This is a genomic window from Streptomyces sp. NPDC056231, assembly GCF_048270745.1.
In the GTDB taxonomy this organism is placed as follows: Bacteria; Actinomycetota; Actinomycetes; order Streptomycetales; family Streptomycetaceae; genus Streptomyces.
The window spans coordinates 1-50,795 of record NZ_JBLVKW010000061.1 but is presented as its reverse complement, the minus strand read 5'-3'; the positions used below and the strand labels follow the sequence as shown (position 1 = coordinate 50,795).

The following is a 50,795-nucleotide window of genomic DNA, read 5'->3' as shown; positions in this document are numbered from 1 at the left end:
AAGTTCCACTGCGTCTCGTGCGGCCACCAGGCACACGCGGACACGGTGGGCGCCCTGAACGTTCTACGGGCCGGGCTGGTCCGTCGCGAAGCCCAGCCGGCATAGCGAGAAGCCCCCACCCTCAGGTGGGGGAGGAGTCACGAACCCACCGAGGAGGAGACGGATCAGCTGCTCTCGGTCCGCACCCTGCTGGAGGCCGAGGCCGCCCGGCTGGCGGCGGCAAACTCCGGCAGGGCCGGCATCGCCGCCCTCGAAGAGCTCTGCGCCAAGGGCGAGCAGGCTGTCGCCGACGACGATGTGGATCTCGCCGTCGCCACCAACGCCGCCTTCCACGCCAAGGTCATGGAGCTGGCGGGCAATGTGGTGCTCGCCGAGCTCGCCGGAAAGGTCGGCCGCCGCGTCCGCTGGTACTGCACACCGGTGGTCCGCAGGCCCGGCAACCGGTCCTGGGCCGAACACCGCTCGCTGATCGCGGCGATCTCCTCGCGGGACGAACAGCGGGCCACGGAGATCATGCGGGCGCACACGGAGCACACGCGTAAGACGTATCACTAGGTCCTGTGCTGCCGATCTTCGCTCAGGAGCCGGATCCCTTGGGGGAGATGCTCATCAGCCTGCATCGACTGCGATCTCAATTGGCTCGGCCCGAAGGCGGATCCGAGTGCCGGGCAGGCCCTTGGCGCCCTGGTGGGGCCGACGCGGGTGATCCTCCTCTCTGCGGTGGCCGATGGTGCGACGACGGGCGAGCTCGCCCGCAGAGCTGGTACCACCGCGCCGAACGCCGGCCGCCACATCACCGCCCTGTGTGACGCCTCCCTGGTGACCAGTCAGCGACACCGCAACACCACCGTGCACACCGTCAACCAGCTCGGCCACGCCCTCCTGCGCGGCCGCGACCAACTCATCCCGGCCTGACCGCCGCCGCTCCCCTTCACTCACGCCTTTGTCCTCGGTGTGGAGAAAGTTGTAGTGGATTCCTGCGCAACTTCTTCCCACTTCCGGCAGCCGCTGCTACGTTCCACTCGAAAGCCCAACGGATAGGCCGATGTGGCGGGGAGGGGCGCGTGAGACGTATGACGGCACGACCCGCGAATACGCATCAGGCGCGACTGCTCCGGCTGTTGCGCGACGGAGGTCCCAACTCCCGGGCACAGCTGGGGGATCAGATCGATCTCTCCCGCTCCAAGCTCGCCGTCGAGGTGGACCGGCTGCTGGAGACCGGACTCGTCGTGGCCGACGGACTCGCCGCCTCCCGCGGCGGGCGTCGCTCGCACAACATCCGGCTCGCTCCCGCACTGCGCTTCCTCGGCGTCGACATCGGTGCCACATCGATCGATGTGGCGGTCACCAACGCGGAGTTGGAGGTCCTGGGCCATCTCAACCACCCCATGGATGTACGCGAAGGACCTGTCGCGATCTTCGAACAGGTGCTGTCCATGGCGGCCAAGCTCCGGGCCTCCGGACTCGCCGAAGGCTTCGACGGCGCGGGCATCGGCGTACCCGGACCGGTCCGCTTCCCCGAAGGCGTACCGGTCGCACCCCCGATCATGCCCGGCTGGGACGGCTTCCCGGTCCGCGAGGCACTCAGCCAGGAGCTGGGCTGCCCCGTCATGGTCGACAACGACGTGAATCTGATGGCGATGGGGGAACAGCATGCGGGCGTCGCACGCTCCGTGGGCGACTTCCTCTGCGTCAAGATCGGTACCGGTATCGGCTGCGGCATTGTCGTCGGAGGCGACGTCTACCGTGGTACGACGGGCAGCGCCGGCGACATCGGCCACATCCAGGTCGAACCCGAAGGCCGCGCCTGCGCCTGCGGCAACCGGGGCTGCCTGGAAGCCCACTTCAGCGGCGCCGCGCTGTCCCGCGATGCCGAGGAAGCGGCTCGCACGGGACAGTCGCAGGAGCTCGCCGACCGGCTGGCGGCGGCCGGGAAACTTACTGCCGCCGATGTGGCCGCTGCCGCGGCCGCCGGTGACGCCACGTCGCTCGACCTGATCCGCGAGGGCGGAAACCGGGTCGGCCAGGTCATCGCCGGACTTGTCAGCTTCTTCAACCCCGGATTAGTGGTGATCGGCGGCGGTGTGACCGGCCTCGGCCACACGCTCCTCGCCAGCGTCCGGACCCAGGTCTACCGGCAGTCCCTTCCGTTGGCCACCGGCAATCTCCCCATCGTGCTGGGTGAGTTGGGGCCGGCCGCCGGAGTGATCGGCGCCGCCCGGCTCATCAGCGACCACCTTTTCTCACCGGCCTGATACTCGGCCGGTACGCACCACCGAACCGCCTCCTGCCCTTTTGGCCGGGGGCCGGGGGGTGACCCCCGGAACAGTACTGCGCCCTGCCCGCTCACCGGCCCCGCACCCGCCGAGGGGATTTGTCATGGCATCAGAACCACCCTTGCTCACCATGTCCGGCATCACCAAGTCGTTCCCCGGTGTACGCGCCCTCGACGGCGTGGACCTGGAGGTCCAGGCCGGCGAAGTCCACTGTCTGCTCGGGCAGAACGGCGCCGGCAAGTCCACCCTCATCAAGGTGCTCGCCGGGGCCCACCAGCCCGACGGCGGCGAGATCACCTGGCGTGGCGCACCCGTCTCGCTCAAGTCGCCGATCGCCGCCATGCGTCTCGGCATCGCCACCATCTACCAGGAACTCGACCTGGTCGAAGGCCTCTCGGTCGCCGAGAACATCTTCCTCGGCCACGAACCCACCGCCGCCCGCTTCGTCGTCCGCACCCGCGAAGGACGCGCCGCCGCCGCCGCACTGCTGAAGCGCCTCGGCCACCCCGAGATCGATCCCGCCCGTCCCGTCGGTGCGCTCTCCGCCGCCCAGCAGCAGATCGTCTCCATGGCCCGGGCGCTCTCCCACGACGTACGGCTCATCGTCATGGACGAGCCGTCCGCCGCCCTCGACCCCGACGAGGTCGCCAACCTCTTCCGTATCGTCGCCGGGCTCACCGCCGACGGGGTCGCCGTCGTCTACATCTCCCACCGCCTGGAGGAGATCCGCCGGATCGGCGACCGGGTGACCGTGCTCAAGGACGGGCGGGCCGTCGCCGTCGGTCTGCCCGCCGAGTCCACCCCTACGCGCGACATCGTTGCCATGATGACCGGCCGTCATGTCGAATACGTCTTCCCGCAGCGCCCCGCGGCTCCGGCGGAGAACACCCGGCCGGACCCCGTGCTCACCGTCGAAGGACTCGCCAGGGAAGGCGAGTTCGCCCCCGTCGACCTGCAACTGCGGCCCGGCGAGATCGTCGGGCTCGCCGGACTCGTCGGATCCGGGCGCTCCGAGATCCTGGAGACGATCTACGGAGCCCGCAGGCCGAGCGCGGGCCGGGTCCTCGTCGGCGGGCGGCCGCTGCGCCCCGGCAGCGTCCGCGCCGCCGTCGCCGCAGGCATCGGACTCGCCCCCGAGGAACGCAAGGCGCAGGCCCTGCTGATGCTCGAATCCGTCACCCGTAACGTGTCGGTTTCCTCCATGTCCCGCTTCTCCCGGGCCGGTTGGCTCGACAGCGGAGCCGAGCGCCGGGCGGCCCGCGCCGCCACCCGCGAGCTCTCGCTGCGCCCCGACAAGCCGGACACCCCCGTCCGCACCCTCTCCGGCGGCAATCAGCAGAAGGCCGTCCTGGCCCGCTGGCTGCTGCGCGGCTGCCGGGTGCTGCTGCTCGACGAACCGACCCGCGGTGTCGACGTCGGCGCCCGCGCCGAGCTCTATGCCGTGATCCGCCGGCTGGCCGACGAAGGCCTCGCCGTTCTGCTGGTCTCCAGCGAAGTGCCCGAAGTACTGGGCCTCGCCGACCGGGTGCTGGTGCTCCGCGAGGGCCGCGTCGTGCATACGGCGGACGCCCGGGAGCTCGACGAGCACCGCGTACTCGACCTCGTGATGGAAGGAAGCCCGACGTCATGACTCAGCCCGTCTCCTCGGCGCAGCACGGTGGGCCGGACAAGGCGGCCCCGCCCGCCCCCGCCGCGCTGCCGCCCTCGAAGGGCGGCGGACTGCGCGCCCTCGGGGTGCGCGCGGACGTCCGCAACCTGTCGTTGCTCGGCGTCCTCGCCGTACTGATCGCCGTCGGCGGGTTCACCGAGCCCGACGCCTTCCTGGACACCGGGAACCTGCAGCTGATCCTGACCCAGTCGTCCGTCATCGGCGTCGTCACCGTCGGCATGACGTTCGTCATCACCAGCGGCGGCATCGATCTGTCGGTCGGCGCGATGGTCGCGCTCGCCTCGGTCTGGGCGACCACGCTCGCCACCCAGGAGTACGGCTTCGCGGGGATCCTCTTCACCGCCGTGCTCGTCGGCCTCGGCGCCGGACTCGTCAATGGGCTGCTGGTCGCTTACGGGAGGTTGGTGCCGTTCATCGCGACGCTGGCCATGCTCGCCTCGGCCCGCGGTCTCGCCCTGCAGATCACCGACGGCAAGACACAGATCGTCACTGTCCAGTCGGTCCTCGACCTGGGGCTGCCCGACTCGTACGTCCTTGGTATCCCGCCGCTGGTCATGGTCTTCGCCGCGGTCACCGTCATCGGCTGGCTGGTGCTGAACCGGACGACGTTCGGACGCCGCACGGTCGCGGTCGGCGGCAACGCGGAAGCGGCCCGTCTCGCCGGCATCGATGTACGGCGGCAGCGGCTCTACCTGTATCTGCTCTCCGGGCTCTGCTGCGGCATCGCCGCCTTCATGCTGATCATCCTGTCCGGATCGGGACAGAACACCAACGGCAACCTGTACGAGCTCGACGCCATCGCCGCCGCGATCATCGGCGGCACCCTGCTCAGCGGCGGACGCGGCACGATCGTCGGCTCCGTCCTCGGTGTCCTCATCTTCACCACCATCACCAATATCTTCGCGCTCAACAATCTGCAGACCGATGTCCAGCAGATCGCCAAGGGCGCGATCATCGTCGCCGCCGTACTGGTCCAGCGCCGAACCCCGGCCCACGGGGAGGCCTAGGGGGTGTCCGCCGGACACCCCCAGCCCCCGGGCTCTCCCCACTCCACCTCACCCCATCTCACCCGCAGTTCCGCATGCCACCTACGCACCGGATGAAGGGTTCGACAGCCATGCCAGAAACCAGCCGCAGAGGACTGCTCTTCGGCACCGCAGCCGTCTCCGCGGGCGCTCTCCTCACCGCTTGCACCAGCAATGAGCCCAAGAAGTCGCAGACCGCGCAGAGCAATCAGCCGGCCGCCGACGACAAGCCGGGCAAGCCCGTCACCATCGGCTTCGCCGGACCGCAGGCCGACCATGGATGGCTCAACGCCATCAACGAGAACGCGAAGTCGCGGGCGGAGAAGTACTCCGAGGTGACCCTGGAGATCACTGAGGGCTCCAACGACACCGCCGCCCAGATCGGCCAGGTCAAGACCCTCATCAACAAGAAGGTCGACGTCCTCGTCATCCTCCCCGCCGACGGCAAGGCGCTCACTCAGGTCGGTCTGGAGGCGATGAAGGCGGGCATCCCCGTCGTCAACCTGGACCGCATCTTCGCCTCACCGCAGGCCTACCGCTGCTGGGTCGGCGGCGACAACTACGGCATGGGTCTCAATGCCGGCACGTACATCGGCGAACAGCTCAAGGACAAGCCGAACGCCAAGGTGGTCGAGCTCGCGGGCATCGACAACCTGGAGCTCACCAAGCAGCGCAGCCAGGGCTTCGCCGACGCCCTCAAGAATTACTCCAACATCAAGCTGGTGGCCCGTCAGGCCGCCGACTTCACTGTCGAGTCCGGTCAGGCGAAGATGGCTCAACTCCTGCAGGCGCAGAAGAAGTTCGACGCCCTGTGGAACCACGACGACGACCAGGGAGTCGGCGCGCTGCGCGCCATCCAGCAGGCCGGCCGGGACGAGTTCCTGATGGTCGGAGGCGCAGGCGCGAAGTCCGCGATGGACGCCATCAAGGCCGACAACAGCGTCCTGAAGGCCACGGTTCTCTACCCGCCGACGATGGCCGCGTCCGCCATCGACCTGGCGCGTGCCCTGGGGCAGGGCAAGGGCATCGACGGGCTCTCCGAACTGGAGATCCCGACCAGCCTCACCCTCTACTCGGCCGTCGTCACCAAGGACAACATCGACCAGTACCTGCCGACGGGCTTCAGCTGATCCGCCGACCAGGAGGGTGCTGACCCTCCTGCAGTGCGCCCACCGAACGACCGACGAGGAGGAAGCCCGTATGGCCCGTAGGGAAGAGACGGAGCAGGAGGCCGCAGCGCCGCCGACGACTGTGCCGAAGGCGACGCTCGGGGTCGGCATGGTCGGATACGCGTTCATGGGCGCCGCCCACTCACAGGGGTGGCGCACCGCTGGACACGCCTTCGACCTGCCGATGCAGCCGGCTCTCGCCGCGATCTGCGGACGCGACCGTACGGCGGTCGCCGCCGCCGCCGAACGACACGGCTGGGCGGCGGCGGAGACCGACTGGCGCGCCCTGATCGCCCGGGACGACGTCCAGCTCGTCGACATCTGCACGCCCGGCGACAGCCATGCGGAGATTGCCATCGCCGCCCTGGAGGCCGGCAAGCACGTGCTGTGCGAGAAGCCGCTCGCCAACACGGTCGCCGAGGCGGAAGCCATGACGGAGGCCGCGGGACGGGCCAGGGCCCGCGGCCAGGTGGCGATGGTCGGCTTCAACTACCGCAGGGTGCCGGCGATCGCGTACGCACGGACGCTGATCGCCGACGGCAGGCTCGGTGCCCTGCGGCACGTACGGGCCACCTATCTCCAGGACTGGCTCGTCGACCCCGAGTCGCCGCTCACCTGGCGGCTCAAGCGCGAGCACGCGGGATCCGGTGCGCTCGGCGACCTCGGGGCGCACATCGTCGACCTCGCCCAGTATCTGGCGGGGGAGCTCCTGGTGGGGGTGTCGGCGGTCGCCGAGACCTTCGTACGGGAACGACCGCTGCTCGTCGGAGCGTCGGCCGGGCTCTCGGGCACCGCGGACGGCGGAGCACGCGGGGCGGTCACAGTCGACGACGCCGCCCTGTTCACCGGAAGGCTCGCATCCGGAGCACTGGCCTCGTTCGAGGCGACCCGGATGGCGGCGGGCCGCAAGAACGCGTTGCGGCTGGAGATCAATGGCGAGCTCGGCTCGCTCGCCTTCGATCTGGAACGCCTCAACGAACTGTCCTTCCACGACCACACCGAGCAGGACACCACCGCCGGGTTCCGCCGCATCCTCGTCACCGAGCCCGCGCACCCGTACCTGGAGGCGTGGTGGCCGCCGGGCCACGCACTCGGCTACGAGCACACCTTCATCCACCAGGCCCGCGACCTGGTCCTGACGATCGCTGAAGGCGGGGACCCGGTTCCGTCGTTCGCCGACGGACTTCAGGTGCAGCGGGTGCTGGCGGCGGTGGAGGAAAGCGCCGAGAAGAGTTCCGTACACACCCCCGTAGCGTCCTAGGAGGTTCCGCGCATGCCCCGTCCCTTCACGCTCTTCACCGGTCAGTGGGCCGACCTGCCGCTGGAGGAGGTCTGCCGGCTTGCCCGGGACTTCGGTTACGACGGGCTCGAACTCGCCTGCTGGGGCGATCACTTCGAGGTCGACAAGGCTCTCGCCGACCCCGGTTATCTCGACGGGCGGCGGCAGCTGCTCGACAAGTACGGTCTGAAGTGCTGGGCGATCTCCAACCACCTCGTCGGCCAGGCGGTCTGCGACAACCCGATCGACGAACGGCACCAGGGCATCCTGCCCGCCCGGATCTGGGGCGACGGCGAGCCCGAAGGGGTACGGCAGCGGGCTGCCGAGGAGATCAAGAACACCGCCCGCGCGGCCGCCGCCTTCGGGGTCCGTACCGTCATCGGCTTCACCGGCTCGTCGATCTGGCACCTGGTGGCGATGTTCCCGCCGGTGCCGCCGCAGATGATCGAGCGCGGTTACGAGGACTTCGCCGAGCGCTGGAACCCGATCCTCGACGTGTTCGACGCGGAGGGCGTGCGGTTCGCCCACGAGGTGCACCCCAGCGAGATCGCGTACGACTACTGGACCACGCACCGGGCCCTGGAGGCCGTCGGCCACCGGGCCGCGTTCGGGCTGAACTTCGACCCGAGCCATTTCGTCTGGCAGGACCTCGATCCGGTCGGCTTTCTCTACGACTTCCGGGACCGGATCTACCACGTGGACTGCAAGGAGGCTCGCAAGCGTCTCGACGGGCGCAACGGCCGTCTCGGCTCGCACCTGCCCTGGGGCGATCCGCGGCGCGGCTGGGACTTCGTCTCCGCCGGGCACGGTGACGTGCCGTGGGAGGACGTGTTCCGGATGCTCCGCTCGATCGACTACGAAGGCCCGGTCTCGGTGGAGTGGGAGGACGCCGGCATGGACCGGCTGGCGGGCGCACCGGAAGCGCTTGCCACGCTGAAGCGGTACGACTTCGACCCGCCGGCTGCGTCGTTCGACGCGGCATTCGGGGGCGGCGACTGACAGTTCCTCCCGGGGGCTCCACCCCCGGACCTCGGCTCCTCAATCGCCTCATGTGAGCAGGTCCGGCGTCTGAGGGCCAGGGTCCGGGGCCGGAGCCCCGGCGGGGCGGGGCGGATGGCGGACAGGTCTGCGCAGCCCGGCGGCACACGCGCCGCCGGGACGTCCCTCGCTGCCCAAAACACCCTTTGTCCTGACCCAGGAAAAAGTTCAACTTATCTCCTGCGCAAGGCCTTTCCACACGGGACGAACCCGTCTACCGTCCCCTTGGTGTACACGACATGACTCGCGTCACCGGAGCCCCACCGGGCGCTCGGTGACCTGCGCGGCAGTCCCCGCGCGGAACGGCACGGCAGCACTCGCCCGTACAACCGGCACTCTCCGGAGGACACTCGTGCACAGAACCAGAACCCGGCCCCGACTCCGTACATCCCTCGCCCTGCTCACCGGCGGCATGCTCACCGCAGCCACCCTCGCCCTGGGCGCCCCGCCAGGTGCGGCCGCATCGGGCCCGACCTCGCCGGCCGCGTCCGACGCGGCGGCGACCGAGGACTTCCAGCAGGTCACTCTCGCCAAGGGCGCCGCCGAAACCGGCGAACCCATGTCCCTGGCCGTGCTCCCCGACCGCAGCGTCCTGCACACCTCGCGCAACGGCGAGCTGCGGATCACCGACAGCGCAGGCAACACCAAGGTCTCCGGCGTCATCCCCGTCTACTCGCACGACGAGGAAGGCCTTCAGGGCGTCGGCATCGACCCGAAGTTCAGTGAGAACCGGGCGATCTACCTCTACTACGCGCCGCCGCTGGACACCCCGTCCGGCGACGCCCCGGAGACCGGCACCGCCGCCGACTTCGCCAAGTTCGACGGCGTCAACCGGCTCTCCCGCTTCGTCCTCAAGGCGGACGGCACCCTCGACCTGAGCAGCGAGAAGAAGGTTCTCGACGTCAAGGCGTCCCGCGGCATCTGCTGCCACGTCGGCGGCGACATCGACTTCGACGCGCAGGGCAACCTGTATCTGTCGACCGGCGACGACTCCAACCCGTTCGCCTCCGACGGCTACACGCCCATCGACGAACGCCCGAACCGCAACCCGGCGTTCGACGCCCGGCGTACCTCGGGCAACACCAACGACCTGCGCGGCAAGATCCTCCGGATCAAGGTCGCCGACGACGGCTCGTACACCATTCCGGACGGCAACCTCTTCGCGCCGGGCACGGACAAGACACGCCCCGAGATCTACGCGATGGGCTTCCGCAACCCGTTCCGCTTCAGCGTCGACAAGGCCACCGGCGTTGTCTACGTCGGCGACTACGGGCCCGACGCGGGCGCTGCCGACCCCAAGCGCGGACCGGCCGGAACGGTCGAGTTCGCCCGGGTGACCGAGCCGGGTAACTTCGGCTGGCCGTTCTGCACCGGGAAGAACGACGCGTTCGTCGACTACGACTTCGCGACGAAGACGTCCGGCGCCGCCTTCGACTGCAACGCCCCGAAGAACACCTCGCCGCACAACACCGGCCTGGTCGACCTGCCGCCGGCGCAGCCCGCCTGGATCCCGTACGACGGCGGTTCCGTGCCCGAGTTCGGCAACGGCTCCGAGTCGCCGATGGGCGGCCCCGTCTACCACTACGACCCGAACCTCGACTCACCCGTGAAGTTCCCCGAGTCGTACGACGGTGACTTCTTCGCCGGTGAGTTCGGCCGGCGCTGGATCAAGCGCATCAAGCACGACGCCGACGGCACCGTCCAGTCCATCAACAACGTCCCGTGGTCCGGGACCCAGGTGATGGACATGGCCTTCGGCCCGGACGGGGCGCTGTACGTACTGGACTACGGCCTCTCCTGGTTCGGCGGCGACGAGAACTCCGCGCTCTACCGCATCGAGAACGCGACCGGCGGTCACTCGCCCGTAGCCCAAGCCGCCTCCAGCAAGACGTCCGGCGCCGCACCGCTGAAGGTGCAGTTCTCCTCGGCCGGCACCACGGACTCCGACGGCGACGCACTCACGTACTCCTGGGACTTCGGTGACGGCGGCACGTCGACCGCCGCGAACCCCACGTACACATACCGGAAGAATGGCACCTACACCGCGACCGTCACCGCCAAGGACCCCACCGGACGCACCGGATCGGCGAGCGTCCATGTGACCGTCGGCAACACGGCACCCACGGTGAAGCTGGAACTCCCCGGTGACGGACAGTTGTTCAGCTTCGGGGACAAGGTCCCGTTCAAGGTGACCGTCACCGACCCCGAGGACGGCACGATCGACTGCTCGAAGGTCGAGGTCCGCTTCGTACTCGGTCATGACAGCCACGGCCACCCGATCACCACGACCAACGGCTGCACCGGAACCATCAGCACCCAGGTCGACGGCGGACACGACCCGAACGCCAACATCTTCGGAGTCATCGACGCCTCGTACACCGACGGCGGGGGCGGCGGCCAGGCCGCGCTCTCCGGCCACGCCCAGTCGCAGCTTCAGCCCCGTCACCGCCAGGCCGAGCACTTCACCGCGTCGTCCGGAATCAGGACGTACGACAAGGCGGCCGCGCACGGCGGCAAGACGGTCGGCGACATCGACAACGGCGACTGGATCTCATTCAAGCCGTACATCCTCGGTGACTCCACCAAGCTCACCGCCCGGATCTCGTCCGGCGGCGCGGGAGGCTTCCTCGAAGTACGGTCCGGTTCCGCGACCGGCAAGATCCTCGGCTCCGCACCGGTCCCGGTGACCGGCGGCTGGGAGAACTTCCAGGACATCGACGTACCGCTGCGCGGCGTCCCGGGGAAGGCCACCGAACTCTTCCTGGTCTTCAAGGGCGGCGCCGGGGCGCTCTTCGACGTCGACGACTTCGAGCTCTCCAACAGCGCCCCCGACCGGACCGCCAAGCGGGTCCTGGTCTTCTCGAAGACGGCCGGCTTCCGTCACGACGCGATCCCCGAGGGCATCGCGGCGCTGAAGGAACTCGGCGCGACCAGCAACATCACCGTCGACTCCACCGAGGCGGCAGGCCAGTTCACCGCCAGCAACCTCGCCCGTTACGACGCCGTCGTCTTCCTCTCCACAACCGGTGACGTGCTCAACGCCGACCAGCAGAAGGCGTTCGAGAACTACATCGCCACCGGCGGCGGCTACATGGGCGTGCACGCCGCCGCGGACACCGAGTACGACTGGTCGTTCTACGGCGGACTCGTCGGCGCGTACTTCGCCGGACACCCCGCGATCCAGCCCGTCACCGTCCGCGTCGAGGACCACAAGCACCCGGCGACCGCCCACCTCGACGACGCCTGGAACCGAACCGACGAGCTGTACAACTACCGCACCAACCCGCGTGACAAGGTGAAGGTCCTCGCCACGCTCGACGAGACGACCTACACCGGCGGCACCATGAAGGGCGACCACCCGATCACCTGGTGCCAGACCTACCAGGGCGGCCGCTCCTTCTACACCGGCCTCGGCCACACCAAGGCGTCGTACGCCGAACCTGACTTCCGCCAGCTGCTCCTCGGCGGCGTCCGCTACGCGGCCGGACAGGTGAAGGCCGACTGCAAGCCGAACTCCGGCTACCGGTCGATCTTCAACGGCAAGACGCTCGAGGGCTGGAAGCAGGCGGGCCCCGGGAAGTTCAACGTCGTCGACGGTGAGCTCCGCTCCGAGGGCGGCATGGGCCTGCTCACCTACCAGGCCAAGGAGCTGGGGTCGTACTCGCTGAAGCTCGACTGGAAGCTGGAGGGCGACGACAACTCCGGTGTCTTCGTCGGGTTCCCGGAGTCCGACGACCCCTGGTCCGCGGTGAACAACGGCTACGAGGTCCAGATCGACGCCACCGACGCCCCCGACCGCACCACGGGCGCCATCTACGGCTTCAAGGCAGCGGACATCAAGGCCCGTGACCAGGTCCTGCGGCCGCCCGGCCAGTGGAACAGCTACGAGATCAAGGTCCAGGGCGAACGGCTCCAGGTCTTCCTCAACGGAGTCAAGATCAACGACTTCACGAACACCGATCCCGTCCGCAGCCTGAAGAGCGGCTACATCGGCCTCCAGAACCACGGAGCCGACGACCATGTGTCCTTCCGCAACATCGAGTTGAAGGAGCTGCCCGCCGCATAGGCGGCAGCCGCAGTCCGACGGCGGGCGGGGCAAAGGCCCTACCTCGCCCGCCGTCACCCTCCACCCTTGTCCGCCTCGATTCGATCAGCGCCCCGCTCCTTGCACCGCCCAGCCAGGATCCCAGCCAGGGAGGCAGCCCGTGTCAGCAACCGCCGTTCGTACCGGAGTCTGGTTCATCGGAGCACGTGGCTCCGTCGCCACCACCGCCATGGCGGGCTGCGCGGCCGTCGTGGCTGGGTTCCACCCGGCGGCAGGCATGGTCACCGAGACCGCGCCGTTCGCCGGCAGCGGGCTGCCGGCGCTGAGCTCCCTGGTCTTCGGCGGACACGACACCGTCGGCTGTCCGCTGCCCAAACGGGCGGAGGCACTGGCCGCCGGGGGAGTGCTCCCGCACGGGCTGCCCTCCGCCGTACGGACCGAACTCGCGGCCGCCGACGCCGAGATACGCCCGGGTGGCCCGCTGCCCGGCGACACCCGCACCGACGAGGAACTCATCGCCGCGTTCGCCGCGGACCTCACCGACTTCGGCCGCCGGGGCGACCTGGCCCGCACGGTCGTCGTCAACGTCGCGTCGACGGAAGCCGTCCCGGAACCCGGCGAGAAGCGGCTGCCCACCAGCTCGCTCTACGCAGCGGCCGCGCTCCGGGCCGGCTGCCCCTACATCAACTTCACCCCCTCCACCGGAGTGCGCGCCCCCGCGCTCCAGGACACCGTCGCGGACTGCGGCCTTCCTCACGCAGGCCGCGACGGCAAGACGGGCCAGACGCTGCTCCGCTCCGTGCTCGCCCCGATGTTCGTGCAACGCGCCCTGCCCGTACGGGCCTGGTCCGGCACGAACCTGCTGGGCGGCGGGGACGGAGCGGCGCTGGCCGACCCCGGCGCGGCAGCGGCCAAGAATGCGGGCAAGGAGCGCGTCCTCGCAGACACTCTCGGCGCCGCACCCGAGGGGGAGGTGCACATCGACGACGTTCCCGCGCTCGGCGACTGGAAGACGGCCTGGGACCACATCGCGTTCGACGGATTCCTCGGCGCCCGCATGGTCCTCCAGACGACCTGGCAGGGCTGCGACTCGGCGCTGGCCGCCCCCCTTGTCCTCGACCTGGCGCGGCTGCTCGCCCGCGCCCAGGAGGTGGGCCTGACCGGCCCGCGTCCGGAACTCGGCTTCTACTTCAAGGACCCGGACGGCGGCCCCGCCGCACTGTCCGAGCAGTACATCGCGCTGCTGGCCTTCGCCGAACGGCTGCGGGGGGAGAAGTGACAGCTACCGTACGTGCCTGGGCCGAGCTGCTGCGGATCTCGGCGCTGTTCACCGTCCCCGGGGACGCACTCGCCGGGGCGGCAGCCATCGGACGGCGTCCCGGCCGCGGCACCGTGCTGGCCGTCGGCGCGTCCCTCTGCCTCTACGAGGCGGGCATGGCCCTCAACGACTGGGCCGACCGCGACGAGGACGCCGTCGACCGTCCGCACCGCCCGATCCCCTCGGGCCGGATCACCCCGGGCGCGGCCCTCACAGCAGCAGGCGCGTTGACGGCCGCGGGCCTGTCCCTCGCCGCCCGCGCCGGCCGCCCGGCCCTGACGGTGGCCACCGGCCTGGCCGCCACGGTCTGGGCCTACGACCTCCACCTGAAACACACCCAGGCGGGCCCGGCCGCGATGGCCACGGCGCGCGCCCTCGACCTGCTGCTGGGCGCCACCGCGACATGGGGGGCAGGCGCGAAGCCGGAGCACTCCGACACGCGCACGGTCACCGTGCCCGGCCCGACCACAGGCCTCGTCCGGGCAACCGCACCCACCCCGGGACCCGCCGGGAAGCCGCGCCGCGGACCGATCGCCCGGCTCGGCGGCAGGGGCGGCCGCGCCCTGGCGAAAGCAGCCAGGGATGCCCAGCCGCGCCATGGCGAGCCGTCCCGGCAAGCGGCCCTCCCGTTGCGCGCCGCACTCTCCGCCGCCGGCCTGCTCGGAGCGCACACCTACGCCGTCACCGCCGTCTCGCGCCACGAGGCCCACGGCGGTTCCACCGTCGCGCCCCTCTCCGCGCTCGCGGCGGTCATCGCGCTCGGCGCGACCGCGGTACGCGAGCAGCGGGGGCACGGGGACGTGCCCCCGGCCCCGGGAAGCGGCGCGGCGGGGGAAAACCACCGCCTCGTACCCGGAGCGCCCGCACCCCCGGACACCCGTACCGGCACCTCGCCCCGCCTCCTCGTCACCGCACTCACCGGCGCCTATCTCCGGACCGCCGCCGAGCCGCTCCTCCACGCCACCCTGAACCCGTCCCCGCCGCTGACCCAGCGCGCTGTGGGCAGCGGCATCCGGGCGATGATCCCGCTCCAGGCCGCGCTCGCCGCCCGTGCCGGAGCGGCCGGCACCGGGCTCGCCGTCATGGGGCTCGTCCCTCTCGCCCGCACACTCGCCCGGAAGGTGAGCCCCACATGACCATCCGCCTCGGCTATGGAACCAACGGGCTCACCGACCTCCGCCTCGACGACGCCCTCGCGCTCCTCGCGGGCCTCGGGTACGAGGGCGTCGGCCTCACTCTCGACCACATGCACCTCGACCCCCTCGCCCCGGACCTCGCCACCCGCACCCGCCGCGTGGCGCACAGACTCGAACAGCTCGGGCTGGGTGTCACCGTCGAGACCGGTGCCCGCTATGTCCTCGACCCGCGCCGCAAGCACGGCCCGTCCCTCCTCGACGCAGACCCGGAGGCCCGCGCCGCCCGCACCCGGCTCCTGGTCCGGGCCGTCGAAGTCGCCGCCGACCTGGGCGCCCACGCCGTGCACTGCTTCAGCGGCATCACCCCACCCCACACCACGCCCGATACGGCCTGGCAGCGGCTGACCAGCGCCCTGGCCCCGGTGCTCGTAGCCGCCGAGCGCACGGGCATCCCGCTCGCCATCGAGCCCGAACCCGGACATCTCCTCGCCAATCTCTCCGACTTCCACCACCTGCGCATCCTCAGCGGCGACCCCGAACCACTCGGGCTCACCCTCGACATCGGCCACTGCCAGTGCCTGGAGCCGTCCTCACCCGCAGACTGCGTCCGGGACGCCGCACCCTGGATCCGCCACGTCCAGATCGAGGACATGCGCCGGGGCATCCATGAGCATCTGCCGTTCGGCGACGGCGAGATCGACTTCCCGCCCGTGCTCGCAGCGCTCGACACGCTCGGCGACACCGGATACCGCGGCCTCACCGTGGTCGAACTGCCCCGCCACTCCCACGCCGGCCCCGAACTCGCCCGCACCTCCATCGACTTCCTGCGCTCCCGCATCCCGTCGACAGTCCCGAAGGGAGCAACCTCATGCCGATGACCCCATCGCAGACGCCCTCGCTGCTGACCCGCGGGCAACTCGACGACCGGCTGGGCGGCGCCGCACGCGCCTGGCTCGACGAGGCCCTCGCCGAGGCCGCGCACGCCGCCGCCCACGAGGACGCCGCGCCCGCCGGCCCGTACGCCGTGCCGCCGTGGGAGCTGCGGTTCGCCGCCGCAGGCCGGCACTGCGGGCTGGAGCACGCCGACTCCGTACGCGCCCTGCTGCTCCTCGAAGCCCGAGCCGCCCTCCCCGCCGTGACCAGGCTCTACGAACAGGGCACCGCCGCCGAGCGGCGCGCCGTTCTCCTCACCCTGCATCGGCTGGACCTCGGCCCCACCGCCCGCCACCTTGTCGAGGACGCCCTGCGCACCAACGACACCCGGCTGGTCGCCGCCGCCGTCGGTCCGTACGCCGCCGCCCATCTCGACACGCACCAGTGGCGCCACGCCGTCCTCAAGTGCCTCTTCACCGGAGTCCCTGTCGAGGCCGTCGACGCACTGGCCCACCGCGCCCGCGGTGACGCCGAACTCGCCCGCATGCTGGGCGACTTCGCAGCCGAACGCACCGCCGCCGGACGCAGCGTCCCCGCCGATCTCACCCGGGTTCTCGATCTCACCACCCCCGGCCCTGCCGTCCCCACGGAGGAGTCCTGATGCGCATCTTCGACCCCCACATCCACATGACCTCCCGCACCACGGACGACTACCAGGCGATGTACGACGCAGGTGTCCGTGCCCTCGTCGAACCCTCCTTCTGGCTCGGCCAGCCCCGCACCTCGCCCGCGAGCTTCTTCGACTACTTCGACGCCCTGCTCGGCTGGGAACCCTTCCGCGCCGCCCAGTACGGCATCGCCCACCACTGCACGCTCGCCCTCAACCCCAAAGAGGCGAACGACCCCCGCTGCACCCCCGTCCTGGACGCCCTGCCCCGCTACCTCGTGAAGGACACCGTCGTCGCCGTCGGCGAGATCGGCTACGACTCCATGACTCCGGCCGAGGACACCGCCCTCGCCGCCCAGTTGCAGCTCGCCGCCGACCACGGGCTGCCCGCCCTCGTCCATACCCCGCACCGGGACAAGCTCACCGGTCTGCACCGCACCATCGACGTGATCCGCGAATCCCACCTCCCCCCGGAGCGGGTCCTGCTCGATCACCTCAACGAGACGACCGTGCAGGACGCCGTGGACAGCGGCTGCTGGGCGGGCTTCTCCGTCTACCCCGACACCAAGATGGACGAGGACCGCATGATCGCGATCCTCAAGACCCACGGCACCGAGAAGATCCTGGTCAACTCGGCCGCCGACTGGGGCAGGAGCGACCCCCTCAAGACCCGGAAGGTCGGCGACGCCATGCTCGCCGCAGGGTTCAGCGACGACGACGTCGACCAGGTGCTCTGGCGCAACCCCGTCGCCTTCTACGGCCAGAGCGGCCGCCTGCAACTCGATCTCGCCACCCCCGATCCACTCCACGAGGGGAACTCCATCCTTCGTGGCGGGGAGTGACCCGATGCGCTTCCGCCACCCCGACGGATCCACCGTCCACCTCGCCTACTGCACCAACGTCCACCCTGCCGAGACCCTCGACGGTGTTCGCGCCCAACTGCGCGACCACTGCGAACCCGTCCGAAAGCGCCTCGGCCGCGACCGCCTCGGTATCGGCCTCTGGCTCGCCAAGAACGCCGCGAACACCCTGATCAACGACCCCGCCCAGCAGCGCTCCCTGCTCGCCGAACTCGACCGCCGCGGCCTCGAAGTCGTCACCCTGAACGGCTTCCCGTACGAAGGATTCGGCGCCGAAGAGGTCAAGTACCGCGTGTACAAGCCGGACTGGACGGACCCCGAACGCCTCGCCCACACCACCGATCTCGCCCGGCTGCTCGCCACCCTGCTTCCCGACGACGTCACCGAAGGCACCATCTCCACCCTCCCGATCGCCTGGCGCACCCCGTACACCGGCGACCCGGAGGCCGCCCGCACCGCACACACCGCCCTCAGCACCCTCGCCGAACGGCTCGACGCCCTCGCCGAGCTGACCGGCAAGTCCATCCGGATCGGTCTCGAACCCGAACCGGGCTGCACGGTCGAGACAACCGCCGACGCCGTCGCACCGCTCACCGCCGTCGGACACGACCGCATCGGCATCTGCATCGACACCTGCCATCTCGCCACCTCCTTCGAAGACCCGGCCACCGCCCTCGACGCACTCTCCGCAGCCGGCATCCAGGTCACCAAGTGCCAGCTCTCTGCCGCACTCCACGCCGAACACCCGCACCTCCCGGAGGTGCGCACCGCGCTCGCCGCCTTCGCCGAACCCCGCTTCCTCCACCAGACCCGCACCCGGACCACGCACGGACTGCGCGGCACCGACGACCTCGACGAGGCGGTCACCGGCCAGGCACTGCCCGACGGCACACCGTGGCGCGCCCACTTCCACGTCCCGCTTCACGCACCCCCCGCCCCACCGCTCACCTCGACCGTCCCGGTGCTCCAGTCCACGCTGGCCCGACTGGTCGGCGGAGCCCGGCCGCTGACCCGGCACCTGGAGGTCGAGACGTACACCTGGCAGGCGCTCCCCGCCGAGCTGCGCCCCCGCAGCCGGCCTCAGCTCGCGGACGGCATCGCCGCCGAACTCACCCTTGCCCGCGACCTCCTGGTCGACCTCGGCCTCAAGGAGCTCCCATGACAGCGGTCGAAACGGGCACGTCCCCCACCGGCGCCCCCACCCCTCTCCTCGTCCTCGACGTCGTCGGCCTCACCCCTCAGCTCCTCGACCACATGCCGCACCTCGCATCCCTCGCCCGGTCCGGCACTCACGCTCCCCTCGGCACCGTGCTGCCTGCCGTCACCTGCGCCGCCCAGTCCACCTTCCTCACCGGCACCACCCCCGCCGAACACGGCATCGTCGCCAACGGCTGGTACTTCCGCGAGCTCGGCGACGTTCTCCTCTGGCGCCAGCACAACGGCCTCGTCGCCGGGGACAAGCTCTGGGACGCCGCCCGCCGCTCCCACCCCGGCTACACCGTCGCCAACATCTGCTGGTGGTACGCGATGGGCGCCGACACCGACATCACCGTCACCCCGCGTCCCGTCTACTACGCCGACGGCCGCAAGGAACCCGACTGCTACACCCGGCCGCCCGCCCTCCACGACGAGCTCACCGAAAAGCTCGGCACCTTCCCCCTCTTCCACTTCTGGGGACCCGGCGCCGACCTCGTCTCCTCGCAGTGGATCATCGACGCGACCCGGCACATTCTGGATACCCGCCACCCCGACCTGGCCCTGTGCTACCTGCCGCACCTCGACTACGACCTGCAGCGTTACGGGCCCGACGACCCCCGCGCGTACCGGGCGGCGGCCGAGCTCGACCGGGCCGTGGCCCCGCTGCTCGACGACGCCCGCCGCGAGGGGCGCACCGTCGTCGCGCTCTCCGAGTACGGCATCACCCGTGTCGACCGCCCGGTCGACATCAACCGGGCACTGCGCCGCGCCGGGCTGCTGGAGGTCCACACCCAGGACGGCATGGAGTACCTGGATCCGATGGCCTCCCGCGCCTTCGCCGTCGCCGACCACCAGCTCGCCCACGTCTACGTACGCCGTCCCGAGGATCTCGATGCGACCCGTGAAGCTCTCCAGGACATCCAAGGCATCGAACAGCTCCTCGACGACGAGGGCAAGAAGGCTCACGGCCTCGACCACCCGCGCTCCGGCGAGCTCGTCGCCGTTGCCGACCCGGATGCCTGGTTCACGTACTACTACTGGCTCGACGACGCGCGCGCCCCCGACTTCGCGCAGCTCGTCGAGATCCATCGCAAACCCGGTTACGACCCGGTCGAACTCTTCCTGGACCCCCAGGACCCGTACGTCCGGGTCAAGGCGGCCACCGCCGTGGCCCGCAAGAAGCTCGGCATGCGCTACCGCATGGCGGTCGTGCCCCTCGACCCGTCACCCATTCGCGGCAGCCACGGCCGTCTCCCCATGAGCGACGAAGAAGGTCCGCTCATCCTCTGCTCCACCCCCCACGCGTTCACCGGCCCCGTCCGGGCCACCGAAGTGAAGTCCCTGCTCCTCAAGCTTGCCGGCCTCGCATGAGATCGGTCTGTGCACAGCGTTTCGAGCATCTTCGAGAAAGAGAGAGACCGTGACCGCGTACAACGACGAATCCGGAACCGACGGCGCCCTGCGCCGCAGCCTCGGCGTCAGCCGCCGCCGCTTCCTGAGCACCTGCACGGCCGCTGCGGCAGCGGCGATCGCCGCGCCCGCCTTCGGCGCGTCGCCGGCCCTTGCCCAGCCCGCCCCCGACCAGGGGCAGGGCGTCGGCCTGCATCTGGTTCCGGCGGACAAGCGAGGAATCATCCTGTACACCGTGCGCGACGCCACGGGCCGGGATCCGCTCACCACCGACCTTCCCTCGGGCTTCCGTGAGGTCTTCGGGGAGCTGGCCCGCTACGGCTACCAGCAGGTCGAGTTCGCAGGGTACGGCCAGCACGCCAACGCACCCGGCGGAAACAACCTCGAAACGGTGGAAGGCGCGAAGCTGCTGCGCTCGTGGCTGGACGAGTACGGTCTGCGCGCCCAGGGCAACCACGGCTTCATCCCGTCGTCCTGGCCGCTGAACCAGGGCGACCTGGACAAGTTCAAGCAGCACCTCGAGATAGCGAACATCCTCGGCATGGAACACATGGGCACCGGTGGCGACCCCACCGGCAGCGCCTACCGTGCCGACTGGGACGTGGCCGCCGACAAGTGGAACACGCTCGGACAGATCGCTCAGGGTGCCGGTATCAAGCTGTACACCCACAACCACGACGCGGCCTACGGCTTCCTGCTCGACGGCGGTCCGCTGGACGCACAGGGACGCCCCACCCGCAGCTCCGGCATCCGCAAGCTCGAGTACTTCCTTCAGGTCACCGACCCGAAGTCCGTGTGGCTGGAGATGGACATCTTCTGGGCGCATGTCGCCCAGTACAAGTTCCACACCTACACCGCGCACGACGGATCGCAGCAGGAGAACATCTTCGACCCGGCGGCACTGGTCCGCGGCAACACCAAGCGCTACCCGCTGTTCCACGCCAAGGACGGCATCGTCAACACGAACAGTGGCAACGGCTACGACATGGTCCCCTTCGGTACCGGGGTCATCGACTACCGGACGTTCTTCCGCCGCGTCGGGGCGAAGAACTACCACAACCCGATGGTCGAGCAGGACAACGCACCGAGCTCGACCGTCCCCGCGCAGTCCCTGAACCATGCGCGGATCGGTTACGACAACTTGGCGGCGCTGCGGAAGTAGGACCATCGGCGGTACCGGACGGGCGGTCCGCGCCTCACCTCGAATTCCTGACATCGGGGAACAGCGCACACTCCCGCCCGATGACGTCAGGCACCGTACGCTCCACGGCCGTCACCAGGAGCGTACGGTGCCCGACCAGCGCGGTTGCTGCTGTACGTGCACGAGCCACGACAGACCGTACGCACGGCGGGCCTGTCGCTTCCGCGTGCCCGCCATCCCCCCACTGACCATCGAATATGCAGGTGAGAGGCACCCCAAACCCCTGGTATTGTTTTCTTTGTCGCCGCGGGAGACCGGGGTCGATCACCTGGTCCGGGTGGCGGAATGGCAGACGCGCTAGCTTGAGGTGCTAGTGCCCTTTATCGGGCGTGGGGGTTCAAGTCCCCCCTCGGACACAATGATTGACGATACGAAGACGAGGGCCTCGACCTAACGGTCGCGGTCCTCGTTGCGTGTTCGTAGCCGGCAGTGATGCCCAGGGCTCCGCGCAGTAGGCCTTTCTTGTCAGCGTCGGCGGCTTGAATGCGCTGCGCAGCGTCTCCAAGACTCTCAGTGATCTCTCGGATCTGTTGCGTGTCGAGTGGGGGTTCCTTCTAGGACAATCACATGGACCGGACTGTGGCCAGCCCCTGAGCGCTCACTCATATCCTCACTCCGCGTCCGTGCCGGGATCTGCGGCAGCCCTCCGGGCTCCGCCTGCACTGATTCTCGGCCGGGACCGGACGCCTTGGCCCTCACCTGAATATGTGACCCGCCCTCGAACGACCCTCACCCACCCTCGCCGCTACTACGGCGTCGAGGCAGGTGCCCCCGCGAACGCGGAACTCGCGGCCTTCACCGTCTTCGCCTTCCGCTAGAAGTGGCCGGCCGCCCCGACCGACGCCCCCGAACACGTCCCCTCACACATTCGTGTGAGGGATCGGAAGCGCCACCCGTGGAAGGGTGTCACGGTGGGTCGTGTGCCGGCGTGGTAGATGCTCTGTCGGAAGAATCAGTACTGACGGCAGTTCGGACTGCAGAGGAGGCAGCTATGGCCGAGTTCGCACCTGTACCCGATTTCGCCCTGGGCCCGGAGATCCCCGAGTCCGGTTACCACGTCACGGAGCTGGGTGGCGGCGCCTACGGAATCACCAGCGGGATGGTCAACACCATGTTCCTGGTGACCAGGAATGGCGTCGTGGTGGTGGACGCCCCGCCGGACCTGGGCGAAGCGCTGCTGGTGGGCATCGGGGAGGTGACCCCGAAGCCGATCACCCACCTCGTCTACAGCCACGCGCACGCCGACCACATCGGCTCCGCCCATCTGATGGCCCGGGGCGGCCTGAAGATCGTCTCCCATGAGTTCACCGCCCGGTTCATCCAGAAGTCACGCGACGACAGGCGTCCGCTGCCCAATGAGACCTTCACCGGGCGCAGGAGCGAACTGAGCGTCGATGGACAGCGGATCGTCCTGGAGTACACGGGGGACTGGCACCAGCCGGGCAATCTGTTCATCCATCTGCCGGAGCAGAAGGTGCTGACGGCGATCGACAGCTTCACCGTCAGGAACGCGCCATTCTTCCGGCTGCTCTTCACCCCCCACGTGCCCGCCTACTTCGACGCCATGGACCAGATGCTGGAGTACGACTTCGAGACCGTCGTCTCCGGACACATGGCCCTGTTCGGCACTCCCGAGGACGTGCAGACCAACCGCGAGTACCTCCGCGACCTGCGCACCGCCGCCACCGAGGCGCTGCGCGAGGTGGACCCGAGGCAGGCCGCCGCCGCTGCCGGCGTACCGGACAACAACAAGCAGGCGCGGCTCAAGGTCTGGATCGACGCGGTCGTCGCCCGCGCGACGGAACTCATGCCCACATCCTGGGACAAGCGCCTCGGCGGGCACGACATCTTCCTCGCCGACAACCTCAACACCGTCGCCTGGAGCGTCTTCATGGACTAGGGCCTGTCCGGCGGACCATGCCGGGCGGCCCACCGGCGCTGAACGGCTGTAGCGACCCACCGGACAATGAGCTGAGTGGAGCAGGTTGGGCCCGTCGTTAAATGCCTCGACATCGGTCGCGGTGATCGGGGACGCTTCGCGCGATGACAAGAATCGACGACACACCGCCCGCATGGGACGAGCGCACCCAGCTCGCCACGTTTCTCGACTACGCACGGGACACCGCCCGCGCCAAGTGCGATGGCGTCTCTGCGGAGAACGCCTGCAAGGCGCTCCTGCCGGGCTCACCGCTGATGACCATGAGCGGAGTGATCAACCACCTCCGCTGGGTCGAGTACTACTGGTTCCAAGTGGTCTTCCTCGGCGAGGAAGACCGGGCCCCCATGACGGATGAGGACCCGGACCGCGAGATGCGTATCGCCGTCGAGTTCCCGCTCACGCAGTTGCTCGACGAATACGCCGAACAGAGCGCCCGCTACCGAGAACTGGTCGCCGGGAACGACCTGGACAAGCAGGCCGAGGGAACCATCCGCAACGGCCTCCACGTCGACCTGCGCTGGATCCTCCTCCACCTCACCGAGGAGACAGCCCGCCACAACGGCCATCTGGACATCCTGCGCGAGATGCTCGACGGCACGACCGGCGGCTAGGTCCGGCGGAGATCACGGGTGGAGCCAGAGTCGGACCGAGGCGACGGTGACGGTGCCGTGGAAGATGTAGCCGCGCTTGTCGAAGCCTGCGGGCCGGCCGCCCTTGCTGCCTCTTCGTTGACGGTTGGCCCGCTGGTTCCTCGATTCGGGGATGGTGTGCTTGATCTGGCGTCGTCGCAGGTAGCGGCGGTTGTGGCGGGAGGAATACGCCTAATGGGAAGCGAACGTCGGCGGTAGCTGCCGTTCTGGGGGCGCGAGCCGAGCCTTTGAATACGCCCGGGCCTGAGAGCCCTGTTGACAAGACGAGGTTGGCTCGCGCCCAGCAGTCAGGGCATGAGTGCTCGGAACCAGGTGCGGTTCTGCCTGTTTGGGCCTCGAAGTGGTCCTGTTGCTGCGGGCCGGTTCATCTGCGCGTTCGCCCAGCGCGTTCAGCTCGGTCGGGTACGCGCGCACGTACTGCGCACACTCGGCGAAGCGGTCATCCTCGCAGGCGCTCAGTGGATTACTGGCCGGCGGGAGAGGCCCGACCAGATCGATGCCCTGGGCGCGAGCGGTGAGGATGATCTCGGCGGACGTGTAGCCACCGTCGACCAGGTGCTCGCCCGGCTTCGCATCCCGGCGCTCGAGGTTGTCGTGGACTGTCTCGACCAGGCGGGAGTCGTCCACCGCGGCGTGGGTGGTAGCCACGTTCACCACCAGGTGGGGCAGATCGTCCTCGCAGGTCTAGGGAGCCCTCGGCTGCTCCCATGTTTCCGGTCACCGCGGCGGCAGGGAGGGTGAAGGGGTGCGTTGGCGCGAGGGCAAGGACCTCCCGCTGTGCCACGCTTGACCGCGCAGCGCGCGTCCGGAAGGGCAGCTCCCGGGCTCCGTCGCTTTACGCGCTCCCGCGAGCCGCCGTGACCAGTCCCGGTCGGGACATCTGCGGCCACACCAGCAACACGCGGCTCGCACTGCCCTGTTGACGCGTGCCAGTGATCACCATAGGCTCCGTCGCCGTCGGCTCCGGCGCGCACCCGGAATCCAGAATCCGTCCGTCTGCGCGCGGCCGCCCCTCGTCGCCCCGTCGACGGCGGGTCAGGGGCCGCTGCCCGACAGCACCACCTGCACCGCCCCGTACCGACAACCCTGGGAGGAGCAAGTGAGAGGACGTCGCGCGGCCGCCTGGGCCGCCTCAGCCGTCATCACCACCTTCGCATTGACCGGCACGCTCGCCGGATCTGCCGCCGCAGCGCCCGGCACGACATCCGGGTCCGCCACCGCAGCGCAGGCCCGGTCGGAGGTGGTGGCCACCGCGACCGACCCCGTCACGCACGAGGAGAACGACCGCGTCCCTGAGGGCTCGCTCTGGACGCAGCACTACTTCCCTTCCTCGGACGGCAGCGGGGTGGAGCTGCACGCCGACGTGCTGCGCCCGGCAGACCTGCCGGCGGATGCGAAGACGCCGGTGATCCTGTCGGTGGGCCCGTACTTCTCCCACGCGGGGGAGTCTTCTCCCGCGGGGTGGGACCGGGTCGGGCCATCGGCGCGATTTCAGGATTTCATCGACGGCGCGCGGCTCATGGAGCGTGGATACACCTTCGTGATGGTGGACCTGCGCGGCTTCGGCGGCAGCACCGGGTGCCTGGACTTCCTCGGCCCGGGAGAGCAGGCTGACATCAAGGCGGCCGTCGAGTGGGCAGCGAGCCAGCCGTGGTCGACTGGCAAGGTCGGCATGTACGGCAAGTCGTACGACGCCAACACCGGGCTGGCGGCCAATACCCTCAAGCTCAAGCCACTGCGGGCGATCGTTGCTCAAGAACCGACGTGGAACAGGTACAACTACCTGTACAGCAACGGGGTGCCGCGTTCCAACGTGACCAGCACGCCACGGGGTTACTACTCGATCGCGACGATGGCGCAGCTGTCCGATGACAGTGACCACTACAAGGCGAACGCGGGGTACGAGAAGAACCACCCCGAGTGCGAGAGTGACAACCTCACCAACACCCAGAACCCCGACCCGAAGGCGCCGTTCTGGCGTGCCCGCGATTTCGCTTCCCGCGCGGCCGGATCCCAGACGCCGCTGTTCGTCACATCGGGCTTCATCGAGGACAACACCAAGCCCGAGCAGATGCAGAAGTACCTGGCCAACCATCAGGGCCCGCAACGCGGTTGGATCGGCCAGTGGGAACACGTGCGCGGTAACGACACCAATGCCAAGGGCCAGCTCAAGATGGGACGGGCGGGCTGGTTCGACGAGGTGATGCGGTTCTACGACCAGTACCTCCGCGGCATCGAACCGTCGGTGGCCGACCCGGCGTTCTCCCTCGAGGACAGCCTCGGCCACTGGCGCGCCCAGCCGACCTGGCCGGAGACCAACGACTCGTACAAGGTGCGGCTGGCGCCCGGCCAGTACGTCGACGACGGCGGCAAGGCGCAGAAGGTGGCCCCGTCGCTGACGGCGCCGGATTCTCAGGGCTGGGACATCGAGTACGCGTCGGAGGCCGGTTCGCTGACGACTGACCAGACGAGTGCGCTCAACGCCGACGCACCCGCCAACAGTTATTGGAACTGGTCCACGCCCGCCGCTGAGCAGGTGCGGATCACGGGCAGCCCGGAGATCACGCTCAAGACCAGGGGTCAGGGCAACGTCTGGGCACGGATGTGGGACGTCGCTCCGGACGGCAAGGCGACGATGTTCAACGAGAACGTCGCACTGCTGGACAGCAGTGGATCAACCTCCTTCGCCCTGAAGGCGACGGACTGGACCTTCGAGCAAGGGCACCGGCTGGGGGTCCAGATCGGAACCATCACCTCGAACGGCTGGCGGAGCGTTCCCTCGGGCGAGACGATCACGGTCTCCGACGCGCGGCTCGCCCTCGAGGTGCAGGACCCGCGGTTCGACTCGCCGACCCAGGGTGACCGCTCGCCGTATCTGGACACGTACGTGAAGGCGAACACCACCACGCTGAAAAACGTCGGCACCCCCACCTTCCCGCTGAGCATCTCAAAGAACGGATGACCTGGCGGCTGTCCGGCACCCGCTTATGCGGGGGCCGGACAGCTTGGCGTATCGCGTGGCGACGGATCGGCATCACTCGTCGACACCTTCCCGGACGGGGTTTGCAGGCTGCCGACCCTGCGCCTGCGGAAATCCTCATCCACCCAGTCAGACGGCGTGTTGGTGCAGCGTCCACGTGACCGGGGAGGCGTATCCGACCATACGTGCCCCACGATGCCGGATGTCCCGGGCAAACATTGGGAGGCTGTGCAACACAGCGACCAGGCACTGGCGCATTCGCGGGCCGGCATGGTGATGGTCGTGCCGAACGCCTTCCGGATCGTGGCCTGAGCAGACCGGGCCGCTGGTCGTCTCCCGCACAACGACCGGCAGCTATCCCGGAGTTGGTGCCTGTGCGGGGCGATGCGAGTCGGCGTTCCGTTCACTGTCGATCGAGGTCTTGTCAGTGGGCCGAGTGGCGGATAAGACTGACGATGTGAGTGATCACCGGAGGTCTGTGTCTCCTGCTGTGGCGGTTGCTTCGTATGTGGTTGCTGCCGTTGTGGTGGTCGGGCCGCGGTCCACCGGTGCAACTGCCTGTTGTGGAGGGGCTGCGCTGCAGTGATATGACGCGTTTGCGCGTCGACGGCCGAAGGCGTAGTGGACCCCGCGCGTGGCCGCCCTCCTCCCGAGCGTGTGAACTGCACGATCCTTTGATTTCCGGATGGAAGGTGGAGCAGCTCGTGAGTCATGTGCGCAAGACGGGAGTAAGTCGGCGGCGTGTGCTGGGCACGGCAGCCGGACTGGCCGCGGCCGCGGCGGGAGTGCCGTCCGCAGCCGCGTTGGCGGCATCGCCGCAGACGCTGCCCGAGAAGGCCCGTTGGAACAGACACGCCGCCCATGTGACGATCACGCGGGACGACTGGGGCGTTCCGCACATCGTGGGCGAGACCGATGCCGACGCGGTGTTCGGAATGATGTACGCGCAGGCGGAGGACGACTTCGACCGGATCGAACGGAACTACCTCGTCGCCCTGGGCCGTCTGGCCGAGGCCGAGGGAAAGAGCGCCATCTGGCAGGACCTGCGGCAGCGGCTGTTCCTCGACCCGGAGGCGCTGAAGAAGGACTATGCGAAGTCTCCCGCGTGGCTGCGCACGTTGATGCAGGCCTGGGCGGATGGGCTCAACTACTACCTCGCGACACACCCCGAGGTGCGTCCGCGCGTGCTCGACCGGTTCGAGCCGTGGATGCCGCTGAGCTTCTCGGAGGGCAGCATCGGCGGCGACATCGAGTCGGTGCTGCTCACCCAGCTCGAAGCCTTCTACGACAAGCGGGACGTGCCGATGACCGACGAGGAACGCGGGCTGGTGCTGCGCGAACCCACGGGGTCGAACGGCTTCGCGGTCGCGCCGAGCCACACGCGTGACGGCCACGCGTTGCTGCTGATCAACCCGCACACCAGCTTCTTCTTCCGCTCGGAACAGCATGTGACCAGCAGCGAGGGGCTCAACGTCTACGGTGCCGCCACCTGGGGCCAGTTCTTCATCTACCAGGGCTTCAACGCGCACACGGGCTGGATGCACACGACGAGCGGCGTCGACAACATCGACGAGTTCACCGAGACGATCGTCACCGGGGCCGACGGAATCCGCTACTACCGCTACGGCGACGAACTGCGCCCCGTCACAACGACGACGATCACCTTGTCCTTCCGTACCGAGGAGGGCGGACAGGACAAACGCAGCTTCACCACGTTCGCCACCCATCACGGCCCCATCGTGCGCGAGGCGAACGGCAAGTGGATCGCGTGTGCGCTGATGAACAAGCCCGTCGAGGCGCTCAAGCAGAGCTTCCTGCGCACCACGACGGGGAACTACGCGGACTATCTCCGGGTGGCGGGCCTGAAGGCGAACAGCTCGAACAACACGCTCTTCGCGGACTCGAAGGGTGAGATCGCCTTCCTGATGCCGCAGTTCATGCCGGTGAGAGACGATCGCTTCGATTATCGCAGGCCCGTCGACGGCAGTGATCCGGCGACCGACTGGCACGGACTGCACAGCCTGGACAGCATGCCGCACGTCGTGAATCCGAAGAACGGCTGGGCGTTCAACACGAACAACTCGCCGTGGACCGCCGCCGGTGCGGACAGTCCCAACGCGGCAGACTACCCACGGTACTTCGACAGGGTCGGCGAGAACCCGCGCGGGCCACAGGCCGAGCGGGTGCTGTCCGCGCGTGACGACTTCACCCCGAAGACATTGATCGAGGCCGCGTTCGATCCCTACCTGACGGCTTTCGCGCGGCTGCTTCCCGGTCTCGTCACAGCGTGGAACCAACTGCCCGAGGGCAACGGACAGAAGGCGACGCTGGCCGGCCCTGTCGGCCTGCTGCGTGACTGGGACCACCGGTGGGCCGCGGAGTCGACCGCGACGTCGGTGGCCGTGTTCTGGGGTGAAGACCTGTGGGCGCTCACGTCCCAGGCGGCGGCGAACGCAGGAATGTCGGTGTGGGACTACATGGCCGACCGCGCCAGTGACGCGCAGCGACTCGACGCGCTCGACACAGCGACACGACGACTGGCACGGGACTTCGGCAGCTGGAAGGTGCCCTGGGGCGACATCAACCGCTACCAGCGCAACGACGGAGCGATCGTCCAGCAGTTCAACGACGCCAAGCCGAGCATCCCGGTGCCCTTCGCCTCATCGCGCTGGGGCTCCCTCGCGTCGTTCGGAGCGAAGGCCTACCCGGGAACGAAGCGCTACTACGGCACCAGCGGCAACAGCTTCGTGGCGGTGGTGGAGTTCGGGCCGCGACTGCGCGCCTGGGCGGTGACGGCGGGCGGCACGAGCGGACATCCCGATTCACCGCACTTCGACGACCAGGCTGAACGGTACGCCAAGGGTGACCTGCGGCCGGTCTACTTCTATGCGGATGACCTCAAGGGTCACATCGAGCGGAGGTACCGTCCAGGCAGATGAGGCCGGCCCTTGCGCCGACGAGGGACCGTTCTGATGCTCACAATCCGCCCCTACGGCTCCGTGCGTCGGCCTCAGCGACTCTGCTGCTCAGTCCTTCTGTCGGCCTGTGCGGTGGGGCCTTGTAGTCAGGCAATTTCCGTCTCCCGCACTCGCACCGAGGCCCGCGCAAGTGGAGACGACTCCAGCGGAGTGGTCTCCGCGCGGGGGCCGCGCTGTGAGGAGCGGTGGCTCGGAGCACGGCCCGGGAACATTCCGGCGGGCAGGCTCGTTGACCCGGGGTTACTGCTCCGATCATGAAACGAGGGAGTAACTTGCCCGTGCCAGAAACCGTTTCCGGTGACGCTGTGACTCCGCTTCCGCCGCTCGCCGTCCAGGCCGAGCGCCTGATCGAACTCGGGGTGCCCGAGCTCGCCGGGATATCCGCCGCCGAGCTGCGGGCCTTCGCCGAGGGCGCCGAGGTCAGGGACGGCGGCGCCCTGCTCGCCGTCCACCCGGACCGGGCCCCCGCCTCCGCCCTCGCACCGCTGCTCCGCCGCGAGGGCAAGCCCGGCTTCGTCGTCCTCGACATGTCCGACGTCGACCAGTTCGTGCCCCACCACGCCGAGTTGCCCGACGTGCCCCTCTACCTCGTCACCGGCCTCGACCGCGGCGACCACATGGCCAACTGGAGCCCGGACGAGGCCCTGCCCGCCCTCACCAAGGAGGACCGCACCCCGCTCGTGCTCACCGAGGGCATCCACTGGCTGCTGCAGCAGCCCGAGGTGCTGGAGCGCAACCACTGCTTCATGACCATCGGTTCGCGGCTGCGCAAGGCCAACGGCACTCTGGACGCCCGCGCCCCGGCGATCTGGATCAGCAACGGCACCGGGCGGGACGGCCGCGAGCGGCGCGACGCCCCCAAGGTGGGCTGGTGCTGGTGGAACAACCGGCACACCTGGCTGGGCTTCGGCTCGGCCGCCGGCCGCCGCCCCTAGGGCGTCTCTATCGTCGGATTCCACAGCGACATCGCGGTGTTCGAGGCCGACACCCCGTCGTCTTCGACATAGCCCCATCCCCTCCCCGCCTGCGGAGCCGACCCGTCAGCGAGCACACAAGATCGTGGTGGCACCGGACCCTCGGCCGATGGGCCCTGCCCGGCCCAAGGGCGATGACGCCCCGCCGGTGGGCCGCAGATGCGCCTGTCACGGTGAGAACTCGCCTCCCGTCACCAGCCACGTCGACAGCAAACTCATGAACAGGGCCAGTTATAGGCTTCTGGCCGGCCGGTGCTGGACCGGCCGGCCCTGGATCGGGACGACGGGAGTTGGCATGTCTCGGGAATCAGTGTCGTCGGTGCGTGTCCCTCGACCCGGTCTGCCCGCGGACCAGGGGCTCTTGGACCTGGATGACGATGCGCGAGCACTCTATGTGCGGCTTGCCACCGCTGGTCGGCTGCCGCTGGCCGAGGTGGACGATCGCGTCCTCGGGCCGTTGCTGCGCTCGGGCCTCGTCGCGCGAGCCGAGGGGATGGTCGAAGCGCGGGCGCCGCGTGGCCCGCTCGAGGCAGCCGCGCAGTCGTACACGCAGCTGGCAGCGCGCATCCGGGAGATCGGCGAGGAGCTGACGGATGTGTGGAACGCGTCTCAGCGGGCAGACGTGGGCGTCGACATCTCGACCGGCGCGATCGCGCTGCAGGAGTACGCGGACCTCGTCAGCTCCGCGGCAACCCGGATAGACGCGCTGACGATGGCTCCGCGCAACAATCGGCCGATCGCGACGGCGGACGCTGTCTTCGAGGTGCTGGCGCGCGGGGTCGAGGTCAGGGTCGTGTACGACAGTCGACTGCTCGAGTCTCCCGAGGCGATCGAGGTGGCGGAGACGTGCATGGCGGCCGGCGAACAGGTGAGGATATTTCCCGGCGTTCCGATCAATCTCGTCATCGTCGACGACGCGGTCTCCGCCAACGTCACCTCGGACGGCGATGAGGAGGTGCACGTCGCCAACATTCGGAATCCTCGGCTCGTCGCGGGGCTGCGAAGCGTGTTCGAGTCCTACTGGCAGCTGTCGATGCCGCTCGCCGACGAGAGCCTTGTACTGGATGGCTCGAAGGACTTCCGGCATCTCGTGCGCTTGCTGAGCATCGGGCTGACCGACCGGTCGATCGCGCGGGAGCTCGGAGTGTCCGAACGCACCGTGGGCCGCCGGGTCACTCGACTGCAGGAGCTGCTCGGAGCGGATACTCGCTTCCAGCTGGGACTGCAGATCGCCAGACGTGGCTGGGTGTGACCCGACGGCCGACGCACCGTGTCAGAGGTTTCGCACAGTCCCTCAGCGCGCGTCGGGGGCGACGATCTCGGGCAGCACCTTCTCGAAGGAGTCGGCGACCGTCAGGCTCGGCAGGATGTGTCCTTGGTCGTCGGCACTCTTGACGAGGTTGGCAGCCCAAGCGGAGATGCGGTAGCGCTGGTTGGGCGTGCCGTGGTGCCCGGGGTTGGAGAAGCTGCAGTCGCCGACGTTGTAGAACGTCTGGAGATCCTGCAGGGTGTACGCCTTGTTGAGCGACTCGCCGCGCTTGTGGACCGTGAAGTACGTGCCGAGGGCATCGGCCATCAGCTCCGTACGGCGGGTGGCCTCAGCCTCGTCGGTGATGTCGGTCTCGAAGAGATTGTCCGAGTACTGGACCTGATGTCCGAACTCGTGGGCCATCACCGCACGTCCGCCGACCCGGCCGAGGCCGAGCTCGTTCCACATCTGGAGGATGCCCTGTCCCATCGCCACACGCCGGGTGATGCCGAGCGTCTCGAGCATCTCCTGCGAGTCACCGGCATGGGCGGGGTCGATCGCGAACGCGTTGAGCGAGAACATCGGGTTGTCGACGCCGCCCGGGAACCCGCCCAGCCGGCCCTGACTGAGACCGCCCTCGACGCCCCACTGGAGGAAGAGCGCGCCGAGCGGGCTGACCTTGCCGAGGCCGTTGTACACGTACTGACGGTCGGCCGAGGCGTCGGGGCCGAGGACCTTGCCGTCGAGTGAGACGAGCCCGACGTTGCTGGTGTCGACGTCCCAGAACCGCTGGAGGTTCGTGAACGTGCGAGCGAGCTCGTCGGTGTTCGCTCCGTTGGGTCCGAGAGCGGTGTTTTTGGGGTTGGTGGGCGTCTTCATCAGGGTCCAGTACTGGACCAGAAGGTCGGGCGACAGACCCAGGAAGCCGTTCTGGTACCAGTACCACGAATCAGGGTCGATCTGTGCGATCTGACCGCGGGCCCACTCGCGGAAGTCCGTGGTCGAGCACTTGTAGTCGTTGGGGTTGATGGCCCCGGAGGTCCACTCGTTGTCGACGCCGGCATCGGTGAGCGCTGCCTGGATCTGGGTCCGGGACTTCGCAGCGGCCGCGACGAGTGCGTCGTCGGACGATCCTGCCTCCTCGGCGGCTGCTCGAGTGGCGGCATCGAGATCGAGTCCGGCGATGTAGTCGTTGAACTCCTGGCGCAGTTGCGAGATGTCTGCGGACTGGGCTGCCGCGTTGGGCGCGGCAACGGCAACGGTGGCCGCGGCGGGGGAGATCGCGTTGGCTGCTGTCGCGCCGGTGAGAGACATGGTTGCAAGCGACGCGGCGGCCAGGGTCGCCAGGATGGAGCGCTTCATCCGTACTGACTCCTCAATATCGCCAGGCTCTGTGTGCCTGGGCATGATCGGCATTCAAACGTCGCTGAGCAGGTCAGTGGAAGGCTTGAGGAGTGGCAGGCACCGGACATGTCCGGTCCCGGACAGGCCATGTGGTGGTTCGCGCGATCTGTCGGGCCCTGACGCCGCTCGATGTGGAACGCGGAAACTGAGCGGCCGACCGACGAACGATCGGTGCCGCGATCCCGGACAGCTCCTGGCGCGCGGCCGCCGCGCGAGTTGCTGTCCGGGAACGCGTGCGGCGAGCGGCCCGGTGGGCGCCGCTCTTGCCGCCGGCGTGACGTCAGGTCAGGGGCGTGAGCGCGGGCCTGCCGTTCGGGGCGATGGTGATGCGGTGGGCGGCCCAGGTGCCGTCCGTCGACTGGCCGACGGTGACGGCGCCACCGGACGGGATTTGCGCGATCTCTGGTTCCGCGACGGGAAGCAGGGTGCGCGGCTTGCCGCCATTGAGCGGGGTGGCCTGGAGCGGGCCGCCGGGGCCCGCGGGTGTGCCGTACGGCGGCCGGTAGCTGGTGAGCAGCCACTCGCCGACCAGACCGACGAAGGCGGTGCCGCTCGCGTACTGCGGTACGGGGACCACGGTCTGTGCGCCTGCCGGGTCGTCGCGGCGTACGACACGGGCCTGGCTCGCGCCCTCGTGGTACACGGCGATGTGCGTCGGGGAGAGCGCCGCCTGGAGGTAGAGGGGGTCGTCGTCGGTGGCGTGCGTGCTGATGGTAGTGATCGTGCCGGTGGTGAGGTCGAGTAGGCCGATGTCGGTCGCGTGGCGGAGCCGGATGAGCGCGGACCTGCCGTCGCCGGCCAGCACGGTCTGGTTTCTGTGGAAGAACTGGTCCGCCGGCGGGTCGACCGGAACGTCACTCTGGATCGCCCCGTTTTCCGCCACGTGCAGGACGTGCAGGCGTCCGACCTGCCATACCTCGTTGAGCTCCTGAGTGATCAGAGTGGAGCCGAAGACGGCCGCGACGTACTGCCCGGCGGGGAGGGTGACGTCGATGGTCGTGCCTGCGGCCATGTCCTGCATCTGGATCTGCCCGCTGGAGTAGAGCGGAGAGGTGAGGACTGTGTCGCTTCCGGAGGCGTAGTACCCGTACTGTCCCGGCAGAGCTCCGCCAGAGGTGTCCAGTGACCGCTCGCTGCCGTCATAGCCGCGCCAGGTGTAGGCGCCTGCCGACCCGTCGGCATTCGCGCGGCGGTGCAGGTAGCCGGTGTCTCCGGCGGCGTAGAGGGAGTCCTGTACGTACTGGACCGGATCGGTGCTGTCGGTTGCGGTTGCTGAGGGGGTGACGTTTCGGGTGGCGATGGCGACACCAGACGTGCTGACGGCGCGCGCGTTGGGCGCGGCCGCGGCAATCGTTCCGGCGGCGAGCGTGAGCGCTGCCAGTGCGGCAAGCGTCACGGTGCCGCGGCGCAGGGCGAGGCGGTTGGGGGCGGCGGGAGGGAGCGGGTGCTTTCGCGGCATTCTCAGGCCTCCAAATGTGGTGCGTTGAAACAGCGTTGGACTGGGCAGCAGCCGATGGCAGGCGGCTGTCCCTAGCGCGCGGGAAGCTAACACACCATGTAATCGCACGTCTATTCGAAGCGCATTTCCCCAGAAAGTGGACTTACACAGCCTTGCTGCTGCATGGGAGGCCGACGGGTAGAGCCCTCCCCGCGAGGTCTGCCGCCGGCTCCGGCACGCCCAGCGGCAGAGCGCACGCCGGCAGCCACGTACGCAAAAGCGGCGGCGCGACAGGACCCGGTCCAACGGGTCGGGTGACCAGTGGACTTCCCCGGAGGCGGCGATCGACCCGGTCACTGCGGAGCCGCTGCCGTCCGGCGACCGCGACTGCGGCCGCTGCCCGGCCACCCTGGGGTGAATGGCGCCGGCCGTCGGCGACACGCTGCTGCGTAACGCGCTGATCCCCCTGTTCGAGACATCACTCGCCCAGGCGCCGGCACCGACAGGGCGCCTGCGCTCTTCGTGGCGTACCGGGACGTCAGGCCGGCCGGATCGGGAGAGTTGATCCGGCCGGCCTCGGCCCGCGACACCGCCGCCGGTGCCGTCAGTCGCTGTAGACGCCGACCTCTCGGAGTGAGTAGCCCCACTTGGTGCCGCGCTCCACGCCTTGGATTCGTACGTAGCGCGCCGGAGTCCGGGCGAACCACGCTGTGTCCAGGCCGCCGTCACCAGCGGCCGTCGACCATGCCGTCTGCCAGTTCTCGCGGTCCTGCGACAGCTCGATGCGGTACGACTTCGCGTATGCCGCCTCCCAGTCGAGGGTGACGCGCTTGACCGGCTTCACGGATCCGAGGTCGATCCGCAGCCACTGGTCGTTGTTCCACTCGCTGGCCCAGCGGGTGTCTTTGTCTCCGTCCACGGCCTTGTGGGGAGCGAAGCTGACGAACGGGTTCCACCACTCCGACGTGGACGCGAAGGCTGCCGCACCCGAGGCCAGGTTCTCCCCCAACTCGTGCTTCTCGGTGCTCCGCCAGGTGCGGAGGTAGGACTCGGCACCTGAGAAGAGGTCGTCCACGACCTTCTGTCCACCGACGTTGCGGATGTCCTCGATCCAGTCCGGGACCATGCCGTAGTGCGCCGCGCCATCGGTGTTGAAGTCCCATGTGCGTTCGCCGGTGGTCTGCTTGTCGATCACCGAGCCGCCGTCCGTACTGCGGAAGGGGTACTTGACCGGGTTCGGGGCGTCCGCGCCCCGCGGGGCCGGCCAGCCGCCGACGCCGTTCATGTCGGTGCCGTAGCCGTAGCCGACCTCGTACTTTTCGCGCAGCGCCTCCTTGGCCTTGGCCTCCGCGCTGAACGGCCCGGCGACGCTCATGTACTGAGCGGCGAACCCGCCGAGCTTGTAGAGCCGCTCGGTCCACCCCGAGTCCATCCAGCTGTGCGAGGAGATGGCGCCCGGGTACGACTCGGACTCGAGGATGTCGAAGGCCTGACCCGCGGCCTTCACGCTCATGTGGTCGAGCTCCAGCATCATGTGGCGCTTCATCATGCCGCGCACCGCGTACTCACCCAGGCTGGTCAGCCCGCGGGTGTTGCACTGCGCGTCCGAGGTGTACGTGGGGACGGCCACTCCCTCCGGGAGTTGCTTCTCCGCCTGCGCCGCCACCGCGTTGCCGACGGGGTTGTCGTGCTGCGGGCCGCGGCAGGTCTCCGTCTTCCAGAAGGTGCCGGTCGACAGGAACTGGCCCACGTTGATCGCCGTACCGAGGGCGCCGGAGTCGAAGCGCACCCCGCACAGGGCGTTGTCGAACTTGTGGCACAGGAACATGCTGCTCACGCCCAGTTCGCGCAGCTCGTCCAGGCCGCGGTCGATGTCGGCCTTGCTGCACTGCGCGATGTCCAGGATCTGCTTGCAGCCGAACGGCTCGGAGGTCTCGACCCCCAGGACGACGGCCAGCTTGCCCTGCTCGATGACCTCGCGGGCCTGCTTGCTGCTGGTGACGATCCGGAACCAGCCCTTGCCCGGGCCGCCGTACATCTTGTCGACGTAGGCCTGCATGTCGTACGACTTCTTCGCCTCAAGACGGATGGCGGTCATCTCGTCGCAGGTGCGGTCCTTGAAGAAGTAGACCGAGCAGATCACGCCGTTGGTGACCAGGTCGTTGACCAGCACCCGCTGGCCGCCGCGCCATGCCCGCTCGATGCCGGCGTAGTAGTTCTGCTGGTGGGTCAGCGAGTCGTGGGCGGGCCAGTCCTTGAAGGTGGGCCACCCATTGGGGTCGTGCTTGCCGTCGCCCTTGGTGATGAAGTCGAAGATGGCGAGCGAGCCGTCGGGGTAGTGCTCGGGGCAGTCCTTGAGCGCATCGGCGACGCCCTGCTCCGAGAACGGCTTGCCGCAGATCAGCCGGCCGCCGAAGCCCTCGTTGGACATGATGTGGTCGTGGGCGTCCACGAAGCCTCGTACGCGGCCCTGGGCGTCGGTGCCCTTGAACGGCTCGCCCGTGACGCCGATCTGCCAGTCGGGCGCGGGCCGCTCGGTCGGGGTCCACCAGCCGGGGGCGGGCTCCGCCGCGGAGCTGGGCATCGGGCCGAGGACCAGGGCCATCACGGTGAGGAGCAGTGACACCACCGTGAGGGATCTGATTCTGCGGCGCGGAGGTTGAACCATGGTCATCACACACCTTGATTGACATGTGCACTCAAGTTACTGACGGGTTTTTGAGAATCGCGACCACCGTCGGCGGAGTCAATGGTCCGGACAGAGAAACATGAGAATTTCTCATCTTTGGTGAACCCGTGCTCGGTCGCGGTCGGTTGCGGGTTGATGGGGTGCCGGGAGTCGACTGGCCCGGACGGACGGGCCCGCCCGTCCGTGTGTCGTCAGGTCACGCTGCGGATGCGGTTGACGAGGAGGCCGCCGATGAGGGTGACCAGGGCCGTGGCCGCGTAGAGGCCGGTGTAGCCGTCCAGGTGGGCGATGATCGGCGCGGCGAGGGCGGGCGGCGAGGACTTGCGGACCGGAGTTGGCGATGTTGATGACGCCGAGGTCCTTGGCGCGGTCGGCGGCCTCGGGCAGGACTTGGGTGACGAGGGCCTGGTCGACGACGAGGTAGACGCCGTGACCCGCGCCGAGGACGGCCGCGGCAGCGAGGGCGGACGGCCAGGTGTGGAACAGGGCGAGCAGCACTGCCGCTGCGGCCATGGCCGGCGAACAGAGCACGACGAAGACCTTGCGGCGTCCGACGCGGCCGGACAGGACGCCGGCGGGAATGGCCGTGAGAGCGGCGCGGAGGGTGTGGACCACCGTGAGGATCAGTACGCCGGCACCGGGGTCGTCGTAGTGGACGGCGTCGGCGAGGAAGTAGAAGAGGTAGAGGGTGCCGAGGGCGTTGCCGAGGTTGATCAGGGATCGGGTGCGCGCTCCCCTTCGTGCTGCGCCACTCCGAGCCGTCCCTGTCCCGAGAGCTGCGCCCCACCTTCAAGGCCGTGCCTTCGCCCGCTCGCTCTGGGCGAGTCCCCGGCAGCACCCCGACTTCGGCTGGGCCTGGCGTCGTGGCCGTGAGCGGTGAGGTACCCGGTGCGGCGTACACGCTGCGGTACCGGGGCGACACCGACGACGATGTCCGCTTGCTGTCCGAGACCCTGGTGGCCGAGCTCCTCGCCTCTCAGCTCTGGCTCGATGCGACGGCCGAAAGCGGGCGGCGCGTCACGTCCGGCGTCGGCAGCGCCAGTAATGCACGGTGACTGCCAGGAGCAGGGGCCCCCAGAGGATGATGGGCGCGTAGCAGAGGTTCAGGACCACGACGGAGATGCCGTGGGGAGCGTCGGGGTCCGGATTGACGAACATGTTGTGGATCAGGCCCACGGAGTACACCATGACCAGGCAGGCTCCGACCAGGGCGGGGATCACTGCGGCCGGGACCGACACCGGGCGGCCGCGCAGGCCCGGCACCCAGCGCGGCCAGACCTCACCCCAGGACTGCACCAGGCCGAGCGTCAGGAAGGCGAAGACCTCCGAGAACACCGTCAGGCCCACGATGTAGAGCGACCCCCAACCGGGCACGTGGAGCGTCCTCTTGGCCTCCGGCCCGAAGCCCATCATCCAGCCCCAGGCCATCGGGAGCCGCCATAGGCTGGACGGAAGCGGCGTCAGGACCGCCAGGCGCGCTGCGTTGCGCGCCCAGCGCGGGACATCGGGCAGGGTCTGAAGGGCGGAGAACATCGGCATGGCGACAATCCTGGCCGCGGTGCCGGCCTCGCCGCGTCGGCCCCCGGTCGGAGATGGATCCCGCCCCAGCGGGAGCTCCTCTCCGCCTCTGGTCGCACGCGCACAGTCCGCGGCCTTTCCCGGGCGCCTGGGCCGCGAGCGCGCAGCGTGCCGGCGTGCGATCGGATCGCGGTGCCGGCGCGGCACCGTGTCCGGACGCACCACCAGCCGTAGGAGACGCTGCTTGGCGGGGGAGGATCGGGGTCGTGGCCGTGACGTGGAGGCAGACGCACGGGGTCTTGGACTGTGAACAAGAAGTGCGCCCCCGCGCGGCCTTGTCCCATCCTGCCTTCACGTATGGTCCGCGCCCATGGTGGTCCCCCGGGACGCCGCGGGCCGGTGACGACGCCCTTTCCGCAACGGGAAGGGGCGACGCCGCCGGCGCCCTGACGGCGCGGCGCTGCATCAGACGTTCAGCATCCCGGACGTGTCGATGACCTGACGGATCGCCCGGCCCGAGGCCAGCTCCTCCATCGCTGTGCTGATGTCGGTCAAAGGCAGGGTGCCGGTGTGCATCCGCTCCACCGGCATCAGGCCCGCCCGCCACAGGTCCAGGGAGCGGGGTATGTCGCGACGCGGAACCGCGTCGCCCATGTACGAGCCCAACAGGGACTTGCCCTCGCCCGCGAACGCCAGCGCCGGGACCTCCAGCACCCGGTCGGGCGCGGGCAGGCCCACTGAGACGACCGTGCCGCCCCGGGCCACGGCCGTCAGGCACTCGGCCATCACCTTCGGGCTTCCCACTGCCTCGACCGTCAACTCGACTACACCGGAGGTGAGTTCACGAATCGTCTCGACCGCCTCGCCAGGTGCGTACGCGTGGGTCGCGCCCAGTTGGAGGGCCAGCCCACGCTTCTCCGGCACCGGGTCGACCGCGATGATCCCTGCGTTCCCCCCACGGTCACCTGGCGGCCGGTGTCCGCAGCGGCGAAGGCCGCGCCGAGGAGGCGGCCCTTGACGCGATGCGTAGCGTTCGGCCGTATGGAACCCATGGATTACATCCAGTCAGCACAGGGCGCCCGGTCCCGGGCTCGTGACCTCGGTATCCTCATCGGAGGGTTCGCTACCGGGCCCCTCGACTCGATCACCGATGTGCCGGGCGTCCGTGTCGGGCACGCCACCGTCCGCCGGCACCCCGATGTGCACAGCGGAGTGACCGCCGTCGTGCCTGACGTCGTAGGCCCCCACGCACCGCTGCCCGCCGGGATGTTCACCGGCAACGGCTACGGCAAGCTCATCGGCGTGACCCAGCTCACCGAGCTCGGCACGCTGGAGACGCCGGTGCTGTTGACCTCGACGCTGTCGGCGTTTCGGGTCGCCGACGCACTGGTCGGATGGATGCTCGAACAGCCCGGATGCGGCAAGGTGCAGAGCCTCAACCCGGTCGTCGGTGAGTGCAACGACGGCTTCCTGTCCGACATCCGCGCACGGCCGGTTCACGAGGTGCACGTCCGGGCCGCACTCGACGGAGCGTCCGGTGGACCGGTGGCCGAGGGCTGTGTCGGCGCGGGAACCGGCACAGGCGCCCTGGGATTCAAGGCCGGCATCGGAACCGCCTCGCGCACACCGGACCTGAGAGGCCGGCGGTACACGGTCGGCGTCCTCGTGCAGGCGAACTTCGGCGGCACGCTGCGGGTGCTCGGCCGCAGTGTCACCCCACAGTCCCTTGGCCTGGCCGCTGACCCCGCGCCGGTCGGGGAGGCGGGCTCCTGCATGATCGTGGTCGCCACGGACGCCCCGCTCGACGCCCGGCAACTCACTCGCGTCGCGCGGCGCGCCGTGTTCGCGCTGGCCCGCACGGGCGCTGCCTACAGCCACGGCAGCGGCGACTACGCCATCGCCTTCGGTACGCGGCCCCAGACCGGTGCCCCTCTGGAGGACGCCGAGCTGGGGCCGCTGTTCGAAGCAGTCCTCGACGCGGTCGAGGAGGCGGTGCTCAACTCCCTGCTCGCCGCGACGACGACCACAGGCTTCGGCGGCCGCACCCTGCCGGCCCTGTCGGCGGACCGGCTGCTCGAAGTCCTTTCGGGTCCTGCGACACCACTGGTGCCGGACGGCGAGGGCCCCGCGCGCTGACTCCTCGGCACGGACAGGTTTCCTGCTGCGAGGCGCACAGACCCGCCTGCGTCGCCTCGCTCGCCGTCAGAGTCTCCAGGCGCTCCTGAAGACCCAGGCGGACAACCCGGGCTGCCCGAAGGACCTCTACGCCTCCAACGGCGACGGGTCGTGGACGCGACCCGCACGGGCGGCAAGCGCGTGAACGGGCTCTACGGCGTCGGCATCGTCAACGCCCTGCGGACGGTCAAGTAACCCCGTCGATCAACTCGTTGGGCCCTGGCCGCGTCATACCACCCGTACCGCGAACCAACTGGAGGCCTCTATGACAGCGCCCCGCATGCGCTCCCGTCGTCTTGTCGCCCTTCCGCTGGGGATGGTCACGGCGACCGCCTTCGCCTTATTGCCCAACGTCACGGCGTCGGCGGCCGAGGCGGCCCCGCAGACCGCGACCGCCGACGCGACCTCCCTCAGCTACGTCGTCAACATCGCCACCGGACAAGGCCCGACCGCGACGGTGAAGAAGTCCATCGCCGGCGCGGGCGGCACGATCGTCATCGCGTACGACCAGATCGGCGTGATCGTCGTCCACTCCGCGAACCCCGACTTCGCCCGGACCATCCGCAAGGTTCCGGGCGTGCAGTCGGCCGGCGCCACCCGCACCGCGCCCCTTGCCCCGCAGTCGACGACCGAGGCCGGCACGCCGAAGGTGCTGAGCGCCAGGGAGGTCGCGAGTGTCCAGGCGGCCGAAGGCCAGGACCCGCTGGAGCCGTTTCAGTGGGACCTGCCCGCAATCAAGGCGGACAAGGCGCACGAGAAGACGCTCGGCAGCCGCGAGGTCACAGTCGCCGTCATCGACACCGGCGTCGACGACACCCACCCCGACCTCGCCCCGAACTTCAATCGCGAGGCGTCCGTCAACTGCGTGTCGGGCAAGCCGAACACCACCCACGGGGCCTGGCGGCCGGGCACGTCGTCGGGAAGCGCCCACGGCACACACGTCGCGGGTGAGATCGCGGCCGCCAAGAACGGCATCGGCATGACCGGCGTCGCACCCGGCGTGCAGGTCGCCGGCATCAAGGTGGCCGACCCGAAGGACTACGTCTACACCGAGTCCGTGGTCTGCGGCTTCGTCTGGGCGGCCGAGCACCACGTGGACATCACCAACAACAGCTACTACACCGACCCCTGGAACTACAACTGCCTCGACGACGCCGACCAGAAGGCGCTCGTCGACGCCGTCGTCCGGGCCTCGCAGTACGCGGAGCGCAAGGGCACGGTCAACGTCGCGGCCGCGGGCAACGAGAGACATGACCTGGACGCGGACTCCATCGCCGACCCCGCCTCCCCGGACGACGGCACACCGGGCGACCGGGTGATCGACCCGCACAAGTGCTTGGACCTACCGCCCCAGCTGCCCGGTGTGGTGACCGTTTCCGCGACCGGTGCGAAGGGCATCAAGTCGTCGTTCTCCAACTACGGTCACGGCGTCATCGACGTCGCCGCGCCCGGTGGCGACTCCGTCCGCTACCAGCCCCCGGCCTCGCCGGCCGCCAATGGTGGGATCCTCGGCACGATGCCCGGCGGCACGTGGGGCTACGCAGTGGGCACGTCGATGGCGTCCCCGCACGTCGCGGGGGTGGCCGCCCTCATCAAGTCGACGCACCCGCACGCCACCGCCGGCCAGGTGAAGGCCATGCTGTACGCCCAGGCCGACGCCACGCCGTGCACGGACCCGTACGACATCAACTCCGACGGCAAGATCGACGCCGTGTGCAAGGGGTCGAAGAATCACAACGGGTTCTACGGTGTGGGGATCGTGAACGCGTTGAACGCTGTGACGAAGTAGGCGGCTTCCGCGGGCAAGGGGCCGGACCGTCGACTCAGGTTGGTCAATGTCGGCCCCTTTGTGGGCCCCGTCGCCGTCAGGCGGCGGGCCTCAGCGTTTCGAAGCGGGAGCGGCGGGTGCCGATTCGCGGTGTTCCGCTGGTCCAAGCGTCGAGCCGGGCGAGGTTCATCGCCGCAGCGGTGAAAAAGTGCCGGCCGGTTGGGGCCGATGAGGCGCCTGCGCCCTCAGACACGCCGGTGGCCGCCGCTCACCGGTTGCGGGTGGGGCGGTCGGTTCGCAGCGACCGGTAGCCGGGGTGCACGCCTGGGGTGAGTCCCTGCTGTTCGGCCAGGCGCCTGAGCAGTCCGGTCAGCTGCTGGTGCTCGTCGGGCGACAGTGCCTGGCACAGGTGTTGCTCGTGCGCTGCCCCCGCCTCGCGTAGTTGGGCCAGCATCTCGAGCCCGCGTTCGCTCAGGTGCAGTGCGTACAGGCGCCGGTCGTTGGAGTTCCTGCGGCGCTCGATCAGGCCTCGCTCCTCCAGGTCATCGGCGAAGGACACAAAGCGGCTCGGCGGCATGCCGAGGTCGTCGGCGAGTTCGCGCTGGCTTCGGCCGGGGGTCTGGGCGAGCAGGCGCAGGAGCCCGGCCTGTGCGGGAGTCAGGTCGAGGGCGGCGATCCGCTCGGCGAACAGTTGAGCCGCGTGGGCTCCCAGCTGTGCCAGCAGGAAAGCGGCGCCGCCGCGGAGCGCGCGGCTCCCGTCCTCGTGACTGCTGTTCATGACGGCATCGTACATGCTTGACAATCGTTCTGGACTGTAATCATTATCTTGTGTAATCACTGATCCGGGAGAAGTCATGACCGTTGCCCCCGCCCCTCAACGTCCCGTGGCGAGCGCGCGCCGCCCGCAGACCGGGCCGCCGCTGCTGGCCCCCGTCCTGGCGTTCGCCGCGTTGACCGTCGCCTACGTGGTCGTGAACCGCTCCACTCCTCACCCCGACGCCTCCGGCCTTGCGGTCCTGCACTACGCCCGCAGCCACGGCACCGCGATCAAGCTGGGTTCCTTCCTGCTGCTGGCCTCCGCAGTGCCGCTGGCGCTGTGCGCCGCGGTGCTCTACCAGCGGCTGCGGGCCCTGGGCATCACCGCCCCCGGCTCGGCGATCACCCTGGTCGGGGGAGTACTGGCCAGCTGCGCGCTGACCGCAAGCGCGATGTTCGCCTGGAGCGGCGGACGTCTGCCGGTGGACGCCCCTGCTCCCCTCGCCCGCGCGCTCGCGGACCTGTCGTTCCTGTCCGGCGGCCCCGCCTACGCGGTGATGTACGCCCTGTTCACCGCCGGCGTATCGGTGACGGGCCTGTTGGCCGGCCTGCTGCCGCGGGCGGTGACCTGGACCGGACTGCTGCTCGCCGCAGCCGGGATGCTCTCCACGCTGACCCTGCTGGCCTCCGGCTTCGCCTACCTCCTGCCGGTCGTCCGCTTCGGCGGCACCGTATGGCTGGTGTTCGTCGCAGTGCTGCTGCCGCGCACCCGCCGCCGCACGCCACCCGGGCAAGAGCCCGGCCCCGCCTCGTCCTGACAATCCTCACCGACCAAGGAGCCACTACAGATGTCCGGAAACTTCCCCGACCTGAACGGCAAGATCGTCTTCATCACAGGCGGATCGCGCGGCATCGGCGCCCGAACCGCACGAGCCTTCGCAGCCCAGGGTGCCAAGGTCTGCGCCGTTGGGCGGGACCCCCAAGCCCTGGCCGCTGTCGTCGCCGACATCACCGGCGAGGGCGGCACGGCGATCAGCGCGGTCGCCGACGTCACTGACCCCGCCGCAGTGGACGACGCGCGCCGACAAGCCGAGTCCCGGCTCGGCCCGGTCGACGTCCTCGCCGTCTTCGCCGGAGGACAGGGATTCCCCGTCCCGTCCGTGGAACTGACCGAACAACGCTGGCGCGAGGTCATCGACTCCGACCTCACGTCGGTGTTCCTCACCATCCAGGCATTCCTGCCGGGCATGCTCGAACGCGGCAGCGGCTCGATCATCACCATGTCCTCGGCCGCCGGCCGCCAACCCAGCCAGGCCAATCTCGCCTACGGCGTCGCCAACGCCGGGGTGGTGATGCTCACTCGTCACCTGGCCACCGAGGTCGCACCGCGGGGGATCCGCGTCAACTGCATCGCGCCCTCGGCCATCCTTACCGAGACGACAGAGGCCCGCATGCCCGCCGCCGTGCAGGGCAAAGTCGCCGCCATGCACCCGCTGGGCCGCATGGGAACGCCGGACGACGTCGCCCACACCGCCCTGTTCCTCGCTTCCGAGGCCGCCTCCTGGCTCACCGGACTCACGATCGACGTCGCCGGCGGCCGCGTCACCGGCTGAAGAGGACCGCCGGGGCGCGGCCCGTCCCCCGAGCGGCTGCGGGATCCGTTCGAGCCCTTCTCGGCGATGGCCTGCAGCGCCGCGAGTTCAGTCGCTTCTTCGAGTGGCACACGGTCGGCCTATGGTTGGTCTCATGAGCCGTTGGAAAGAGTTGACCGGGGAGAAGTCCGGAGAGGACTACGCTGCACGGTTCGCAGACCTGGCCCGCAGCGGGAGCGATGTGCACGGTGAGGCGCGGTTCTGCGCAGCTCTCGTGCCCGTCGGAGCGCGGGTGCTGGACGCCGGCTGCGGTACCGGACGGGTCATGATCCGGCTCGCGGAGCTCGGATACGACTGTGTCGGGGTGGATCTTGATGCGTCGATGCTGGCAGTGGCGCAGAAGCAGGCGCCGGGGCTGCCGTGGTTCCAGCTCGATTTGGCAGGGTTCGAGCCGGACTTGCTCGGCATTGCAGCGGACTTCGATCTCGTGGTCGCTGCAGGCAACGTCTTCCCGCTGCTCGCTGCCGGCGCCGAGGTCACGGTGGTCAAGCGCCTGGCCACGGCCCTGCGGCCGGGCGGTCTGATGGTCGCCGGCTTCGGCCTCGACGAAGCCCACCTGCCCGTGCCGCCCAGCATCACGCTGGCAGAGTACGACGACTGCTGCGCCGAAGCCGGCCTCACCCTCGTTGACCGCTTCGCCACCTGGGACGCTGACCCTTACGACGGCGGCGGCTATGCCGTCAGCGTCCACCGCCAGTGAGGATATGCGGGTCACGGACACCTCGGACGGTCACACCGTGACCGTCGCCTACGACGCCCTCGGGCGCGAGGTGTCGTGCGACGACGGCGCGCGCAACACGACGACGCGCGAGTACGAAAAGCCGGACCGACCGGTCACATCTCGGAGATATGCAGGGGTTGGGCGGAGGCGGAGTGCTGTTCCTCATCCGTCCTGAGTTCGCGGTCCGGTAGCGGTGGTCGTGAGTTGGTCGCCGAGTGCGCTTCTCCGGTACAGCACATGCCGTCCGTCACGTGTCCGGGTGACCAGTCCTGTGGAGTGCAGGACACGCAGGTGTTGGGAGACAGCGCTCGGGGTGACCCTGAGACGGCGGGCGAGCTCTACGGTGGGCAGCGGCTCTTCCAGGAGGCTGAGCAGTCTCGCCCGGGATGAACCGAGCAGAGACACCAGGGTGGTTGTGTCGACGGTCGGCATCTCCGAGCCCCACAGCGTGGCTACTCCCCGGCTGGGATAGACGAGGCTCGGCGGCTCGTCCGGGCTGACAGGGGGCGCGGGCTTGTGTGCGAACACTGACGGCAGGAGCAACAGCCCCCGGCCGGATGCCGCAACCCGGTGCCTGCTGATCATCTTGCGGATATACAGTTCTCCGCCTTGCCAGCGCAGGTTCGGGTGCATGTCGGCGAACAGCAGTCGGGCGCCTCCCAGAGCGAGCTGGCGGGCGCGGTAGGTCATGTCGGCTTCCAGCACCAGTCGCATCTGCGGCCACATCGGCTCGATGGCCACCTTCCAGTACTGCCGCAGGAGATCGCAGATGACATCGCGGAGTCTGGCGACAGGTGCGTCTTCGGCGGCGGTGGCGTCGCGGAGCGCTTCGGGAACAGGGTCGGGTGCGTGCGCAAGCAGTAGGTCGTGGCGGACACGAGCGCAGGACGCCTGACGGACGACGGAGAGTTCTTCTTCGAAGGCCGGCGCGAAGCTCGTGGGATTCGGGGTCAGGAAGTCGGGGAGGGTGCGCCGCTGGGCGACCAGGGACATCAGCAGACCGGTGTCGAGCGTGCCGAGTCTGCCGAGTACGGACCTGCGCCAGGGCAGGTGCAGCGCGGACAGGCCCGGATCCTGCAGCACCCGCAGGCTGAACAGGGTTTCGTGCAGGGGTGAGAGGGCGAAGCGGGTGTCCGCGAGGTCCTCGACGCCGAGCACAAAGCTGATCATTAAGCCATACGCTACATCGATTGGCGATGCAACGTCGATGCCGTGGACTTCCTCTCATGACACAAACAACTCATGTGCAGCGCACGGTGATTGTCACCGATGCGGCACGTGGCATCGGCGCCGCTGTTGCCGCGGCCACTGCGGCCGTCGCCCGGATCGCCGCCGCGTTCGGGCCGCCGACGGTGCCGGTCAACAATGCCTTCCTCGTAAGTCCCGGGGCGGGGTTCGTCTCAGCTACGTCGCAGGCGGGCCGGTGGACTGAAGGGTGAGCCGCCGGATGATCCTGATCTTGTCTGTCACGTGCGCCGTGGCGGTGGGCAACATCTACTTTCCGCAGGCCATCGGTCCGCTGGTCGCCGCCGGGCTGCATGTGTCGCCCGATTCGGCCGCTGCGGTGGTGACCGCCACACAGACCGGCTACACGGCCGGGATGGTCTTGCTGGTGCCCCTTGGCGACCGGCTCCCGCACCGCTCGTTCCTCGTCGCCCTTCTCGCCCTGACCGGTCTGGCACTGCTCGCAGCGGGTTGCGCACCGGCTCTGCCGGCCCTCATTGCCGCCAGCACCCTTGTCGGCCTGACGACTGTGGGCGCGCAGATCGTCGGCCCCCTGGCGGCTGGTCTCGTGGCCGCCGACCGTCAAGGAGCGGTGATCGGCACCCTGCTGAGCGGATCGACCGGCGGCATGCTGCTGGCCCGGACCTTCAGCGGCACGCTCGGTGAGTGGCTGGGCTGGCGGGCCCCCTACCTGGTCGCCGCGGTCCTGGCTCTGATCCTCGCCACCGTCTTGGTGTTCGCGGTGCCGACCACAACCCCGTCCTCCCGCCAGCGGTACGCAGCGCTCCTGGCCGAGCCGCTGCGCCTGCTGCGCACCGAGCCAGACCTGCGCCGCTCGTGCTTCTACCAGGCAACGGTATTCGCCGGATTCTCTGCGGTCTGGACCTGCCTGGCGCTCCTGCTCGCCGGACCGGCCTACGGGCTGGGTGCCCAGGCGGTAGGAATGATCGCTCTGGTCGGCGCGGCGACCATGGTCTGCACCCCGCTCGCCGGCCGTCTGGTGGACCGCTACGGCCCCGATCCGGTGAACCTCGTCTGCATGCTCGGCGTCCTCGTCTCGGCTGCGATCCTCACCATCGGTGCCCGGGGCGGTGCGCTGGGTCTGGCCGCCCTGACACTTGGCACGCTGCTCCTCGACACCGCGATGCAGTCCGGCATGGTCGCCAATCAAGTCCGTGTCTACGCCCTGCGCACCGACGCCCGCAGCCGGCTCAATACCGCCTACATGACCTGCGCCTACCTGGGCGGCAGCGCAGGTTCCTGGATCGGGATACGCGTCTGGAGCCAGGCTGGCTGGTGGGGCGTGTGCGTGCTCGTCGCGCTGCTTGCCGCACTCGCCCTGGCCCGCCACCTACTGGTGCTGTGCAAGTTCGAGAAAGGCCCGGCCAGGACCCGTGTGGAGAATGCGGATGGCTGCGGCCACCGCCTGAGCACCGGTGGAAGTGATCAGGCCTCGTACGGCACCTCCGTTACCCGCTCTCACCGTCGTTTGCCTCGTCGTGGGCGTGGGGGTCGCGCAACGGGCGCAGGCCAGGCGCCGCGGGCCGGGTGAAGGCGTAGCGGCCGAGGAAGGCGGCGCAAAGCCCGGCTCCGCGCCGCCGACTTGGGCCGCTCGTGCGGTGGACTCACCAGCAGGTGCACCTGTCCGCCCAGGCGCAAGAAGCGTTACCGTCCCAGGCGCTGCGCCCTCGTGACAGGGCGATCGAGATCGTACGGCACCTCGCGCGGTCCGCGGCCCGGTTCCAGGCGGAGTTCGCGGCCCTGCCACCGTCGGCGCAGCCAGCGGTCGTGGCTCGCCACGACAATCGCGCCGGGTCCCTGCCCCAGTGCGGCCTCCAGTTCGTCGCACAGGGCGGGGGAGAGGTGGTTGGTGGGCTCGTCGAGCAGCAGCAGCTGGGGCGGGTGGGCCACCAGGAGCGCCAGCGCCAGGCGCCGGCGCTGGCCCACGGACAGTCGTCCGACCGGCTTGTCCAGGTCCGCCTCGTGCAGGAGGCCGAGCAAGCCCAGCGGCACCTTCTCGGCGCGCGCCGGGCCCAGCGTCACCTCGTAGGTGTCCCGGACCGTGCGGTCGGGCCGCTCGAACACGGTGTCCTGGGTGAGCATCCCCACCGTCAGCCTGCGCCGCCGGTGCACCTCGCCCTCGGCGGGGAGACGTCCGGCGAGCACGGCGAGCAGCGTCGACTTGCCTGCCCCGTTGCCGCCCGTGACCAGCAGCCGGTCCGTCGCCGACACCTCCAGACCGCCCAGTGCGAGCCGGCCGGGCACCCGGACGTCGTGCAGCGACACCAGGGGACGCGGGCCCTCCTCGGTACGCGCGGCCAGTTCCCCGGCCGCGAACCGCAGCGGGCGCGGCGGCTCGGCGACTTGCGAGCGCTCGAGCTCCTCCAGCCGCCGGGTGGCGTTGCGGACCCGGCGGGAGATCTGGTTCTGTACCCGGCCCGCCCGGTGGCCGTAGCCCATCTTCTCGTTGTCGGTGCGGCCCCGGTCCGGCGCGACCCGGTGCGCGGTCACCCCCGACGCGTGCTGCAGCTCCGCCAGTTCCTCCTGTTCCTCGGCGTACTGCCGCTCCCAGCGCTCCCGTTCGGCGCGCTTCTCGGAGAGGTAGGCGCTGTAGTTGCCGCCGTAGCGGACCGGGCCGTCCACCGCCGGGTCGAGGTCGATCAGGTCGGTGCAGACGGCGTCGAGGAGTGCCCGGTCGTGGCTGGCGAGGACCACGGTTCCGGGCAGGCCGCGGATCTGCTCCTCCAGGAAGGCGGCGGCGCCGTCGTCGAGGTGGTTGGTCGGCTCGTCCAGCAGCAGCGCCGACGGCCGTCGGACGAGCAGCGCGGCCAGGGCCAGCCGGCCGCGCTGCCCGCCGGAGAGCGAGCCGAGCGTGCGGTCGTGCCCGACCGCGCCGAGGCCCAGGCCGTCCAGCACCAGGGCCGCGCGGCGGTCGGCGTCCCAGGACTCCCGGTCCTGGGCCTGCTCAAGCCGCCTGCCGTAGGCGTCGAGGACCTCTTGGTGGCCGGGGTCGTCCACCGGGACGCGGGCGAGCGCCTCGCCGAGCCGGTCGAGCTCCGCGAGGTCCTCGCGGGCCTCGCGCAGCGCCTCGTCCAGCACCGCGGCGATGGTCGAGCCGGCGTCGAAGGGCATCTCCTGGTGGAGGAAGCCGAGGTCACCGGGGCGGGTGACGCTTCCGGCGTCGGGTTCGTCCACGCCGGCAAGCACGCGCAGCAGGGTGGATTTGCCGACGCCGTTCTCCCCGATCAGGCCGATGCGGTGGCCGGGGGAGGCGGTCAGGGAGACGCCGTCGAGGACGCGTCGGCCGCCCAGATTGCGGACGAGGTCGTGGGCGAGCAGGGCGGGCTGGGGCATGGGGAACCGTCCAACGTGATCGGTGTTCGGCCCGCGGGGCGTGCTGCCTCGGACGCGGGCCACTTCACACGTCGGCGGGTCACACCGTGGGGGCTCCCGTCTCCTTGAGCGTTCCGTCGGCCAGCCGCAGCCAGCGGTTCACGCCGATCGCGGCGAGGAACCG

Annotated in this window: 41 protein-coding genes, 1 tRNA gene and 2 pseudogenes; 33 read left to right on the top strand and 11 right to left on the bottom strand. The window is 69.5% G+C overall.

Annotated features, from left to right (window positions below; genetic code table 11):
- From ACNPQM_RS32785 to ACNPQM_RS32685, 21 genes and pseudogenes are all read left to right on the top strand, one after another.
- The coding region (locus ACNPQM_RS32785) for a zinc ribbon domain-containing protein (RefSeq protein ID WP_358862296.1) at positions 1-105 on the top strand (105 nt) is incomplete at its 5' end.
- 33 nt (positions 106-138) lie between these two features.
- Positions 139-555 (top strand): annotated as a pseudogene (locus ACNPQM_RS32780) (GntR family transcriptional regulator); the annotation flags it as partial.
- A 147-nt stretch (positions 556-702) separates the two neighbouring features.
- On the top strand, positions 703-915 hold the full coding sequence (locus ACNPQM_RS32775) for a helix-turn-helix domain-containing protein (RefSeq protein WP_418086802.1): 213 nt from the start codon (positions 703-705) through the stop codon (positions 913-915).
- A gap of 158 nt (positions 916-1,073) precedes the next feature.
- Positions 1,074-2,255, top strand: a complete 1,182-nt coding sequence (locus ACNPQM_RS32770) for an ROK family protein (RefSeq protein ID WP_418086807.1) — start codon at positions 1,074-1,076, stop codon at positions 2,253-2,255.
- A gap of 124 nt (positions 2,256-2,379) precedes the next feature.
- Positions 2,380-3,906 carry a sugar ABC transporter ATP-binding protein gene (locus ACNPQM_RS32765; protein ID WP_418086801.1) on the top strand — a complete coding sequence of 509 codons (1,527 nt, stop codon included), beginning with the start codon at positions 2,380-2,382 and terminating at the stop codon, positions 3,904-3,906.
- A complete protein-coding gene (locus tag ACNPQM_RS32760; protein ID WP_418086800.1) occupies positions 3,903-4,952 on the top strand; it encodes an ABC transporter permease in 1,050 nt (349 codons plus the stop codon). Before ACNPQM_RS32765 ends, ACNPQM_RS32760 begins: the two co-directional genes overlap by 4 nt.
- Before the next feature lie 110 nt (positions 4,953-5,062).
- Entirely contained in the window at positions 5,063-6,100 is a 1,038-nt protein-coding gene (locus ACNPQM_RS32755) for a substrate-binding domain-containing protein (RefSeq protein ID WP_418086799.1), read from the top strand.
- A 70-nt stretch (positions 6,101-6,170) separates the two neighbouring features.
- The gene (locus ACNPQM_RS32750; protein WP_418086798.1) at positions 6,171-7,400 is read left to right on the top strand and encodes a Gfo/Idh/MocA family protein; all 1,230 of its coding nucleotides are present in this window, start codon (positions 6,171-6,173) and stop codon (positions 7,398-7,400) included.
- Positions 7,401-7,412: 12 nt separating this feature from the next.
- Complete coding sequence (locus ACNPQM_RS32745; RefSeq protein ID WP_418086797.1) at positions 7,413-8,417, top strand: sugar phosphate isomerase/epimerase family protein; 1,005 nt, start codon at positions 7,413-7,415, stop codon at positions 8,415-8,417.
- A gap of 451 nt (positions 8,418-8,868) precedes the next feature.
- Positions 8,869-12,522, top strand: coding sequence for a ThuA domain-containing protein (locus ACNPQM_RS32740; protein WP_418086806.1), 3,654 nt, complete (start codon positions 8,869-8,871; stop codon positions 12,520-12,522).
- Positions 12,523-12,661: 139 nt separating this feature from the next.
- A complete protein-coding gene (locus ACNPQM_RS32735; RefSeq protein ID WP_418086796.1) occupies positions 12,662-13,780 on the top strand; it encodes an inositol-3-phosphate synthase in 1,119 nt (372 codons plus the stop codon).
- The gene (locus tag ACNPQM_RS32730; RefSeq protein ID WP_418086795.1) at positions 13,777-14,955 is read left to right on the top strand and encodes an SCO3242 family prenyltransferase; all 1,179 of its coding nucleotides are present in this window, start codon (positions 13,777-13,779) and stop codon (positions 14,953-14,955) included. Before ACNPQM_RS32735 ends, ACNPQM_RS32730 begins: the two co-directional genes overlap by 4 nt.
- Positions 14,952-15,833, top strand: a complete 882-nt coding sequence (locus ACNPQM_RS32725; RefSeq protein ID WP_418086794.1) for a sugar phosphate isomerase/epimerase family protein — start codon at positions 14,952-14,954, stop codon at positions 15,831-15,833. Before ACNPQM_RS32730 ends, ACNPQM_RS32725 begins: the two co-directional genes overlap by 4 nt.
- Positions 15,824-16,489 carry an EboA domain-containing protein gene (locus ACNPQM_RS32720; RefSeq protein WP_418086793.1) on the top strand — a complete coding sequence of 222 codons (666 nt, stop codon included), beginning with the start codon at positions 15,824-15,826 and terminating at the stop codon, positions 16,487-16,489. The genes ACNPQM_RS32725 and ACNPQM_RS32720 overlap by 10 nt, the downstream gene beginning before the upstream one ends.
- A complete protein-coding gene (locus tag ACNPQM_RS32715) occupies positions 16,489-17,337 on the top strand; it encodes a TatD family hydrolase (protein ID WP_358862282.1) in 849 nt (282 codons plus the stop codon). The genes ACNPQM_RS32720 and ACNPQM_RS32715 overlap by 1 nt, the downstream gene beginning before the upstream one ends.
- A 4-nt stretch (positions 17,338-17,341) precedes the next feature.
- Positions 17,342-18,517, top strand: coding sequence for a metabolite traffic protein EboE (gene eboE, locus ACNPQM_RS32710; protein WP_418086792.1), 1,176 nt, complete (start codon positions 17,342-17,344; stop codon positions 18,515-18,517).
- Complete coding sequence (locus ACNPQM_RS32705; RefSeq protein WP_358862280.1) at positions 18,514-19,923, top strand: nucleotide pyrophosphatase/phosphodiesterase family protein; 1,410 nt, start codon at positions 18,514-18,516, stop codon at positions 19,921-19,923. The genes eboE and ACNPQM_RS32705 overlap by 4 nt, the downstream gene beginning before the upstream one ends.
- 49 nt (positions 19,924-19,972) lie before the next feature.
- Entirely contained in the window at positions 19,973-21,124 is a 1,152-nt protein-coding gene (locus ACNPQM_RS32700) for a sugar phosphate isomerase/epimerase family protein (RefSeq protein ID WP_418086791.1), read from the top strand.
- 310 nt (positions 21,125-21,434) lie between these two features.
- Positions 21,435-21,519, top strand: a tRNA-Leu gene (locus tag ACNPQM_RS32695).
- Between the two features lie 635 nt (positions 21,520-22,154).
- Entirely contained in the window at positions 22,155-23,063 is a 909-nt protein-coding gene (locus tag ACNPQM_RS32690) for an MBL fold metallo-hydrolase (protein WP_418086790.1), read from the top strand.
- A 143-nt stretch (positions 23,064-23,206) separates the two neighbouring features.
- Positions 23,207-23,713 carry a DinB family protein gene (locus ACNPQM_RS32685; RefSeq protein WP_358863168.1) on the top strand — a complete coding sequence of 169 codons (507 nt, stop codon included), beginning with the start codon at positions 23,207-23,209 and terminating at the stop codon, positions 23,711-23,713.
- A 12-nt stretch (positions 23,714-23,725) separates the two neighbouring features.
- On the opposite strand, the pseudogene ACNPQM_RS32680 reads toward ACNPQM_RS32685, so the two are convergent.
- Both ACNPQM_RS32680 and ACNPQM_RS32675 read right to left on the bottom strand, forming a co-directional pair.
- Positions 23,726-23,923 (bottom strand): annotated as a pseudogene (locus ACNPQM_RS32680) (IS5/IS1182 family transposase); the annotation flags it as partial.
- Positions 23,924-24,406, bottom strand: coding sequence for a hypothetical protein (locus tag ACNPQM_RS32675; protein WP_418086805.1), 483 nt, complete (start codon positions 24,404-24,406; stop codon positions 23,924-23,926). It abuts the pseudogene before it with no gap.
- 445 nt (positions 24,407-24,851) lie between these two features.
- On the opposite strand from ACNPQM_RS32675, the gene ACNPQM_RS32670 reads away from it, so the two are divergent.
- The 4 genes from ACNPQM_RS32670 to ACNPQM_RS32655 all read left to right on the top strand — a co-directional run bounded on the left by ACNPQM_RS32670 (position 24,852) and on the right by ACNPQM_RS32655 (position 31,936).
- Positions 24,852-26,714 (top strand): CocE/NonD family hydrolase, encoded by a 1,863-nt coding sequence (locus ACNPQM_RS32670; RefSeq protein WP_418086789.1) that lies wholly within the window; start codon positions 24,852-24,854, stop codon positions 26,712-26,714.
- Positions 26,715-27,436: 722 nt separating this feature from the next.
- A complete protein-coding gene (locus tag ACNPQM_RS32665) occupies positions 27,437-29,671 on the top strand; it encodes a penicillin acylase family protein (protein WP_418086788.1) in 2,235 nt (744 codons plus the stop codon).
- Positions 29,672-29,964: 293 nt separating this feature from the next.
- A complete protein-coding gene (locus ACNPQM_RS32660) occupies positions 29,965-30,645 on the top strand; it encodes a DUF5701 family protein (RefSeq protein ID WP_418086787.1) in 681 nt (226 codons plus the stop codon).
- A gap of 400 nt (positions 30,646-31,045) precedes the next feature.
- Positions 31,046-31,936 carry a hypothetical protein gene (locus ACNPQM_RS32655; RefSeq protein ID WP_418086786.1) on the top strand — a complete coding sequence of 297 codons (891 nt, stop codon included), beginning with the start codon at positions 31,046-31,048 and terminating at the stop codon, positions 31,934-31,936.
- Positions 31,937-31,978: 42 nt separating this feature from the next.
- On the opposite strand, the gene ACNPQM_RS32650 is transcribed toward ACNPQM_RS32655, so the two are convergent.
- The 4 genes from ACNPQM_RS32650 to ACNPQM_RS32635 form a co-directional block, all read right to left on the bottom strand.
- On the bottom strand, positions 31,979-33,295 hold the full coding sequence (locus ACNPQM_RS32650; protein ID WP_418086785.1) for a hypothetical protein: 1,317 nt from the start codon (positions 33,293-33,295) through the stop codon (positions 31,979-31,981).
- Positions 33,296-33,617: 322 nt separating this feature from the next.
- Positions 33,618-34,796 carry a hypothetical protein gene (locus ACNPQM_RS32645; protein ID WP_418086784.1) on the bottom strand — a complete coding sequence of 393 codons (1,179 nt, stop codon included), beginning with the start codon at positions 34,794-34,796 and terminating at the stop codon, positions 33,618-33,620.
- Positions 34,797-35,379: 583 nt separating this feature from the next.
- The gene (locus ACNPQM_RS32640) at positions 35,380-37,449 is read right to left on the bottom strand and encodes a discoidin domain-containing protein (protein ID WP_418086783.1); all 2,070 of its coding nucleotides are present in this window, start codon (positions 37,447-37,449) and stop codon (positions 35,380-35,382) included.
- Positions 37,450-37,554: 105 nt separating this feature from the next.
- Positions 37,555-38,088 (bottom strand): MFS transporter, encoded by a 534-nt coding sequence (locus ACNPQM_RS32635; RefSeq protein WP_418086804.1) that lies wholly within the window; start codon positions 38,086-38,088, stop codon positions 37,555-37,557.
- 245 nt (positions 38,089-38,333) lie between these two features.
- Here ACNPQM_RS32635 and ACNPQM_RS32630 point away from each other — a divergent pair, with 245 nt between their 5' ends.
- Positions 38,334-38,519 (top strand): hypothetical protein, encoded by a 186-nt coding sequence (locus ACNPQM_RS32630; protein WP_418086782.1) that lies wholly within the window; start codon positions 38,334-38,336, stop codon positions 38,517-38,519.
- Here the strand turns inward: ACNPQM_RS32630 and ACNPQM_RS32625 are convergent.
- Both ACNPQM_RS32625 and ACNPQM_RS32620 read right to left on the bottom strand, forming a co-directional pair.
- Positions 38,482-39,003, bottom strand: a complete 522-nt coding sequence (locus ACNPQM_RS32625) for a hypothetical protein (RefSeq protein ID WP_418086781.1) — start codon at positions 39,001-39,003, stop codon at positions 38,482-38,484. The two genes, ACNPQM_RS32630 and ACNPQM_RS32625, sit on opposite strands and share 38 nt — an antisense overlap.
- 444 nt (positions 39,004-39,447) lie before the next feature.
- Positions 39,448-39,921, bottom strand: coding sequence for a zinc-binding dehydrogenase (locus tag ACNPQM_RS32620; protein ID WP_418086803.1), 474 nt, complete (start codon positions 39,919-39,921; stop codon positions 39,448-39,450).
- Between the two features lie 102 nt (positions 39,922-40,023).
- Between ACNPQM_RS32620 and ACNPQM_RS32615 the strand changes: the two genes are divergently transcribed.
- On the top strand, positions 40,024-41,118 hold the full coding sequence (locus ACNPQM_RS32615) for a P1 family peptidase (RefSeq protein WP_418086780.1): 1,095 nt from the start codon (positions 40,024-40,026) through the stop codon (positions 41,116-41,118).
- A 304-nt stretch (positions 41,119-41,422) separates the two neighbouring features.
- Positions 41,423-42,946 (top strand): S8 family serine peptidase, encoded by a 1,524-nt coding sequence (locus ACNPQM_RS32610; protein ID WP_418086779.1) that lies wholly within the window; start codon positions 41,423-41,425, stop codon positions 42,944-42,946.
- 247 nt (positions 42,947-43,193) lie between these two features.
- Here the strand turns inward: ACNPQM_RS32610 and ACNPQM_RS32605 are convergent, their stop codons facing one another.
- Positions 43,194-43,703 (bottom strand): MarR family winged helix-turn-helix transcriptional regulator, encoded by a 510-nt coding sequence (locus ACNPQM_RS32605; protein WP_418086778.1) that lies wholly within the window; start codon positions 43,701-43,703, stop codon positions 43,194-43,196.
- A gap of 76 nt (positions 43,704-43,779) precedes the next feature.
- Between ACNPQM_RS32605 and ACNPQM_RS32600 the strand changes: the two genes are divergently transcribed.
- The 3 genes from ACNPQM_RS32600 (at position 43,780) to ACNPQM_RS32590 (ending at position 46,033) form a co-directional block, all read left to right on the top strand.
- Positions 43,780-44,499 (top strand): DUF4386 domain-containing protein, encoded by a 720-nt coding sequence (locus tag ACNPQM_RS32600; RefSeq protein WP_418086777.1) that lies wholly within the window; start codon positions 43,780-43,782, stop codon positions 44,497-44,499.
- 30 nt (positions 44,500-44,529) lie between these two features.
- On the top strand, positions 44,530-45,294 hold the full coding sequence (locus tag ACNPQM_RS32595; RefSeq protein WP_358862563.1) for an SDR family NAD(P)-dependent oxidoreductase: 765 nt from the start codon (positions 44,530-44,532) through the stop codon (positions 45,292-45,294).
- 133 nt (positions 45,295-45,427) lie between these two features.
- Entirely contained in the window at positions 45,428-46,033 is a 606-nt protein-coding gene (locus tag ACNPQM_RS32590) for a methyltransferase domain-containing protein (RefSeq protein ID WP_418086776.1), read from the top strand.
- Positions 46,034-46,216: 183 nt separating this feature from the next.
- On the opposite strand, the gene ACNPQM_RS32585 is transcribed toward ACNPQM_RS32590, so the two are convergent.
- On the bottom strand, positions 46,217-47,224 hold the full coding sequence (locus ACNPQM_RS32585; RefSeq protein ID WP_418086775.1) for an ArsR/SmtB family transcription factor: 1,008 nt from the start codon (positions 47,222-47,224) through the stop codon (positions 46,217-46,219).
- Between the two features lie 56 nt (positions 47,225-47,280).
- Here ACNPQM_RS32585 and ACNPQM_RS32580 point away from each other — a divergent pair, with 56 nt between their 5' ends.
- Complete coding sequence (locus ACNPQM_RS32580; RefSeq protein WP_418086774.1) at positions 47,281-47,493, top strand: hypothetical protein; 213 nt, start codon at positions 47,281-47,283, stop codon at positions 47,491-47,493.
- A gap of 8 nt (positions 47,494-47,501) precedes the next feature.
- Positions 47,502-48,830, top strand: coding sequence for an MFS transporter (locus tag ACNPQM_RS32575; protein ID WP_418086773.1), 1,329 nt, complete (start codon positions 47,502-47,504; stop codon positions 48,828-48,830).
- A gap of 113 nt (positions 48,831-48,943) precedes the next feature.
- On the opposite strand, the gene ACNPQM_RS32570 is transcribed toward ACNPQM_RS32575, so the two are convergent.
- On the bottom strand, positions 48,944-50,632 hold the full coding sequence (locus tag ACNPQM_RS32570) for an ABC-F family ATP-binding cassette domain-containing protein (protein WP_418086772.1): 1,689 nt from the start codon (positions 50,630-50,632) through the stop codon (positions 48,944-48,946).
- Positions 50,633-50,795 lie beyond the last annotated feature (163 nt).

What these genes read in the sequence shown, in the direction of transcription:
- ACNPQM_RS32570 (WP_418086772.1), bottom strand. Translation starts at nt 50,632, where the DNA reads ATGCCCCAGCCCGCCCTGCTCGCCCACGACCTCGTCCGCAATCTGGGC.
- ACNPQM_RS32770 (WP_418086807.1), top strand. Translation starts at nt 1,074, where the DNA reads ATGACGGCACGACCCGCGAATACGCATCAGGCGCGACTGCTCCGGCTG.
- ACNPQM_RS32690 (WP_418086790.1), top strand. Translation starts at nt 22,155, where the DNA reads ATGGCCGAGTTCGCACCTGTACCCGATTTCGCCCTGGGCCCGGAGATC.
- ACNPQM_RS32590 (WP_418086776.1), top strand. Translation starts at nt 45,428, where the DNA reads ATGAGCCGTTGGAAAGAGTTGACCGGGGAGAAGTCCGGAGAGGACTAC.
- ACNPQM_RS32580 (WP_418086774.1), top strand. Translation starts at nt 47,281, where the DNA reads ATGACACAAACAACTCATGTGCAGCGCACGGTGATTGTCACCGATGCG.
- ACNPQM_RS32600 (WP_418086777.1), top strand. Translation starts at nt 43,780, where the DNA reads ATGACCGTTGCCCCCGCCCCTCAACGTCCCGTGGCGAGCGCGCGCCGC.
- ACNPQM_RS32625 (WP_418086781.1), bottom strand. Translation starts at nt 39,003, where the DNA reads ATGCCGATGTTCTCCGCCCTTCAGACCCTGCCCGATGTCCCGCGCTGG.
- ACNPQM_RS32640 (WP_418086783.1), bottom strand. Translation starts at nt 37,449, where the DNA reads ATGACCATGGTTCAACCTCCGCGCCGCAGAATCAGATCCCTCACGGTG.
- eboE (WP_418086792.1), top strand. Translation starts at nt 17,342, where the DNA reads ATGCGCTTCCGCCACCCCGACGGATCCACCGTCCACCTCGCCTACTGC.
- ACNPQM_RS32725 (WP_418086794.1), top strand. Translation starts at nt 14,952, where the DNA reads ATGACCATCCGCCTCGGCTATGGAACCAACGGGCTCACCGACCTCCGC.
- ACNPQM_RS32575 (WP_418086773.1), top strand. Translation starts at nt 47,502, where the DNA reads ATGATCCTGATCTTGTCTGTCACGTGCGCCGTGGCGGTGGGCAACATC.
- ACNPQM_RS32740 (WP_418086806.1), top strand. Translation starts at nt 8,869, where the DNA reads ATGCTCACCGCAGCCACCCTCGCCCTGGGCGCCCCGCCAGGTGCGGCC.
- ACNPQM_RS32650 (WP_418086785.1), bottom strand. Translation starts at nt 33,295, where the DNA reads ATGAAGCGCTCCATCCTGGCGACCCTGGCCGCCGCGTCGCTTGCAACC.
- ACNPQM_RS32765 (WP_418086801.1), top strand. Translation starts at nt 2,380, where the DNA reads ATGGCATCAGAACCACCCTTGCTCACCATGTCCGGCATCACCAAGTCG.
- ACNPQM_RS32760 (WP_418086800.1), top strand. Translation starts at nt 3,903, where the DNA reads ATGACTCAGCCCGTCTCCTCGGCGCAGCACGGTGGGCCGGACAAGGCG.
- ACNPQM_RS32750 (WP_418086798.1), top strand. Translation starts at nt 6,171, where the DNA reads ATGGCCCGTAGGGAAGAGACGGAGCAGGAGGCCGCAGCGCCGCCGACG.
- ACNPQM_RS32715 (WP_358862282.1), top strand. Translation starts at nt 16,489, where the DNA reads ATGCGCATCTTCGACCCCCACATCCACATGACCTCCCGCACCACGGAC.
- ACNPQM_RS32745 (WP_418086797.1), top strand. Translation starts at nt 7,413, where the DNA reads ATGCCCCGTCCCTTCACGCTCTTCACCGGTCAGTGGGCCGACCTGCCG.
- ACNPQM_RS32645 (WP_418086784.1), bottom strand. Translation starts at nt 34,796, where the DNA reads ATGCCGCGAAAGCACCCGCTCCCTCCCGCCGCCCCCAACCGCCTCGCC.
- ACNPQM_RS32705 (WP_358862280.1), top strand. Translation starts at nt 18,514, where the DNA reads ATGACAGCGGTCGAAACGGGCACGTCCCCCACCGGCGCCCCCACCCCT.
- ACNPQM_RS32615 (WP_418086780.1), top strand. Translation starts at nt 40,024, where the DNA reads ATGGAACCCATGGATTACATCCAGTCAGCACAGGGCGCCCGGTCCCGG.
- ACNPQM_RS32595 (WP_358862563.1), top strand. Translation starts at nt 44,530, where the DNA reads ATGTCCGGAAACTTCCCCGACCTGAACGGCAAGATCGTCTTCATCACA.
- ACNPQM_RS32720 (WP_418086793.1), top strand. Translation starts at nt 15,824, where the DNA reads ATGCCGATGACCCCATCGCAGACGCCCTCGCTGCTGACCCGCGGGCAA.
- ACNPQM_RS32585 (WP_418086775.1), bottom strand. Translation starts at nt 47,224, where the DNA reads ATGATCAGCTTTGTGCTCGGCGTCGAGGACCTCGCGGACACCCGCTTC.
- ACNPQM_RS32605 (WP_418086778.1), bottom strand. Translation starts at nt 43,703, where the DNA reads ATGAACAGCAGTCACGAGGACGGGAGCCGCGCGCTCCGCGGCGGCGCC.
- ACNPQM_RS32755 (WP_418086799.1), top strand. Translation starts at nt 5,063, where the DNA reads ATGCCAGAAACCAGCCGCAGAGGACTGCTCTTCGGCACCGCAGCCGTC.
- ACNPQM_RS32685 (WP_358863168.1), top strand. Translation starts at nt 23,207, where the DNA reads ATGACAAGAATCGACGACACACCGCCCGCATGGGACGAGCGCACCCAG.
- ACNPQM_RS32610 (WP_418086779.1), top strand. Translation starts at nt 41,423, where the DNA reads ATGACAGCGCCCCGCATGCGCTCCCGTCGTCTTGTCGCCCTTCCGCTG.
- ACNPQM_RS32660 (WP_418086787.1), top strand. Translation starts at nt 29,965, where the DNA reads ATGAAACGAGGGAGTAACTTGCCCGTGCCAGAAACCGTTTCCGGTGAC.